This is a genomic window from Shewanella sp., assembly GCF_048265805.1.
In the GTDB taxonomy this organism is placed as follows: Bacteria; Pseudomonadota; Gammaproteobacteria; order Enterobacterales; family Shewanellaceae; genus Shewanella.
This window is the reverse complement of record NZ_JBLXAT010000019.1, coordinates 1-57,671: the sequence shown is the minus strand read 5'-3', so window position 1 is coordinate 57,671 and position 57,671 is coordinate 1. Positions and strand designations below refer to the sequence as shown.

49 protein-coding genes, 2 tRNA genes, 1 pseudogene and 1 riboswitch (1 of these 53 running past the window's edge) are annotated in these 57,671 nt (G+C 49.8%); of the genes and pseudogenes, 23 read left to right on the top strand and 29 right to left on the bottom strand.

The features are described 5' to 3' along the window. Nucleotides 1-435, bottom strand: partial view of an amino acid permease gene (locus ACN0TT_RS13735; RefSeq protein WP_417762717.1) — the beginning only. The gene continues 762 nt to the left of window position 1, outside the view; 435 of the gene's 1,197 nt are visible here — the first part of the coding sequence; it begins with the start codon at nucleotides 433-435; the stop codon falls past the left edge of the window. 295 nt (nucleotides 436-730) lie between these two features. Further along, a riboswitch (yybP-ykoY riboswitch) is annotated at nucleotides 731-832 on the top strand. Nucleotides 833-917: 85 nt separating this feature from the next. Here ACN0TT_RS13735 and ACN0TT_RS13730 point away from each other — a divergent pair. Both ACN0TT_RS13730 and ACN0TT_RS13725 read left to right on the top strand, forming a co-directional pair. Then, on the top strand, nucleotides 918-1,475 hold the full coding sequence (locus tag ACN0TT_RS13730) for a TMEM165/GDT1 family protein (protein ID WP_417762716.1): 558 nt from the start codon (nucleotides 918-920) through the stop codon (nucleotides 1,473-1,475). 424 nt (nucleotides 1,476-1,899) lie between these two features. After that, nucleotides 1,900-2,061, top strand: a pseudogene (locus ACN0TT_RS13725) (IS110 family transposase); the annotation flags it as partial. Nucleotides 2,062-2,141: 80 nt separating this feature from the next. On the opposite strand, the gene ACN0TT_RS13720 reads toward ACN0TT_RS13725, so the two are convergent. Then, nucleotides 2,142-2,525 (bottom strand): DUF3224 domain-containing protein, encoded by a 384-nt coding sequence (locus ACN0TT_RS13720; RefSeq protein ID WP_417762715.1) that lies wholly within the window; start codon nucleotides 2,523-2,525, stop codon nucleotides 2,142-2,144. An 809-nt stretch (nucleotides 2,526-3,334) separates the two neighbouring features. On the opposite strand from ACN0TT_RS13720, the gene ACN0TT_RS13715 reads away from it, so the two are divergent. Both ACN0TT_RS13715 and ACN0TT_RS13710 read left to right on the top strand, forming a co-directional pair. Next, nucleotides 3,335-4,198, top strand: a complete 864-nt coding sequence (locus tag ACN0TT_RS13715) for a tyrosine-type recombinase/integrase (protein ID WP_417762714.1) — start codon at nucleotides 3,335-3,337, stop codon at nucleotides 4,196-4,198. Next, nucleotides 4,177-5,295 carry an IS91 family transposase gene (locus tag ACN0TT_RS13710; protein ID WP_417762713.1) on the top strand — a complete coding sequence of 373 codons (1,119 nt, stop codon included), beginning with the start codon at nucleotides 4,177-4,179 and terminating at the stop codon, nucleotides 5,293-5,295. Before ACN0TT_RS13715 ends, ACN0TT_RS13710 begins: the two co-directional genes overlap by 22 nt. Before the next feature lie 631 nt (nucleotides 5,296-5,926). On the opposite strand, the gene ltrA is transcribed toward ACN0TT_RS13710, so the two are convergent. Continuing rightward, nucleotides 5,927-7,276, bottom strand: a complete 1,350-nt coding sequence (ltrA, locus tag ACN0TT_RS13705; RefSeq protein WP_417762712.1) for a group II intron reverse transcriptase/maturase — start codon at nucleotides 7,274-7,276, stop codon at nucleotides 5,927-5,929. Between the two features lie 596 nt (nucleotides 7,277-7,872). Between ltrA and ACN0TT_RS13700 the strand changes: the two genes are divergently transcribed. Continuing rightward, the gene (locus tag ACN0TT_RS13700) at nucleotides 7,873-8,211 is read left to right on the top strand and encodes a barstar family protein (protein WP_417762711.1); all 339 of its coding nucleotides are present in this window, start codon (nucleotides 7,873-7,875) and stop codon (nucleotides 8,209-8,211) included. 224 nt (nucleotides 8,212-8,435) lie between these two features. Here ACN0TT_RS13700 and katG read toward each other — a convergent pair whose 3' ends face one another. Continuing rightward, complete coding sequence (katG, locus tag ACN0TT_RS13695) at nucleotides 8,436-10,610, bottom strand: catalase/peroxidase HPI (protein WP_417762710.1); 2,175 nt, start codon at nucleotides 10,608-10,610, stop codon at nucleotides 8,436-8,438. Nucleotides 10,611-11,076: 466 nt separating this feature from the next. On the opposite strand from katG, the gene ACN0TT_RS13690 reads away from it, so the two are divergent. Then, on the top strand, nucleotides 11,077-11,478 hold the full coding sequence (locus tag ACN0TT_RS13690) for a hypothetical protein (protein ID WP_417762709.1): 402 nt from the start codon (nucleotides 11,077-11,079) through the stop codon (nucleotides 11,476-11,478). A gap of 148 nt (nucleotides 11,479-11,626) precedes the next feature. On the opposite strand, the gene ACN0TT_RS13685 is transcribed toward ACN0TT_RS13690, so the two are convergent. Continuing rightward, nucleotides 11,627-12,934 carry an MATE family efflux transporter gene (locus ACN0TT_RS13685; RefSeq protein WP_417762708.1) on the bottom strand — a complete coding sequence of 436 codons (1,308 nt, stop codon included), beginning with the start codon at nucleotides 12,932-12,934 and terminating at the stop codon, nucleotides 11,627-11,629. A 310-nt stretch (nucleotides 12,935-13,244) separates the two neighbouring features. Between ACN0TT_RS13685 and ACN0TT_RS13680 the strand changes: the two genes are divergently transcribed. Together ACN0TT_RS13680 and ACN0TT_RS13675 are read left to right on the top strand one after the other, a co-directional pair. Beyond that, the gene (locus tag ACN0TT_RS13680; protein ID WP_417762707.1) at nucleotides 13,245-13,775 is read left to right on the top strand and encodes a DUF2937 family protein; all 531 of its coding nucleotides are present in this window, start codon (nucleotides 13,245-13,247) and stop codon (nucleotides 13,773-13,775) included. Between the two features lie 18 nt (nucleotides 13,776-13,793). After that, on the top strand, nucleotides 13,794-14,270 hold the full coding sequence (locus tag ACN0TT_RS13675; protein WP_417762706.1) for a peroxiredoxin: 477 nt from the start codon (nucleotides 13,794-13,796) through the stop codon (nucleotides 14,268-14,270). A 77-nt stretch (nucleotides 14,271-14,347) separates the two neighbouring features. Here ACN0TT_RS13675 and envZ read toward each other — a convergent pair whose 3' ends face one another. From envZ to modA, 5 genes are all read right to left on the bottom strand, one after another. After that, nucleotides 14,348-15,670, bottom strand: a complete 1,323-nt coding sequence (envZ, locus tag ACN0TT_RS13670) for a two-component system sensor histidine kinase EnvZ (protein WP_417762705.1) — start codon at nucleotides 15,668-15,670, stop codon at nucleotides 14,348-14,350. Beyond that, nucleotides 15,667-16,392, bottom strand: a complete 726-nt coding sequence (gene ompR, locus ACN0TT_RS13665; RefSeq protein ID WP_417762704.1) for a two-component system response regulator OmpR — start codon at nucleotides 16,390-16,392, stop codon at nucleotides 15,667-15,669. The genes envZ and ompR overlap by 4 nt, the downstream gene beginning before the upstream one ends. Nucleotides 16,393-16,596: 204 nt before the next feature. After that, nucleotides 16,597-17,682, bottom strand: coding sequence for a molybdenum ABC transporter ATP-binding protein ModC (gene modC / locus ACN0TT_RS13660; RefSeq protein ID WP_417762703.1), 1,086 nt, complete (start codon nucleotides 17,680-17,682; stop codon nucleotides 16,597-16,599). Beyond that, nucleotides 17,676-18,374 carry a molybdate ABC transporter permease subunit gene (modB, locus tag ACN0TT_RS13655; RefSeq protein WP_417762702.1) on the bottom strand — a complete coding sequence of 233 codons (699 nt, stop codon included), beginning with the start codon at nucleotides 18,372-18,374 and terminating at the stop codon, nucleotides 17,676-17,678. Before modB ends, modC begins: the two co-directional genes overlap by 7 nt. Nucleotides 18,375-18,377: 3 nt before the next feature. Then, nucleotides 18,378-19,145 (bottom strand): molybdate ABC transporter substrate-binding protein, encoded by a 768-nt coding sequence (modA, locus tag ACN0TT_RS13650; RefSeq protein WP_417762701.1) that lies wholly within the window; start codon nucleotides 19,143-19,145, stop codon nucleotides 18,378-18,380. A gap of 415 nt (nucleotides 19,146-19,560) precedes the next feature. Between modA and ACN0TT_RS13645 the strand changes: the two genes are divergently transcribed. Beyond that, nucleotides 19,561-20,343: a TOBE domain-containing protein gene (locus ACN0TT_RS13645; RefSeq protein WP_417762700.1), complete on the top strand. Its 783-nt coding sequence runs from the start codon at nucleotides 19,561-19,563 to the stop codon at nucleotides 20,341-20,343. A gap of 241 nt (nucleotides 20,344-20,584) precedes the next feature. Here the strand turns inward: ACN0TT_RS13645 and greB are convergent, their stop codons facing one another. Both greB and ACN0TT_RS13635 read right to left on the bottom strand, forming a co-directional pair. Beyond that, nucleotides 20,585-21,067 carry a transcription elongation factor GreB gene (gene greB / locus ACN0TT_RS13640; protein ID WP_417762699.1) on the bottom strand — a complete coding sequence of 161 codons (483 nt, stop codon included), beginning with the start codon at nucleotides 21,065-21,067 and terminating at the stop codon, nucleotides 20,585-20,587. 128 nt (nucleotides 21,068-21,195) lie between these two features. Continuing rightward, complete coding sequence (locus ACN0TT_RS13635; protein ID WP_417762698.1) at nucleotides 21,196-23,850, bottom strand: hypothetical protein; 2,655 nt, start codon at nucleotides 23,848-23,850, stop codon at nucleotides 21,196-21,198. A gap of 446 nt (nucleotides 23,851-24,296) precedes the next feature. Between ACN0TT_RS13635 and ACN0TT_RS13630 the strand changes: the two genes are divergently transcribed. After that, nucleotides 24,297-24,995, top strand: coding sequence for a TorF family putative porin (locus tag ACN0TT_RS13630; protein ID WP_417762697.1), 699 nt, complete (start codon nucleotides 24,297-24,299; stop codon nucleotides 24,993-24,995). Nucleotides 24,996-25,197: 202 nt separating this feature from the next. On the opposite strand, the gene ACN0TT_RS13625 is transcribed toward ACN0TT_RS13630, so the two are convergent. The 3 genes from ACN0TT_RS13625 to plsB form a co-directional block, all read right to left on the bottom strand. Beyond that, a tRNA-Gly gene (locus ACN0TT_RS13625) sits at nucleotides 25,198-25,271 on the bottom strand. A 114-nt stretch (nucleotides 25,272-25,385) separates the two neighbouring features. Further along, nucleotides 25,386-26,633, bottom strand: a complete 1,248-nt coding sequence (gene mtr, locus ACN0TT_RS13620; protein WP_417762696.1) for a tryptophan permease — start codon at nucleotides 26,631-26,633, stop codon at nucleotides 25,386-25,388. After that, nucleotides 26,633-29,059 carry a glycerol-3-phosphate 1-O-acyltransferase PlsB gene (gene plsB / locus ACN0TT_RS13615; RefSeq protein WP_417762695.1) on the bottom strand — a complete coding sequence of 809 codons (2,427 nt, stop codon included), beginning with the start codon at nucleotides 29,057-29,059 and terminating at the stop codon, nucleotides 26,633-26,635. Before plsB ends, mtr begins: the two co-directional genes overlap by 1 nt. Before the next feature lie 147 nt (nucleotides 29,060-29,206). On the opposite strand from plsB, the gene lexA reads away from it, so the two are divergent. Further along, a complete protein-coding gene (gene lexA / locus ACN0TT_RS13610; protein ID WP_417762694.1) occupies nucleotides 29,207-29,827 on the top strand; it encodes a transcriptional repressor LexA in 621 nt (206 codons plus the stop codon). After that, a complete protein-coding gene (locus ACN0TT_RS13605) occupies nucleotides 29,824-30,291 on the top strand; it encodes a cell division inhibitor SulA (RefSeq protein WP_417762693.1) in 468 nt (155 codons plus the stop codon). Before lexA ends, ACN0TT_RS13605 begins: the two co-directional genes overlap by 4 nt. A 107-nt stretch (nucleotides 30,292-30,398) precedes the next feature. On the opposite strand, the gene ACN0TT_RS13600 is transcribed toward ACN0TT_RS13605, so the two are convergent. From ACN0TT_RS13600 to ACN0TT_RS13585, 4 genes are all read right to left on the bottom strand, one after another. Continuing rightward, the gene (locus ACN0TT_RS13600; protein WP_417762692.1) at nucleotides 30,399-32,120 is read right to left on the bottom strand and encodes an ArnT family glycosyltransferase; all 1,722 of its coding nucleotides are present in this window, start codon (nucleotides 32,118-32,120) and stop codon (nucleotides 30,399-30,401) included. After that, the gene (locus tag ACN0TT_RS13595) at nucleotides 32,117-32,821 is read right to left on the bottom strand and encodes a TVP38/TMEM64 family protein (RefSeq protein WP_417762691.1); all 705 of its coding nucleotides are present in this window, start codon (nucleotides 32,819-32,821) and stop codon (nucleotides 32,117-32,119) included. The genes ACN0TT_RS13600 and ACN0TT_RS13595 overlap by 4 nt, the downstream gene beginning before the upstream one ends. Further along, a complete protein-coding gene (locus tag ACN0TT_RS13590; RefSeq protein ID WP_417762690.1) occupies nucleotides 32,796-33,530 on the bottom strand; it encodes a glycosyltransferase family 2 protein in 735 nt (244 codons plus the stop codon). Before ACN0TT_RS13590 ends, ACN0TT_RS13595 begins: the two co-directional genes overlap by 26 nt. A gap of 204 nt (nucleotides 33,531-33,734) precedes the next feature. After that, nucleotides 33,735-34,790: a polysaccharide deacetylase family protein gene (locus ACN0TT_RS13585; protein WP_417762689.1), complete on the bottom strand. Its 1,056-nt coding sequence runs from the start codon at nucleotides 34,788-34,790 to the stop codon at nucleotides 33,735-33,737. Nucleotides 34,791-34,810: 20 nt separating this feature from the next. On the opposite strand from ACN0TT_RS13585, the gene ACN0TT_RS13580 reads away from it, so the two are divergent. After that, on the top strand, nucleotides 34,811-36,151 hold the full coding sequence (locus ACN0TT_RS13580) for an MATE family efflux transporter (protein ID WP_417762688.1): 1,341 nt from the start codon (nucleotides 34,811-34,813) through the stop codon (nucleotides 36,149-36,151). A 59-nt stretch (nucleotides 36,152-36,210) separates the two neighbouring features. Here the strand turns inward: ACN0TT_RS13580 and nfuA are convergent, their stop codons facing one another. Together nfuA and ACN0TT_RS13570 are read right to left on the bottom strand one after the other, a co-directional pair. After that, nucleotides 36,211-36,789: a Fe-S biogenesis protein NfuA gene (nfuA, locus tag ACN0TT_RS13575; protein ID WP_417762687.1), complete on the bottom strand. Its 579-nt coding sequence runs from the start codon at nucleotides 36,787-36,789 to the stop codon at nucleotides 36,211-36,213. 129 nt (nucleotides 36,790-36,918) lie between these two features. After that, nucleotides 36,919-37,653: a ComF family protein gene (locus tag ACN0TT_RS13570; protein ID WP_417762686.1), complete on the bottom strand. Its 735-nt coding sequence runs from the start codon at nucleotides 37,651-37,653 to the stop codon at nucleotides 36,919-36,921. Nucleotides 37,654-37,674: 21 nt separating this feature from the next. Here ACN0TT_RS13570 and bioH point away from each other — a divergent pair, with 21 nt between their 5' ends. Beyond that, nucleotides 37,675-38,448 carry a pimeloyl-ACP methyl ester esterase BioH gene (gene bioH, locus ACN0TT_RS13565; protein WP_417762685.1) on the top strand — a complete coding sequence of 258 codons (774 nt, stop codon included), beginning with the start codon at nucleotides 37,675-37,677 and terminating at the stop codon, nucleotides 38,446-38,448. Between the two features lie 44 nt (nucleotides 38,449-38,492). Continuing rightward, nucleotides 38,493-39,005 carry a hypothetical protein gene (locus tag ACN0TT_RS13560; RefSeq protein WP_417762684.1) on the top strand — a complete coding sequence of 171 codons (513 nt, stop codon included), beginning with the start codon at nucleotides 38,493-38,495 and terminating at the stop codon, nucleotides 39,003-39,005. 61 nt (nucleotides 39,006-39,066) lie between these two features. Here ACN0TT_RS13560 and ACN0TT_RS13555 read toward each other — a convergent pair whose 3' ends face one another. Beyond that, on the bottom strand, nucleotides 39,067-41,412 hold the full coding sequence (locus tag ACN0TT_RS13555) for a Tex family protein (protein ID WP_417762683.1): 2,346 nt from the start codon (nucleotides 41,410-41,412) through the stop codon (nucleotides 39,067-39,069). Between the two features lie 291 nt (nucleotides 41,413-41,703). On the opposite strand from ACN0TT_RS13555, the gene ACN0TT_RS13550 reads away from it, so the two are divergent. Further along, nucleotides 41,704-43,854 (top strand): TonB-dependent receptor, encoded by a 2,151-nt coding sequence (locus tag ACN0TT_RS13550; RefSeq protein ID WP_417762682.1) that lies wholly within the window; start codon nucleotides 41,704-41,706, stop codon nucleotides 43,852-43,854. A 143-nt stretch (nucleotides 43,855-43,997) separates the two neighbouring features. On the opposite strand, the gene ACN0TT_RS13545 is transcribed toward ACN0TT_RS13550, so the two are convergent. Continuing rightward, on the bottom strand, nucleotides 43,998-44,561 hold the full coding sequence (locus tag ACN0TT_RS13545; protein ID WP_417762681.1) for a NapC/NirT family cytochrome c: 564 nt from the start codon (nucleotides 44,559-44,561) through the stop codon (nucleotides 43,998-44,000). Nucleotides 44,562-45,050: 489 nt separating this feature from the next. Here ACN0TT_RS13545 and ACN0TT_RS13540 point away from each other — a divergent pair, with 489 nt between their 5' ends. The 4 genes from ACN0TT_RS13540 (at nucleotide 45,051) to ACN0TT_RS13525 (ending at nucleotide 50,798) form a co-directional block, all read left to right on the top strand. Then, the gene (locus tag ACN0TT_RS13540; protein ID WP_417762680.1) at nucleotides 45,051-45,473 is read left to right on the top strand and encodes a hypothetical protein; all 423 of its coding nucleotides are present in this window, start codon (nucleotides 45,051-45,053) and stop codon (nucleotides 45,471-45,473) included. A 116-nt stretch (nucleotides 45,474-45,589) separates the two neighbouring features. Continuing rightward, a complete protein-coding gene (locus ACN0TT_RS13535; RefSeq protein WP_417762679.1) occupies nucleotides 45,590-45,976 on the top strand; it encodes a heavy metal-binding domain-containing protein in 387 nt (128 codons plus the stop codon). A 39-nt stretch (nucleotides 45,977-46,015) separates the two neighbouring features. Then, nucleotides 46,016-47,683, top strand: a complete 1,668-nt coding sequence (locus ACN0TT_RS13530; RefSeq protein WP_417762678.1) for an efflux RND transporter periplasmic adaptor subunit — start codon at nucleotides 46,016-46,018, stop codon at nucleotides 47,681-47,683. After that, nucleotides 47,664-50,798, top strand: coding sequence for an efflux RND transporter permease subunit (locus ACN0TT_RS13525; RefSeq protein WP_417762677.1), 3,135 nt, complete (start codon nucleotides 47,664-47,666; stop codon nucleotides 50,796-50,798). The genes ACN0TT_RS13530 and ACN0TT_RS13525 overlap by 20 nt, the downstream gene beginning before the upstream one ends. Nucleotides 50,799-50,865: 67 nt before the next feature. On the opposite strand, the gene gpsA is transcribed toward ACN0TT_RS13525, so the two are convergent. The 3 genes from gpsA to ACN0TT_RS13510 all read right to left on the bottom strand — a co-directional run bounded on the left by gpsA (nucleotide 50,866) and on the right by ACN0TT_RS13510 (nucleotide 52,917). After that, complete coding sequence (gpsA, locus tag ACN0TT_RS13520; RefSeq protein WP_417762676.1) at nucleotides 50,866-51,885, bottom strand: NAD(P)H-dependent glycerol-3-phosphate dehydrogenase; 1,020 nt, start codon at nucleotides 51,883-51,885, stop codon at nucleotides 50,866-50,868. Between the two features lie 6 nt (nucleotides 51,886-51,891). Next, nucleotides 51,892-52,374, bottom strand: coding sequence for a protein-export chaperone SecB (gene secB, locus ACN0TT_RS13515; protein WP_417762675.1), 483 nt, complete (start codon nucleotides 52,372-52,374; stop codon nucleotides 51,892-51,894). 114 nt (nucleotides 52,375-52,488) lie between these two features. Further along, a complete protein-coding gene (locus ACN0TT_RS13510; protein ID WP_417762674.1) occupies nucleotides 52,489-52,917 on the bottom strand; it encodes a rhodanese-like domain-containing protein in 429 nt (142 codons plus the stop codon). 222 nt (nucleotides 52,918-53,139) lie between these two features. Here ACN0TT_RS13510 and gpmM point away from each other — a divergent pair, with 222 nt between their 5' ends. The 3 genes from gpmM (at nucleotide 53,140) to ACN0TT_RS13495 (ending at nucleotide 56,708) form a co-directional block, all read left to right on the top strand. Next, nucleotides 53,140-54,672 (top strand): 2,3-bisphosphoglycerate-independent phosphoglycerate mutase, encoded by a 1,533-nt coding sequence (gpmM, locus tag ACN0TT_RS13505; protein ID WP_417762673.1) that lies wholly within the window; start codon nucleotides 53,140-53,142, stop codon nucleotides 54,670-54,672. A gap of 10 nt (nucleotides 54,673-54,682) precedes the next feature. Beyond that, on the top strand, nucleotides 54,683-55,819 hold the full coding sequence (locus ACN0TT_RS13500) for a murein hydrolase activator EnvC family protein (RefSeq protein WP_417762672.1): 1,137 nt from the start codon (nucleotides 54,683-54,685) through the stop codon (nucleotides 55,817-55,819). Between the two features lie 127 nt (nucleotides 55,820-55,946). Further along, nucleotides 55,947-56,708 (top strand): divergent polysaccharide deacetylase family protein, encoded by a 762-nt coding sequence (locus ACN0TT_RS13495; protein ID WP_417762671.1) that lies wholly within the window; start codon nucleotides 55,947-55,949, stop codon nucleotides 56,706-56,708. On the opposite strand, the gene ACN0TT_RS13490 is transcribed toward ACN0TT_RS13495, so the two are convergent. The 3 genes from ACN0TT_RS13490 to ACN0TT_RS13480 form a co-directional block, all read right to left on the bottom strand. Beyond that, nucleotides 56,705-57,160: an Rrf2 family transcriptional regulator gene (locus ACN0TT_RS13490; RefSeq protein ID WP_417762670.1), complete on the bottom strand. Its 456-nt coding sequence runs from the start codon at nucleotides 57,158-57,160 to the stop codon at nucleotides 56,705-56,707. The two genes, ACN0TT_RS13495 and ACN0TT_RS13490, sit on opposite strands and share 4 nt — an antisense overlap. 9 nt (nucleotides 57,161-57,169) lie before the next feature. Next, nucleotides 57,170-57,424 (bottom strand): YkgJ family cysteine cluster protein, encoded by a 255-nt coding sequence (locus tag ACN0TT_RS13485; protein ID WP_417762669.1) that lies wholly within the window; start codon nucleotides 57,422-57,424, stop codon nucleotides 57,170-57,172. 170 nt (nucleotides 57,425-57,594) lie between these two features. Next, nucleotides 57,595-57,671: transfer RNA gene (locus ACN0TT_RS13480), tRNA-Asp, on the bottom strand.

Genomic DNA, 57,671 nt, shown 5'->3' with positions numbered 1-57,671 from the left:
GAGTTTATCAACCCAACCTACGCCTAATGCCGCAAAAATACCGAGGAACAGGGTAAACAGCAGCACCGCGGGCGTATTCGTTAACTCCAGTGCAAACCACGACTTAAACTTCAGCGTCAGCAGCTCGGCACCACCGGTTAAATAGGCCGCCGTTAACGCAAACAGCAAACTAAGAAACGCGGTGCTTTGTATCAATTGACCGGTTTTACCCAGCGCTTTGCCGGTGACCACATGTAAATTGTCACCCACGCCGGAACGTAAATTCACTTCTAACATCAGTAGGGAGGTATAAGCAGAGATAGCCCAACAGCCGAGCATTAACACGATGGCGGGATAAAAGCCGAGTGCCGCTGTCGCTAACGGCAAAGCAAGCATCCCCGCACCAATGGCCGTCCCAGCCACGATTGCGATAGATCCAAGTATTTTTAGGTTCACAGAAGCTGTCCTGTCTTATTTTGTTATTGTTAATTGTTATTGCGCAGTTTGGGGGGCGCATTTTTGTTATTTCGGCGCAGAGCAACGCTGTCATCGCCAAGCTTCACGGCCGATGGCCAACCACAACAGGTAAACAACCTGTAAATATAGGTCAGAACAGTTAGGACATTATCAGTTCAAGTTACCCTGAGCAATACATCTATCGCCCAGCTCTTGGTTCAATTGCAGTTTCTGCAATTGAACTGCATTGAATCTTTACCTTTGGTTGAGTTTGTTAAATCAGTCGTTATAATGACGCCACTTCTTAGGGGAGTAGCTGACTCAAGTTTCGGCTTGAGGGTATATGTCAACACACTTGGCGATCGCCATGGCATATACAGCAAACGTTAGATTTGCCCGGCAAGACCTGAGCATAGGGCATCACTCGTTAGGGGTGATGATGCGCTATGCCTGGTTGTTAAATCACCCCTGAGGAATGTCGTTTGGAAGCTCTTTTCGCCTCAACCTTCGCTGTTGCAATTGCTGAAATCGGTGATAAAACTCAGCTGTTAGCACTGTTGTTAGCGGTCAGATTTAGAGACAAAACCGCGATCATCTTAGGCATGGTTCTGTCTACCATTATCAACCATCTATTAGCTGCTTATGTGGGCGAATGGGCCTCGAGTTGGTTATCACCAGAATTGGCTCGCTACATTATCGCTGCGAGTTTCTTTGCTATCGCCCTGTGGGTACTTATCCCCGATAAAGCCGATGATGAAGACCACCGTTTCTATCGTTATGGCCCGTTCTTGGCCACTTTTATATTGTTTTTCCTCGCTGAAATGGGCGATAAAACCCAAGTAGCAACTGTGGTGCTTGCCGCCAAGTACCAAGCATTAGCTTGGGTAGTTGCTGGGACCACGCTCGGTATGATGTTAGCCAACGTACCCGTGGTTATCGCCGGCAGTATGGGAGCGGGTAAGTTACCGATGAAGTTGATTCATCGCACCTGTGCGGTGATCTTTTTTGTGTTGGGTGTTGCCACCCTTTTGTGGTCGTAAGCTGAGCCTACGTGCCAAGCTGCGCTTGGCTTTTCTATACCGCTGCGCGGTAACAAGCTAACGCCTGTCAAAGTCGTGGAACGAGCAGTTCCACACCAGAGGATAAGGGGGCTAGACGGCTTCGCCCCCTTATCAATCCCCCTGCCGCCCCACGGCGCAAAACGCTACGGCGCTTCTGGTTTGCCATTTTCGCAAATCGCTCTGATTCGGAATCCATTCCTCACCATCGCTTCTCGTCGTCCTTGACTCGATTGCTCAATGGCTGCCCAACGCACCTACACTGCGCCGAAGGGGAATTGGTGCGGCATGATAGTTCAGAGGATTAACTGAGTTAAAATTGGTGGGTGCTGAGATGGTCACCTCGGTCTCGGCATCGCAATGTGCCATGATTTGGGTGTACTAAATCTGACTCGAGGTGACCAATATGGAATATAAACTCATCAGCATTGATTTGGCAAAAACTGTCTTTCAAGTTGCTGCATTTAACCCTGATAACACTATCGCTTTTAATCGCAAAGTTTCGCGCTCAGCATTGCTTGATACGCTGCGGCAATGTGCGCCCACACTCGTTGTAATGGAATGTTGTAATGGAATTGATGCCTGCCCAAATTTTCCTGCTATTTTCAGCTTTTAATATGGTAGACAATCTTCAGCACTTCTTTTTAGTTAATCCAAAACATAGCGCAACTGATACTGATGTTCGCTGTTTTGCTGGATGATATCCATCGTACCACTGATGTTGCTCAACTCCCCAGTACCGGAGCCTGGCAGAATATAGATCTTCAGTGTTTGCTCATCACCAGTCATCAAACCGCTATGCACTAAGGTAAATGAACCCTGTTTATCATCAACGCTACCGACAAACTCCTCAATTGCAGAATACGCTGCCGCACCGTTATCAATGCGTTTACTCAGCATCTGCCCTACACCACTGCCACTCATTGCGCCGTGATACAGCTTACGCAGGACCATCCGTCCTGCGGGGGCATCACTGTCTTGTTGCGGTTCAATATTCACGTCAAAACTGCCAGAAACCACTAATGTTGTCATCGTTGACTCCTTGTGGATAGGTTGCACCTCGGGACTTTCGGCGGCGGTAGCCGTAAACATCACACCGCCCAAACTTAGCACAGCGATACATCGCAACATAGCTCCATGCCGATGCGATAGTGTCGCGAAAAGCGGATATGCTGGTGACTTTAAGGCTGACATCATGCTCACACTCCTTGAATAAACCTTCTACCAAATCGCAGGCTGAATCGCCATTGATGACCTCAGCGCCAACATCACCGATGTTTATCTTGTGTGGATTGCCCCACCTCCGTTCTCCCTGCAAGTTAATGGTGAAGTTGTACTCTCAGCGGGCTGAGCGCTTAAGCATAGCGTTAAAAATGTGCAATAAATAGTCACACGCTGCGTACGTAGCGGTGACAAAGTGAAGGGAAGAACTGGCCAAAATTGGTGGGTGTCTCAATTTTATTTTGTCCTTCTCTGAAATGTCTAAAAGCTGGACAGACATACAGTCATATTGAAATCATGACGATTTTCACCCCAACTTCGTGCGCGTTTTCACATTTCAACATGAGAAAATTCCATTAAAATCATTCAATTATAAAACCTATGGGTTAGATAATAGGTTTGGGAAACGCGCATGCGCGTTTTTCCAGATGGTGAATTTAGTAAAATGCTGATAAGTTCATTACATACATATAGTTAACTGTGCGCGTTTTCACTAGTCCAATGAGATAAACGCGCATGCGCACGAATAAGCTGTTGAACTAAGCCGCTGCGCGGAGCTTAAAGCGAACCACTGTTCCACACTTACTCCTAGGGATAATCCCTCACCTAGGAGGTCTACCATGTCATCACTTCTGCAACAGTTCCATGACGAGATTAGTTTACGTGGTTACTCGGCCCGCACGCGTAACGCTTATTTGTACGCCATCACCCAACTGCAGCACTATGCAAACCAACCGCTCGATAACATTACGGATGAGCAGCTTACGGCTTATTTCCGTTATTTGAATCTTGAGCGACATCATTCCAGGGCCACCTTAAAGTTACAGCTTAATGGCATTCATTTTTTCTATGAACATGTCCTAAAGCGTGACTTTACGATTCAGCTGAGTTTACCTAAACGTCCGCACAAGCTGCCGCAATTGCTTAGCTGCCAAGATATCGCGGCATTGCTGTGTCACTGTAAAAACCTGAAACAACGCGCTATGTTGGCGCTGTGTTATGGTTGTGGTTTGCGTGTCAGTGAGCTAACCCATATTAAGGTTGCTGATATCGATGGGCAGCGGCAGTTACTCAAAGTGTGTCAAGGCAAGGGAGCCTGCGACCGCTGGGTGATACTCTCACCGACTTTACTCACCCTGTTGCGTCAGTATTGGCAAGCGTATCATCCCGTCGAATGGTTGTTTGCCTCGACCTATCATGATGTGGTTTATCCGCTGCATGAGTCGACCTTTCGTAAAGCGTTAGCGAAGGCGGCCCGCTTAGCGGGTATCACTAAGCCATGCAGTCCACACAGCCTAAGGCATGCTTATGCGACCCATCAATTGCAAGCGGGTATGCCCCTTCATCAATTACAGGCCCAACTTGGGCATCACAGTATCAAGTCTACCGAGCGCTACTTGCATTGGTCGCCGGAATTAGGTCATCAAGGCTGTGATTTGCTAGCAAGTCTTGGGGGGATGCCATGGCAACCACCTACCATTTAAGCGATATCCTTCATCAGCACTTAGCCCACTACCAACAGCAGCATAAACTGACCGAGCAGCAAGCCTTAGTCTGCCAGCATATTCAGCAGTGTCGCACGCAAACCTTAGGCATACAGCACTGGCGTTGTGATACTTGCCAGTATGAGCAGCAGGTGTTTTGCTCCTGTGGTGACCGGCATTGCCCTCGTTGTCAGGGAAGGCAGACGCAAGCGTGGATTACTACGCAGCAGGCGCAAGTCTTGCCTTGCCGCTATTTCCACTTGGTCTTTACCTTACCCCACGAGTTGAACATCTTGGCGCACTATACTGCCAAGCCGTTATACAGCGCCCTATTTGAGTCTGTGTGGCAGACGCTTGCGCAGTTTGGCATGAAACGGAAACACCTTCAGGGGCAATTGGGTTGCACTATGGTACTGCACACGTGGGGGCAAACCTTGAGTCAACATATCCACTTGCATTGCTTAATCCCAGGTGGGGTGGTGACGTCAGCGGGGGATTGGCATGGCGTGAAAACGGATTATCTGTTTCCGGTTAAAGCCTTGTCCACCGTGTATCGGGCCAAGCTATTACGGGCACTGCGACAACGCCAGCTGGCTATTCCAGCGGCTGACACCTTAATGGCAAAACCGTGGTGTGTTTACAGCAAAGCGTGTCTAAGCCGCGCCGAAACCGTGGTGGAATACCTTGGGCGTTATACCCGTAAAGGCATGCTGCATGAGTCAAGAATTGCCGAAGTGACCGCAGAGCATGTCAGTTTTCGCTACAAAGACTATCGTGACGGTCAGCAGCATAAGCAAATGCGGCTAAGCTGTGATGAGTTTATCCGCCGTTACTTATTGCATGTGTTGCCCAAAGGGTTAATGCGAGTCAGGCACTTTGGCTTTTTAGCCAATGCTTGCCGCCGCAAAAAGCTCGCGCTTATCCAGCGGCAACTACGTAAGCCGCAGGTGGTATTGGCGAGTCCTTTGATTAAGGAGGACTGTTGGTGGTCATGTCCGCAATGCCAGTTAGGTCATTTGCGGTTTATTGGGCTGTTAAGGCCGCAGGGATTAGTGATGATTAACACCCAAAGTCAGCCAGTACGCATGTCAGGATAACCACGCCCTCAAGACGTCGCGTAATGACCGACAGCGAAAAGCAGCCAGCCTTATGGGATTAAGCCGATGAGGGGATGTGGTGCGAGAGTTAGCCTGAGTCTGGGCTGGAATGCAGTGGACCACGCGCCTTAGTCAGTCAAAAGTGAGCTTGAAAGAATGAGAAAGCTAAAACGATATCAAGTGATTACCCATCAAACTGTATAAAAAACCGCTACCGCAAAAAAGCAAATCCCTATAGCATCATCTATACCAATTGATATGGATGTGGCAGCGGCCAAGTCCAACAAGCGATTTATGCCCTGCAAACAGCACAGCGCATAAATACTAAGACGTTATAAGCACAAGGAAGTTTAGTTATGAAAAATAAATTTGTTTACTGTTTAAAAATGGCAATAGGTATTTCTATTGGTACAGCTATATATCAACTATTAATTCATTCAGAGTCTGCGTTTGACTTCTACAGACCTGCTTTTGTGGGGGGATTTTCATTCGTGCTTTTATATATTTACTATTCAATAAAGTCTCGTAAAAATGGTTAATGTGCGTATAATCGGGTAGCCGGAGGTATTTAGCCTCCAGCCCCCACACCACCCTGCATGCGGCTCCGCACAGGGCGGTTCATTTAGAACTCCTAACCTGTTATTTGGCTAGGATAATGAACTGCAATCCATCCATCTCTTAGTGAATACAATCCAGCTTTCTCTAGGTACTCGTTACTCAGCGCTTGCTGTATGCCTGGCGTTTTCGAACTACGCCAAGGGCCTTTACTTGTGATCCCACAAGTAACGGCAGCTTGGATCCTCACACCTCGTTTAAGTAGGTTCTGCACCTTAGTTCGTGGTTTCCGCCACTGACGCCAATAGCACATACGCACTCGACGACGGATCCAGTGGTCTAAATTGACACAGCCTTGGTAAGCGTTGGCTATGCCAAAGTAATTGATCCAACCTTGCATATATTGCCGCAGTTTAAACAGTTGATAGCTCATGCTGACTCCCCAATTGCGGTTCGTCAGTCGTCGTATCTTTTGTTTGAAAACGTGCAACGTGTTGGCATGCCATTGGATCTTTCCTCGGTTAAAGGTGAAGCCAAGGAACTTGCTTTGACCTACCTTAACTACTTGGCTTTTATGCTCGTTAACGATCAGTTTTAGCTTCGTACCAAGATAATGAGTAATACTCTTGAGAACACGTTCTCCCGCCCGTTGAGACTTCACCAAGATGATAAAGTCATCAGCGTAGCGGGCGAAGTGATGTCCTCGGCTTTCCAATTCTTTATCCAAACTATCCAGCATGATGTTTGATAATAAGGGGGAGAGTGGGCCGCCCTGAGGTACACCTTCGAAGCTTGCTTCAAATTGGTCGTTGACCATGACGCCCGCTCGCAGGTATTTGCCAATAAGCGCCAGCAGACGCTTATCCTGCACCTTACTCCTTAACTGAGTCATCAACAGATCGTGGTTGACGCGGTCAAAGAACTTGGACAGATCAACATCAACGGCAAATTTGCGCTTCTGTTTGATGATATCCCTGACTTGTAGTACCGCCTGTTGGGCGTTTCTGTTCGGCCTAAAGCCGAAGCTATTCACAGAAAAGTAGGGGTCAAACAATGGCGTGAGCATTTGAGCGATTGCTTGTTGTATCACACGATCAATCACGGTGGGGATCCCCAATTTGCGTTTACCGTCACCGGGTTTATCGATCTCGACACGCCTGACCGCTGCGGGTTGATATTCTCCTCGCTCAAGCTGAGATTTACACTGTTGCCAGCCGCCTTGTTGCATCCAGCGCGGGAAGGATTCGATGGTCATTCCATCAATGCCCGCCGCGCCTTTATTGGCTTTCACTTGTCGCCAAGCTCGGTGTAGATTCTCAGGTTCGAGTAGTTGCGAAAATAGATTGCTGCTGAAGGCTGGTTGCTGGCTAATACGCTGTTGATAGTAATCGTCTGGCGACGTAGTGAGTACCGACAAGTTTGGCAAGACTCCTCCTTCTTCTATATGTTCAGGCCTTCACCATATCCCATCCATTATGATAGGCGTTGGGCTACTACGCCGTCTGCTGACTTCTGCTTAATCACATGCCGAGTTGCCCCGTCATGCGCTATCGGTTTTCATCTGATTCGCTCTTTCCAGTCGATGAAATTGAAAAGCCAAGGCACTTGTAGACCAGAGCCTTACTGGTTAATAACCGATCGCATGCTAAGCAGATCTCCCCAGATAAGAACATGAACTTTCTTTGCACTGCTGCATCATTTACGGTGGCCGTTAGATCACGTGGTTTCGTCGTCTTGTGCCAACTCACCTTCAGCCTACGCCTCATATGATGTTCTTGTTCATCAGCTCGCAAATTTGCTCGCGGCTTCCTTCAGACCGCCCCTCACGGGTAAGCCCTTGCCATTCGCTAGTAGTTAACGTTTAATAACAGCATGTTATCGAACGGTGACCTTCCTACAGAGGACTTTCACCTCATTAGTTCATGCCCATGCTGGGCGTACACAAGCAAAGGCAGCATCGCCCCTGCGGGGCTGGACCTCGCTACGCTCGGCCGCTGCTTTGGGCGTTATGTGTAAGGAGTCATGATCCATAATTTGGTGATCGTAGATGGCAGGAAGCTGAAAGATTGGAACTCTTTTCATCGGGAGTTTTCCAGGGTGTTCGGCTTTCCCGAGTTCTATGGCAAAAACATGAATGCCTGGATTGATTGCATGTCGTCGCTTTCTGATCCAGAGGATGGGATGAGTACGGTTACCTGCGCTAAAGGGCAAATGGTCATACTTCAGGTCGAACATGCAGCGGAGCTAAAAGCCAATCACCGAGACCTTTATGAGGCGCTCGTCGATTGCTCAGCCTTCGTGAATTGGCGACTAATTGAGGTTGGCGAGCCACCAGTTTTGGCTCTGTCGTTCAATGCCTAGCAACCCACATAACCATGCCAGGCACGGTGACGTCTACTACATTGCGGCTTTGCCTCCATTCCGTAGCCGCGCATGCTGGCGGCGTTAACCCATAGTAATATTTATCCGAAACTTTCTAGTCAGAGATGAAAATCTAACAAGCTTTTGTCCATGAGCAATTCAACGCTACGTTTCAAATAAAAAGCCACTTCGACTCGTACAACCGAAGTGGCTTTGCTGGGCGATTATTTTAGATCAAAACGGTCGGCGTTCATCACTTTGCCCCACGCGGCGATGAAGTCTTTGACAAACTTCTCTTGGTTGTCGTCCTGCGCGTAAACTTCGGCATAGGCGCGCAAGATAGCGTTTGAACCAAACACTAAGTCGACCCGCGTAGCGGTCCACTTCACCGCGCCAGAGGCACGCTCACAGATGTCATAACTGTTGCGGCCCGTTGGTTTCCAGCTATAGGCCATATCGGTCAGGTTAACGAAGAAGTCATTGGTTAACGCACCAACACGATCGGTAAACACACCATGGTGACTGCCACCATAGTTAGCGCCCAATACCCGCATGCCACCGATTAGCACCGTCATTTCTGGGGCGGTTAAGCCCATCAGTTGCGCTCTATCGAGCAGCAGTTCTTCTGGTTGCACCACATAATGTTGTTGCTGGTAGTTACGGAAACCATCTGCCAACGGTTCTAACACCGCAAAAGATTCGATATCGGTTTGCTCTGCGGTGGCATCGCCACGCCCTGGGGCAAACGGCACTTCGACAGTAAAACCTGCGGCTTTGGCGGCGGTTTCAACACCAAGGTTACCAGCTAACACTATGGTATCAGCCACACTGATACCTGCGTCGGCGGCGATTTTCTCCAACACGTTGAGCACTTTGCTCAACCGTTGTGGTTCATTACCTTGCCAATCTTTCTGCGGTGCCAAGCGAATGCGGGCACCATTAGCGCCACCTCGCGCATCGGAGCCACGGAAGGTGCGCGCACTATCCCAAGCGGTAGCGACCATTTCAGCCACGCTGAGGCCGCTGGCGGCGATCTTGGCTTTTACTGCAGCCACATCGTAATCACTACGGCCTTGTGGCACGGGGTCTTGCCAAATTAAATCTTCGGCTGGCACATCTGGGCCGACATAGCGCGATTTCGGCCCCAAATCACGGTGGGTCAGTTTGAACCAAGCGCGAGCAAATACCTGTTCAAAGTAGGCTTGATCATGATAGAAACGCTCGGCAATCTTGCGATATTCAGGGTCGACTTTCAGCGCCATATCGGCGTCAGTCATCATAGGGTTATGGCGAATGGCGGCATCTTCGACATCGACCGGTTTATCTTGTTCGGCAATATCTATAGGTTCCCATTGGAAGGCCCCTGCGGGGCTTTTTCTTGATTCCCATTCATGTTCTAGCAGCATTTTAAAGAAGCCGTTATCCCACTGTGTTGGGTGAGATGTCCATGCGCCTTCTAGACCACTGGTGACGGTGTCACGGCCGATACCGCGTGACTTATGGTTGTTCCACCCTAGGCCTTGCTCTTCAAGGTCGGCGCCTTCCGGCTCTGGACCGAGTTCGGCGGCATCGCCATTACCGTGCGTTTTACCTACGGTATGCCCACCGGCAGTTAATGCCACGGTTTCTTCGTCGTTCATCGCCATGCGGGCGAAGGTGACACGCATATCTTGCGCCGTTTTAAGTGGATCAGGCTTGCCATCCACCCCTTCTGGGTTAACGTAGATCAGCCCCATCATCACCGCTGCGAGCGGATTTTCGAGGTCGCGCTCGCCGGAGTAGCGGCTGCCGTCACTGCCCGATGGTGCCAGCCACTCTTTTTCAGCGCCCCAATAGGTGTCTTTTTCAGGATGCCAGATGTCTTCGCGGCCAAACGCAAAGCCGAAGGTTTTTAACCCCATAGATTCATAGGCCATGTTACCCGCCAGAATAATGAGGTCGGCCCAGCTGAGCTTGTTACCGTATTTCTTTTTGATGGGCCACAGCAAGCGGCGTGCTTTATCTAAGTTGGCGTTATCTGGCCAAGAGTTCAGTGGTGCAAACCGTTGATTACCCGTAGCACCACCGCCACGGCCATCGGCGATGCGGTAGCTCCCGGCAGAGTGCCACGCCATGCGAATCATTAAACCGCCGTAGTGCCCCCAATCAGCAGGCCACCACGCTTGGCTTTGCGTCATCAGTGCTTTGAGATCTTGTTTAAGTGCGGCGACGTCGAGAGACTTTAGAGCTTCGCGGTAGCTGTAGTCAGCGCCATAGGGATTGGATTTCGTGTCGTGCTGATGCAGGATGTCCAAATTGAGTGCGTTTGGCCACCAATCCATCACCGACTTGTCAGAAGAGGTCATGCCTCCGTGCATCACCGGACACTGTCCTGATGATTTATCACCTTGATTTGCCATATTGTCTCCTCTTAGGCTGATTGCCCTATATATGAATCAACATCCACAGATATCTAAGGGTAGAACAACTACAGCTGTACCTCGCCCTATTTGTTGCTCAGGGCTCAGCCAGTAGCTGCGAGGTGAAACGCTTAAAGTGTACCCGAGTGTTACTTTCTTAGACCTTACCGATGCGGGATCAGCGGAAATTCGAAGATTAAATAAAGGATAAGAAGCGCGCTAACTGATCTTGATGATGCTAAAAGGAGCTAAGGGAGTCCCGCGTGATCAACACAACGACGCAAAGGCCGTCCGTTCGACACTATTTAGCCCGCTCACATTTCTCAAAGCTAAAGTGCTCGCCGTTAATCCAACGCAATCAATAATGACAAAGTAATTATCAATGGTTAGCAAAGATAAACAATATTGACGAGGCGAGTGAAATTAGCCAAAGTATCCGCCCAATCTTTTTCGCCAAGGAATGACGATGAAATTAGTTAAAATGATGTTTGCTGCGGTACTGTTGATGGCCTCTGGGTTTGCCCTGGCAGGTAATCCCATTGAAGATCTGAATAATGTCGCGGTACCCAGCAAAATTGACGGCACAGTGCTGACATTTGAAGAAGTACGCGCCGCCATTGTCCGCGGTTGTAAAGATCGTGGTTGGAAACCAGAACTGGCATCTGACGGCGTGATTAAAGCGTCGATTCTGGTGCGCAACCGCCACTACGCTGAAGTGAACATCCCGTTTGACAGCAAAAGCTATTCCATCCAATACGCTAATTCTGACAATCTGGACTACGATGCGGAAGACCACACCATTCACCGCAACTACAATAAATGGGTGGTTTACTTAAGCCAATCGATTCAGAAAGCGTTTGATATTTGATTAAAGCTAGCACCGATGAGTACGGCTATTCGAGCAGTACTCATCGTTAACCACCGTCCAGCACCCACTTTCCCACGCCATCATCCGCATTATAAATGCTGACTTAGCCAAGCTAGGTAGCAGCGGTATGGATTAGCCTAATACCGTGTTACGCCGCCGATGCTTGATCTGACCGTTGTTGTGCTAATTGCTGTTCAATACGATCCATAGTGCGACGATACGACAGATAAGCCACCACGCCTGCCAACGCGTTGCCGCACAGCGCCCCGATAAACAGCCCCGTCAGGCCATTCAGCTGGGCGCCCAACCACAAACATGGCAGGAAGAACACAAATAGCCGCAATGCCGAAATCAGCAACGCGCGGTAAGATTTACCCAAAGCATTAGATACCGACACCACCAGCATGCAGATACCGAGCAAACCTAAACTCACGGGCACAATGGTCAGGTGCTGGTAGAGAATGTGGCTCACCTGCTGGTCGCTGGTCATCAGTTGCGCCAACGGTCCCGCCGACACATAGGCGATGGCGGCAATCACTAACTGCAGTACAAAAATAAACTTCACCGCAATACCCACCAGTTGGCGGATGCCTTGGGTATCGGCCGCCCCTAGCATACGACCGACCATCGGCGGCACCGACATGGTTAACGCTAACACCACCACAATCGAGAAAAACTCAAACCGAGAACCCAGCGCCCATGCCGCCACCGCAGCAGTACCAAAGGTCGCCAGCAGTTTAGTAGCCAGCATGGAAGATAGCGGCGGGATCAACTGACTCAACATGGCTGGCCCCATGATATGACCGATATCCGCCAAGCTACGGCTGACGTTGATATCTGACCAATCAAAATGCATCCAATGCTGGCGATAGACTTTGGGGCTTACCAACAGCACCCCGAGGCCAAACGCGATACAGGTGGCAATGGCTGCACCGTTGATGCCCATATCTAGCGTAAAAATAAATAGCGGGTCGAGCACCAAGTTAAACAGGCTAGTGAGCATCATCATCACGCCCGGCAACATGGTGTTGCCGTTAGCGCGACAGATGCTATAGAGGAAGTACAGCACCGCACCGATCCACGCGCTGATAAGCCAGTATATCCAGTAGCTATCAATCATCGCATGGGTGGACTCTGGTGCACTCAGCAGCGCCAAAATGGGGTAACGCAGCAGGTAGATCACTACGCAAATTGCGATAACCCCAAGGCTACCTATAGTGATCACTAAGCCGCCAAGCTGTTTAGCGTAACGCGCTTTACCTGCGCCTATCGCCTTGGCGATCACCGAGGTGGTCGCAATCCCTAAACCTACTTGCAGGCCAATAATGACCATCTGCATCGGCATAGTGAACCCTTGCACCGCTAACGGCAATACGCCCAGTTGACCAATGAAGGCACTGTCGACCAATTGGAAGCTCATGAGCGAAAGCACGCCAAAGACCATCGGCCAAGTCATATTGTACAAACGCCTTGCCAAAGAGAGTTCAGCGTTGAGGTGATGAGACATAAAAATCCAGAATACAGCTGCAGAAAAACACGCGAGGCGGTTTTTGCGTCATTGTTCAGCCCACAACAATGGTAAACCGCTATTTAGCCGTACATGATAACCTGCTTAAGCAGCAAAAAAACCCCTAATCGTACTTCAAGGTGGCGAATATTAGGCCACAATGGCGGCTTAAGCTGCGAATCGACCAATGACTAAGCACTCGAATTCTACGGTATAGCTATGTCACACTACGATGTGTCGGTCACCAAGGAGATGGGCCATGTTGTCACTTATGCGGGATTATCTACGCTTATTGTTGTTTTGTACTGGGGTGTTAGCGGGGATTCAAGTGCCCGGCTTTATCGATCAATACCAGAAAAGCTTACAAGCGCATTTAGCCGAAGCGCAGCAGCAACTCGCGGGCTTTCAGCGCGATGCTGACCGCTATTTTGGCGGCGACCTGCAGCAGTTGATTAATCACTACGCCACCAGCACCGATCCGGTGTTTAGCGCTGGCGGTGGTAACCTAAAAGACTTAGTGACACGGCAGCAGCAGTTGCAACAAGCGTTGCACAACTTCAATGGCCATTTCTGGCAACCTTACCAACAAGTATTACTGCATCCAGTGAGCGATATTCGCCAAGAGGTGTGGCAACACTTCAGTTATCAATTACTGTTAAAGCCAGAAGCAATCGTCTTTGGCTTGCTCTCCGGCTTGTTGCTGGCAATGTTGATTGAAAGCTTGTTGGGTGCCCTTTTCTGGTGCACTATCAAAGGTCTACGCCGCCCACGGCCGCGTCCTCAACCCTAAAAATTTCGGAGTATATTTATGATTGCAGTAGGTCAACGTATTCCCGACGCCGTGCTCAGTGAACTCACTGCAGATGGCTTAGTCGAGCACCAAGTCCGCGAACTATTCGCTCAGAAAAAAGTGGTGCTGTTTGCCGTGCCGGGCGCCTTTACCCCCACCTGTTCCAATGCTCACCTGCCGGGATTTGTTGCCTTGGCCGATGAAATTAAAGCCAAAGGCGTCGATTTAATTGTGTGCGTGGCGGTCAATGATGCGTTTGTGATGAAAGCATTGGGCGAGCAACAAAACGCCAGTGAATTATTGATGCTGGGTGATGGCAACGCCGCCTTTACCAAAGCACTGGGATTGGATTTAGATACCGGCAGCTTTGGTGGCACGCGTTCGCGCCGCTATTCAATGCTGATTGAAGATGGCGTGGTGCGCGAGTTTAATCTGGATGCACCGAAAGCATTTGAAGTGAGCGATGCTCACACCATGTTGAGCATGCTCGGTTAAGCAACAACCTCGGGGCAGTTCGCGAGATAACGGCACAGCAGCTGCCGCCCGCGATGCACCGCCCCACTACCGCAGTGCTAGCTTGCTGGCGCCCACTGCGGCAACCACACCTTGGCACACAGGCCGCCCTGCGGTCTGTTGCTAAGTTCTACTCGGCCTTGATGCCGCGCCACAATACGACGAATAATCGCTAATCCTAGTCCTGATCCCATACTGCCACGCGCCGTATCGCCTTGGGTAAATGGCTGAAATAACTGTTCGACTTGCTCGGGCGGAATACCGGGGCCGTTATCTTCGACGATGAAATAGCCTCCGTCTTCGTCGCTGCCACTGCTGATCTGAATCCAACCATTGCCGTAACGCCGTGCATTTTCAACTAAGTTACTCAGCACCCGCTTAATCGCCACCGCACTGGCGTTCACTTGGCAGCAATCACCCAGTTGCAAAGCGATATCGGTACGATTTTCAGCATGAGCCACCTCTTGAATAATGGCGTTAATATCCACGGCACTGCGGTCTTGCTGGCGGTCGTTGCGAATGTAAGCGATGAACTGGTTGATGATGGCGTCCATGTCTTCAATATCATTTACAATACCATCGCGCAGGTAGGCATCTTGCTCGCTCATCATCTCCGACGCTAGTCGAATACGTGTGAGCGGCGTACGTAAATCATGGGAGATCCCCGCCATCAACAAGGCGCGGTCTTGCTCCAACTGTTTCATGCTGGCGGCCATCTGGTTGAAGGTATTGGTTACTTCCATGATTTCTGATGACCCCGCCAACGGCAATGGCGCTGGATATTCGCCGCGCGATACGCCTAAGGCCGCATGTCGCAAGCGCCGCAGCGGTCGGTTTTGCTGCCGTGCAAACCACCAGCCACCGGCAACACTGAGCGCACCAATCACAATTAAGTACAAGTTGAGCGGTGATAGCGCTTCTTCATTCCAACCGTCTAACGGTACTTGGATCCACACCGACGGCGCTTGCGGCGGCTTAATCCAAATCTGCAATCCGTGATGCTGTGAAATGCGCACTTCCGCTGCACCGCCAAGGTATTCCGACATCTGCGATGACAGAAAACCGTAATAAGTGGTGTCATCAATGCCCGCTTCGCGCGCTTGTTTTTGGTTGAAGATCTGCATTTCGCCGCCATGCACTTTGGCGTTCAATGCATCCACTAAGGTGAGATGTTCGCGGCCGATGTCGACACCATCGGCAAACAGTAGATTGATTTGCCGCGCTATCAGCTGGTTAATTTGCTGGTAGCTCGGCTTAATAAAATAGATGGTGACCGTGAGGTACGACACCAATTGATTGATCAGCAACAAACAGGCAATCAAGGTTACCGTTTGGCTAAAGGCACTACGGGGCAGCAGATATTGCCACCAACGACGCTTCATTTACGGGCAGCACCGTCGGGAACAAACACATAACCCAAGCCCCACACGGTTTGAATATAACGCGGATTGGCCGGGTCTTTTTCGATGAGGCGACGCAAGCGCGATACTTGGACGTCAATCGAGCGTTCTAGTGCTGAGTAATCACGGCCGCGGGCTAAGTTCATCAGTTTATCGCGCGATAGTGGCTCACGCGGATGGGTGACTAACACTTTCAGTACGGCAAATTCGCCACTGGTGAGTGCAATAGATTCATCGTGATGATACATCTCGCGCGTCGCCAGATTGAGACTAAACTCGCCAAACTCCACCAGCTCTTCTTGTTGTGATGGCGCACCGGGGATCTCTTGCGCTTGGCGGCGCATTACGGCTTTGATTCGCGCCAACAGCTCACGCGGGTTAAACGGTTTTGGCAGGTAATCATCGGCGCCGAGTTCGAGGCCGATAATGCGGTCAACTTCATCGCCTTTGGCGGTCAACATCACAATCGGCAGCGCGTTGCCTTGCTGGCGCAAGCGGCGACAAATGGAGAGACCATCCTCGCCTGGTAACATCAGATCCAGCACAAGCAGATGGAAGTTTTCCCGCTCCAATAAGCGATCCATCTGTTCAGCATTGGCAGCAGCGCGGACTTGAAAGCCCTGTTCCATCAGATAACGCTCCAGCAACGCCCGCAGTCGCATGTCATCATCAACTACCAGAATTTTCGAGGTTTCTTGTCCCATGGAAATGTCCTTCAAGGCGATATCGGCGATATGTAGCCGACTATTGTTACATCATTTGAGGCAACTTTTTGTTGTTAATCGCAAATTTAGCGGTTAACCAGACAAAAAACTACCCCGTACTTTGTAACAGCAATTTAAAAGCGCCTCAATGCCGCCATCTTGCGCTGCCAGTCACAGCCGATGTACCGACGCAGCGCACCTTGTTTACACGGACGCGAGATCAGCCGCAGTTAGGCTTACCCCTTTGATTTGCGCGAAGATTTGCTCACCCAATTGCAGTTGCAGCTCATCCAATGCCCAACGGGTAATGTTGGCCCACAGCACTTTATCGCCCAGTTGCAACTTAAGGCTGACATGCTGCGAGTTATCTTTGCCATCTATCGCCGCCAGCTTCACCGGCAGCACGTTACGGATACTGGTGGCATGTGGTCGCTCACGGCACACCGACACTTGATTGCTGTGCACCCGCACGCGGTATTGGCTGTCCAATGGCAACAACTGGTTGACCCAAATTGCCGCGCCATCGGCCACCGCCAGTTGGCTCATCTCATACGCTGACATGGTGTTGATCACCTTAGCGGACAGCAACGAACTTTGTTCCTGCACTGACTGCCATGGCCGCAGTAATGGGCTATCCCACACGGTTTCCAGCGGGCCGTTGAGCACCATGCTACCGTTGTCGATCACTAACATGTGATCGGCTAGCTGTAGAATTTCATCCAAGCTGTGGCTCACATACACAATCGGCAGCTTTAACTCATCGGCGAGGCGTTGCAGGTAAGGCAGCAACTCTTTCTTACGCGGTAGATCGAGCGAGGCTAACGGTTCATCCATCAACAACATCTCTGGCTCGGTAAGCAACGCACGCCCAATGGCGACACGCTGTTTTTCACCGCCAGATAAGCCAGCGGGATATCGGCTGAGCAATTTTTCCAGTCCGAGCAGTTCAACCACGGTATCAAATTGCGCCTTGCTGGCACGGCGTGGCCGACCATAGTTGAGGTTGCCACTAACGCTGTAATGCGGGAACAGACGCGCATCCTGAAATACAAACCCGGCGCGCCGTTGTTCAGGGCGCAAGTTGATGCGCCGACGAGCATCGAACAACACCCGCTCGTTTAACTGTACACGGCCGCTATCCGGTGTGGCTAAGCCACCAAGAATATTCACCAGCGAGGTTTTACCGGCACCAGAACGGCCAAAGATGGCACTAACACCATAAGTGGGTAATTCGGCATTCACTTGTAGGTGAGTGTCACCTAACTGCTTGGTTACATCGATAGTTAACATTGACCATTCGCCCTCAACTGCACGCGTTTACCCAACCATTGCGATGCCACTAATGACACTAGGGAGATCACAATCGCAATCACACACAAACGGGCGGCTTGAGCTTCTGCACCTGGGGTTTCAATAAAAGAGTACATTGCTAGCGGAATGGTGCGGGTCTCGCCTGGAATGTTCGACACAAAGGTAATGGTTGAACCAAACTCCCCCAAACAGCGAGCAAACGCCAGCACCATACCGGAGACAATTCCCGGAGCGGTAAGCGGCAAGCTGATGGTAAAAAATACCTTGAGCCGCCCCGCACCTAAGGTACGAGCGGCCAACTCTAACCGCGTATCGACCGCTTCGAACGCTTGGCGAATAGCACGCACCATCAGTGGGAACGCCACCACGGCCGCCGCTAACGCCGCACCACGCCAGCTAAAACTAAAACTAATACCAAGATATTTATACAGCCATGCTCCCAGCCAACCGCTGCGTCCCATGCTGACTAGCAACAAATAGCCCACCACCACTGGCGGTAACACCAGTGGCAAGTGGATTATCCCATCAAGCAACGATTTACCGGGGAAGTTACAGCGGGCCAATACCCAAGCTGCCAATATTCCCAACGGTAAACTGGCGCACACCGCCGTGAGTGCCACTTTGAGGCTCAATGTCAACGCCACGACTTCATATTCGGTAAGCAGGGACATAGATTACTGCACCTTGAAACCGTATTTAACGAAGATAGCTTTGGCGGTATCGCTGGTGAGGTAATCATAAAATGCTTTACTGCCAGCAGTAGGTTGAGCTGAGATCAACGCCGCTGGATAGGCAATTGGCTTGTGGCTGCTAGCAGGAAACTCCGCCACGGTTGCTACGGATGAAGACACCAGTGCATCAGTGGCATATACAATGCCCACAGTGGCTTCGCCACGTTCAACTAAAGCTAATGCTGCACGTACGTTATTCGCCCGCGCCAACAGCGGTTCACTCGCGGCCCACAAACCGAGGTTTTCCAACGCTTCTTTAGCGTAACGGCCTGCGGGGACGTGGTCAGGGTCACCCACTGCCATACGGCTATCACCAACCAGTTGCGGGATATTGAGTTTTGCGTCAATGGTCACATCTTTCAAACCACGGCTTTTAGGCGCAATCATCACTAAAGAGTTATGCAGCAGCGTGATGCGGCTAGCGCTATCTACCGCTTTTTGTTCTACCAGATAGTCCATCCACTTTTGGTTAGCCGACAAAAACACTTCAGCCGGTGCACCTTCAGCGATTTGACGCGCCAAAGTAGATGATGAAGCAAATGAGAAACGGGTATTGGTATCGTGCGTTTTATCAAACACTTGGCCGATGTCGGTCAAGGCATTGGTTAATGACGCGGCGGCAAACACCGTCACTTGTTCTTTGGCTATAGCGGCAAAAGAGATAGAGGTGGCTAACATGGCCCCTAACAGCAGTTTTATTCCAACTTTCATTCCTGTCGATCCTTGTGAGTGTAGTTAAGCAATCGATATATACTAAACTATATAACGTTGAACAAGCGACCATTTCCCGTTTTTTGATCTGCAGTAGCCATTAGTAACTGGATCTAGGACAATATGACCATAGGGGCTGTTTATCTTTGCTGATTGTTTTTACAGCTGGCAGCGCGTGATTTAGGCAAGGCAGGTGATGTGCCGTTATTCTCCACCAACAGCGCCTAACGCTGAATAAATTGCGCGCTGTCGCTGCCCGAAGGGTTCATTTAAACGCCTCCTGAACGTTGTTGCGCCCAGCTTGCTTAGTTGACTAAGCGTCGCTGGTCTCGCCTCGTTCATAACACGGTTAATTTGAACAAAAATTAAACACTAAAGATCAACAGCCCCTAGCAATGAATGGACTATCACCTTTATGGATCTAAAAGCGCTTCTCACACTCAATGATGGGCAAAAGCTGTTTGCCAATCCTCGTCGCATCAAGTTATTACAACATCTGCAGCAAACGGGCTCGATCAGCCAAGGCGCTCGTGACGCAGGCATTAGCTACAAGGCCGCGTGGGACGCGATTAACGACATGAACATTCTGGCTGGACAAGAGGTCGTGCACAGCGAAAAAGGTGGCAAAGGCGGTGGCGGTGCCAAAATCACTCCGTTTGGTGAGCGTTTGTTGCAGCTGTATAGCTTGATGGATCAGATGCAGGATATGGCACTTAAAGCCCTCGTGGATGCGGCAGTGCCGATGGGCAGCTTGCAAGAGCTAATGGCGCACTTCTCGTTGGAGACCAGTGCCCGTAATCAGCTGTTGGTTGAAGTCACCGCGCTGCAAGGTGATAGCCTGAGTGACAACCTCAAACTTCGCTTACAAGGTGGGCAAGAGGTGGAAGCCTCCATTACCCACACCAGCACCGCTAAGCTCGGCTTAGTCGTGGGTAAAAAAGTTATCTTGCTGTTTAAAGCGCCGTCGGTGGCTATTCGTCTACACAGTGAAGATGACGGCAACAACCATTTGCGTGGCGTGGTTACCAGCTTAACCACTGGCGAACAACGCTCAGAAATCGCGTTGGATATCGGCGGCACCGACTTGGTGTACGCGTCGGTGAAAAATGAAAGTATTGCCGGTTTTAACTTGGCAGAAGGCGACTACTGCTACGCCAGCTTTACCCCGTCTAATGCCATTATCGCCAGCATGAAATAAAACACTTAACCTGCAGCCAAACAAACACCGCCAACTTGGCGGTGTTTGTGTTTAGCGGTATTAATTCAGCTTAGCGGTTATTGCAGTTCACCGTGTTTTTGCTCTGAACTCACGACGACATCATCAGCAGCCACTTCCGCATGTTGCGCCGCCACACCATTGGTTTTCTTCGGCTTATGCTGGATCGCTTGCTGGGTAATGGCGACAGCCTCATCAACAAAAACGCAGACGAGTAATGATGTTAAGCCAGCGGTGTTTGATAGCTGATTTTATTGATAAACCAGACTTTTTCACCATCCGGCGTGCGCACCACGGCTTCGTCGTCGACCTCTTTTTTGATCAACGCCCGCGCCATCGGCGCATCAATCGACACATATTGTTTATGCCCATAGATTTCATCAGGGCCAACAATACGAAAGACCTTCACTTCGCCCTGCTCGCTCTCGACCTCAACCCAAGCCCCAAAAAACACTTTACCCTCTTGCACGGGGGAATATTCGACGACTTTAAGGGCATCCAGTCGCTTGCGTAGGAAGCGCACACGAGAGTCGATCTGACGCAGTAAGCGCTTGTTTTCTTTGTAATCAGCATTTTCTGATCTATCACCTAAGCTCGCCGCCCACGCCACTTTTTTGGTGATTTCGGGTCGGTACTCGCGCCATAGATGATCGAGTTCTTTGGCTAAGGTGTCATAACCTTCAGGAGTGATTAGATCGGTTCTCAACGCTATTCCTAACTCAAGTGTTGCTCGCGCCAGCCACGCGGCAAATACAGATAATGGCGTAATATACTGCCATTTGCTCAGCGTTCCAACGCATGCGGTCGTAGTGGCCGCTGTTTACTTAGCCTAGTTTAGATAAAACTGAGGAAGCGCGTGCGATGCTGATGGTTAAGCAGCGCAACAGCCTCGACCAGTGCCCCAGTGATTTTTTGTTCACGTCTGGCGAGCATCGCTGGCAACTCATCATCTACGTTGTCTTTCGCACGGTAGCGCTTGAGCAACGGCCCATATAAGGTTTGTAGGCCATGGTCGTCATCAAACTCCTGCCAATCATCTTCATATTTATTGGCTTGATGCACTACTTGAATACGGGCGAGATACTGGTACTTCTCATCAATTTTGATATCTGCCAGCCAATCACAAAACGCTTCAACTTCTGCCGCTGACGCTGCAGCGAAATGTTCACCATCAGCCGAAAACTCTTGAAAACACAGCAACAAGGTTTTGGATGGGAATAGCGTCAGCAGCAGTTCAAATAAGCTGAGTAACTGTTTTTTCTGTGGTCCTTTAGCGACTTTTGCGGCGTAAACCATTGAAGCGAGTGCCATACCCATGGCGTCAGACTCCAGTAGATGAGTACGCATTTCATCACGATTTTGCTCGTCATCATCGTCAACGCGGTCATAGGCCAATAACTGCTGCGCGGCAGCCAATGCATCAGCTTTGGAGACACCGCTGCTGGCTGGTGCAGATTTCGCTTTAAAACGGGCCAACAAGCCCCCCGATGCAGCGGCTTGGCCGGCCACATATTGCTTAATAGTATCAAGCAACGGCGATTCACCATCTTTGCCAGCCTCAAGCGCCATCTCGTGGTAGCACCGTTTATAAAGCTCTTGGTAATAAAAATGCCACAACGGTGCGAGTTGGCTATTGGCAAACAAACCATCATCTTCCTGTGCCAAAATATAGGCAACCGCCAGCAGCTGCGAACCGCGGGCAAACTCCTGTTGATTAAGGGCTGGTACGACGCCACGAATGTCTGCTGGAGTATCGTAATAGGCGCGTTCGATAATCGTCGGCAGCATCTCGGGCAACAGACTTTTATCCTTTTGATAAAAACGATAAATCTCGTCCAATTTGCGCAAACCGAAGGTACTTTGCAGCGGTTCATTAATCAGTTCATATAAAATGTCGCGAGTTTCATTTGCGCTGAACTGTGCCAGCGTAAAACGCCTTACTGCCTGTTGCATACTACACAGTTCAAAGTCGTCAACAATAATGGCTAATTCGTCAGCGTTAAGCTCTTTTTTGCCAAACAGCCGTACCAGCACATCAAGCAGACGCAGGCACTTCTGATCATTTTCATACTCACCTTCATCTTCTAAATCGTAAATATCGGGGTTTTGATAGACCACTAAGAAGCGCTCAGCAATGTCGTCGAGGCTGATGTCATGACGCAAATCAGACGACAACTGCATGTCTCCTGAGCCAAAATAGTCAAAACGTTTATAGATGAAGTGCTGATGCTCAAAGGCTAATTGTCTGAGATTCGTGGGCTGTAACTCATCGAGAACGTCGGCATCGCGATTGTCTTCAATGTAGTTAATAATTTTCTTGCCGTTATCGAAACACTCCAGCAAGAAACTGCGGTTAGTTTCATATTCATTGTCATCATCAGGATCATAAGGCTGATAGAACGGATTATTGACAATATCAGCGAGCGTAAGCGTGTCGTTAAGAATGGGCGCATCGTAGTAATATAGCTGCACCAACGGCACATCTTGGATGGCAGAAAAAATCGCCTCTTCCAGTGACTCGCTGATAGCCTCAATGCTGTGACCATGCAGCATAAAATCGCCAAATTCGCGCTCTTCGGCTTGCTCTTCAGTGAGCCATTGACAACATTCCGCATAACCCGCTTCTTCTGGCTCCATGCGCTGGTCGCATAGATACTCAAAATCACTATCTAGCCACCCAAGCGGATGATATTTATGTCCTGCCAACGCATCATTTGCTAGTGGCATTGGACGCCGCTTGAAGGAAGCAAGCACAGCCCGCTGATAATATTGCCAACGCTCGGGTTGGCGTAAAAAGCAATACAGCAAGCGGGGCACCCGCTCGTACCCCTCGTTATAATTCGATGTGATACAGCTAAGCAGATAGCGAAAACGGCAACTGGCCAACACATCGAGCATCAAATCACTATAGCCATACTTTTCAAACAGATAGAGGATAAGGTCACAGCCGTGGTAAGCAATCTGATCAAAGTAGGCATCATGTGGATAGTATTCCCCCAGCAGATAAGCATACTCAGGATATTTTTCCGCAAGTAACACCAAAAGGTAGTTGCCAAACAAAATATCGCTGGTAAAGAACAGCTCGTTAGAGCTGTTGACCTGGATGCAGAACGCCACCAGCTGTTCACATATCTCCACCAACAAAGGTTTCAAATCGTCATGGGTTAACGCCTGTTGAAACACCACCATGTGAGATAGTCGCAGAAACACGCCGTTTTCGAGTACGTAGGCTTTATCTTCCTCAGTGAGTTCTTCAGGTGGCTCCGGCACAAAGTTGCTGTTGTTAATAAACAGCATCGCCTCGTATTGGCGACGGTCGAGCAAATCGGTGCGGATAAATGGCTTATTGTCGTGGCGAATAAAACCACCGACATTACCGATAAGTTCACCTTGTTGATATGCCGCCTGTAGTTGGGCTTGGAATGCCGTCAGGGCATGTTGCAGAGAAACTTTATCGTCGAGATTAACTTGAATTAACAGCTGGTCCATTGCTTACTCGTAGGTATCGGTTAAAACACTCAAACACGGCACATAGCACGGCATTTGAGACGATAGAAACGCGTTGGGGCCGCAGTCATCACCGCGAGCAGGTCACTGACAGCGCCGTGGTCGGCTAACATCAGTCTCGATGCAGCCAACATCATTTTGGCAGTCATCGCAGCACCATAAAAAAATGGCCGTAGCAGACAGCTACGGCCATTTTTTTATTGAGCAGCTAATTGTGGTGAATCAATACGATAACGTCCAGCGTTTTCTTGCAAAAGTTTTCACCATGAGTAACAGGCAGTTAAGTACTGCTAAGGAGTTATGAAACTAACAAACACGGCTGAAATGGCCGTAAACGCTCGCAAATTCTCGCGAGTTCATTATCATGCACGCCCTCTGATGACTCTGAAATATTTCCTTACATCCTTAATCAATAGGAAGCAAAGTTCATGGCTGTACGCGCATGGCGCACTCTGTTCGCGCTTTTTTGTTGTCTCCTCGCAACACTCACCTCTGCCAATTTTGCCCAAGCAAAAACCTCATTAACCCTGAGTGCTTACAATGATTATTTGTGCAGTGGTATTAGCCAGACCAACAAAAACCCTGCGGTTCAAGCCAGCCTGAATTGGATCGGTGATAGCGGTTTTCACGCTAGCGCCTACGCTAGCCGCGTCGATTTTGATGGCGTTAATGTCGAGGCAGATGTCACTGCGGGTTACTTCAAGCAACTGAGCGATAACCTGAGTTACGATGTCGGTGTAACCCAGTATTCTTACTTCGGCACTCACGGCAGCGACCAATTCAACTACACCGAGTTCTACGCCACTATGACGTATGTTCACAGTACGATAATCGGTTTCTACACGACGGATTATGCTGGTGCAGGCGCGCGTTATTACAACATCAAATTGGTACAAACTCTGCCGCTGACTGAGCGTTGGTCACTGTTGGGCGGTATCGGTTATTCAAAATCGCTGGATATGGATAAATGGTCACAGGAAAACCGTGCAGGCTATAGCCACTGGCGCGCTGGTACACATTATGCGGTTGATGGTTATGAACTGTCGGCTGAGGTTCAAGGCACTAGCCTCGACCATGTGGGCGATACTCGTTTGGTATTTGGCGTGTCAAAAACGTTTGAGCTCTAATGGGCGTGAGCAGCTAGATAACGGGGGAAGGATTCTCCTGTCGCTTATGCCATAACATCACCATCCAGTTTTCACTCTCGATTCGCTTCGTTCCGGCATCATACTGGCGATACTCGGCTGCTATTGGGTCATTCAATAGGCTGGGATATTTAATGCGGACTTTATGCCGTAAGGTGAGTCACAGGAAAGCTAGATTGCAGCATGGAGCGGGTGAAGGGAATCGAACCCTCGTATGCAGCTTGGGAAGCTGCCGTTCTACCATTGAACTACACCCGCGCAGGAGTCAGCGTGACGCTGTGTGCATAAATTACTGCAATGCAAAAAATTGTCAAGCAGGTCATTAAGTTAACGTCACGCTAATGTTGACTACTGGTGATTTAACGCGCTGAACTACCCTTTATAAACGGGCAGAATGTTAGCCATCGAAAGCAGATGGCAGGTCGCCGTTAGCACACCGAACAAAATCACGATAACAATCAATGCCGTGCCACCCGGTACGCGAAAGCCTTTAGCCTCGGCAAACAGGAGGCGTGAGCGATAGGCCATCAGCGCCGGCACTATCACCGCCCAAATCGTGGCCGCCAAGCCAGCGAAGCCAATAGCCACTAAGAAACCATTGGGAAACAACACTCCCATAATGGTTGGCGGCACAAAGGTCACTAGCGAGGTTTTGGTGCGCCCGATGCGGCTATCATCAAAGCCAAACAGGTCGGCGACATAGTCGAATAGCCCTAAGGTCACCCCAAGGAATGAACTGGCAACGGCCAGATTCGCAAAGAGTGTCAGCATGCTGTTCATCAAATCACTGGCAACCACGTCCTGTAGTGCCCCCACTAGCACGCCCATATTGCCGCCGGCACTGATGATGCCACCAAAAGCGGAGCGATCGAGGTTACCCATCGTCGCCATCATCCAGCCTAAATAAATCACTAAGGCGAAGAAGGTGCCAAAGCTGATAGCTTTAACAATCTGCTTGGGTTGATGACCATAATATTTAACCAGTGAGGGCACGTTACCGTGAAAGCCGAAACTGGTGAGGCCGAACGGAATCGCCGCCCACAAGTATGGCGAGAACACTTGCTCACCATCAGGTCGCCACAATTTGACAGGGTCGATTTCCAACCATAGGTTACCAATCGCCAACACAAAGGAGATCACCATGCCGCCAATCATCACTGTGGTAAAACGATCCACCGCTTTGGTGGAGATCATCACAATGGCCGCTAACACGATGGCAAAGGTTAATGCTGCTGCGCTGGGGGGAAGATCCACGCTAGTGAACGATAGTGCGTGATTAACAATCGAACCACCACCACTAATATAGGCATAAGTGAGGATGTACAGCACAAAGGCGATAGATGCGCCGTTAACCACACGCCAGAACTGGCCAAGGGTTTTGCGCGTCAAGGTGTCAAAACTGGCACCCGGCTCAAAATGCAGGTTAGTTTCCAGCAGTAGCAGCCCCGACATCCACATGCAGAACCACACACCGATTAACATTAACGCCGCATAACTAAACCACATACCGGCACCAGTCACCGGCAAGGAAAACATACCAGCACCGACCGTGGTGCCAGCGATGATCATTGCCCCACCGAGAAGCGAACGTGGCTTCTCTGGGCTACTGCTGTGCTTCATCAACTCTCCTGTTGGATTTCCGCACTGGCAACGATGGTTTCACGCACTTGGGGGGTCAATAATTGGTTAACCAAATCGCGCACCGCAGAAATCTCGTCCATATTGTTGTTATTGTTGAGATATCCAAGCTCTTTCAGTTTGATACTGAGCATGGAATACAACTTCTTGTCGTAAAACTCTGGTGCGGTAATACCGTGCAAACGGCCTAAACGGCTGGCAAGCAGGTGGCTCTCTAGCTCTAAGTCACCACGTTCAATGGCGGGCTTAGCGGCCAGCAGATTGAAGATGATGGCATAACGTTGCAAGGTTTCGCTCATCACTTCTGCCAACAAAGTTAACGCTAGCTGGCCCTCTTCGGTGACCCGCCATACGTCAGCGTCAGCACTGATATAGCCAAAGGCCTCAAAGCGAGCCAGTAACTCATCGGCAAACGCTTGCGCATCTTTCAGCCCCATAAACAGCTCTGCTTTGAGCAATGGGTAAAGACGTTGCAGTACCAGAGTAACCTGTTCACGATTACAGCTTTCAGAACGAATGAGGCAACATGCCAACAAAGATGGAATCGCAAACAAGTGAATGATGTTGTTTCGGTAATAAGTCATGGTTACCGCAACATTTTCATCAATGGACACTATATCGCCAATGCCATCATTTTGAATACAGAATTTTTTCAGATCTAACCCTTGCTGCAATAACGCCGCCGCATCGCCTTCGGGTACCGAGACAAACTCGGTATATGGCACCTGTTTCAGCAGGTCGAGATAGAAATTAATCTGGTTTTCTAACTTGCGACGTTCCAACGCATTTTGCTCAGTGGCTAACAATACTGTGCTGGTTAAGGTCACGGCGGTAGCTGCAGCAGCATTGTTAATGCGCGTCATTACGCGGGTTGCCAAGTTATTCACCGCTGGAGTCAACCAAGCGGGCTTTTGGTCGAGTTCTGGATCTTGCAGCTCACGCCAATCGGCTTGTTTCTCCGTCAGGAACTGCTGCAGGTTGATTGGCTCACCAAAGTTCACATAACCTTGGCCGAAATTACCCAGTTTGCGCACGGCACCCAGCACCTGCCACACCGACTCTTTTTTCTTCTCTTTGCCGCGCAACTCTTTTAGGTAAGTGGCCACTTCCATCACATGGTCATAGCCCAAATACACCGGCACTAAAGTGACGGGACGTTCAATACCGCGCAAGACCGAATGCACGGTCATCGCCAGCATACCGGTCTTCGGTGATAACAAACGGCCAGTGCGTGAACGGCCACCTTCAGTGAAATATTCCACTGAGTAACCTTTGGCAAACAGGCGGTCGAGGTACTCTTTAAACACCACGGTATACAGTTTGTTACCGTTGAAACTGCGGCGAATAAAGAACGCGCCACCACGGCGGAACATCGGCCCGGCAGGCCAGAAGTTAAGGTTGATGCCCGCGGCGATATGTGGCGGCACCATACCTTGAAAATAGAGAATGTACGACAGCAGCAAGTAGTCCATGTGGCTGCGGTGACATGGCACATAGACGATCTCGTGGCCGTCATGGTGCAGTTGACGGATCTGCTCTGCACCTTTGATGTTGATACCGCTATACAGCTTGTTCCACAACCAAGTGAGTAACCGCTCCGACACACGGACTAAGCTATCGGAATAATCGGCGGCAATCTCATCTAGATACGTTTCAGCCGTTTTTTTCGCTTCTTCAATCGAGATATGTTTGGCTTCAGCTTCTTCTGCAATGGCGTGGCGAATGTTTTCGCTACGCAACAACTCGCTAAACAACCATTGACGATTCGGCAGTACTGGGCCAGTCATCACTTTGCGTTGACGGCGAAAATGCACCCGCGCTACGCGCGACAGCTTATGGGCAATGGCTTCATCAGTACCGTGGTTATCAGCCATAAGCCGCACTGATACCGCATTAGCAAACTGGACAAAGTTGTCTCGTCCCAGAAACAGGATCATCAAAAATTTACGTAACCAGCTAGGGTTTTCCCGCTCAAACACCGCGGCACGCATAGTGTCATCCTCTTTCCCAGGAGTGCGTCCCCAGTAAAGGCTAACAGGCACTAGCTGCACATCGAGATCAGGCTGCTGTTTATGCAAATTCAACAGCTTAGTAAAAGTGCTGAGGTAATTAGTATCTTGTTTACGACGGCCAAATAACGGTTTGGCACCTTCAAGGCACATAACGCGCGGTAACTGAGCGGCGCCTATCGTTAGCGGTTCATAAGGGCTTGGCAAACCGAGCTGGTCGGTCACATCTGCTAAAGCCGCCTTATCGCTCCATGATTCGATTTTCATCACGTAGACCACGGGGCGCTCACCATCGAGGTTAAGATCGGCAAAAGGATCCTGCGGCACCGTAATAGTATGTACCAATTTACGTTGCAGCCAGCGAAGCGAAGATGTCCAGATGGAGGTGTGTTTCGACATATCTCAAAAGTAAACGTCAGTAGATAGCCTTGTAGAATACCAGAATCCCCTGTTACTTCACTAATTCTGCACAAAAATGGTTAATAGTTGCGCTAGCAAAAATACTGTATATACTGACAGATACTGTATAAAAAAACAGGATTTATCATGAGACCTCTGACACCAAGACAAGCACAAATCCTTGAGCTGATTAAACGCAACATTTCTGAAACTGGAATGCCCCCTACTCGTGCGGAAATAGCCCGTCGCTTAGGATTTAAAAGTGCTAACGCAGCCGAAGAACATTTAAAAGCACTAGCCAAAAAAGGCTGCATTGAAATCATGCCCGGTACCTCGCGCGGCATTCGTCTGCCACAAGAGGAAATTGTCGATGAAGAACAAGGCCTGCCGTTGATTGGTCAGGTGGCTGCCGGTGAACCCATTCTGGCGCAAGAACATATCGAGCAGTATTACCAAGTTGACCCAATGATGTTCCGTCCTAACGCTGATTTTTTGCTGCGTGTCCGTGGTGACAGTATGAAAAACATCGGCATTTTGGAAGGTGACCTGCTCGCCGTGCACAAGATGCAGGAAGCACGTAATGGCCAAGTGGTAGTCGCGCGAGTCGAAGAAGACGTCACCGTTAAACGCTTTGAACGCAAGGGCAACGTGGTGTATTTACATGCCGAAAACGAAGCGTATCAACCGATTAAAGTTGACCTAAGCGAACAATCTTTCACCATTGAAGGTTTAGCCGTGGGCATTATCCGTAATGGAGACTGGCTATGAGCATGTTAATCGGTAATGCCCCTCGTCATCCCGGTTTGTGGCAAGACAATAGCGACACTATGGTGGAGCTAGGTGTGTCTAACCTGCCATCAAGCAGTAACGGCCGCCGCGAACTGCAGCAACTGAGCGCCCAATTGGCACAACTCAGTCAACAGGGCCGTTGGATCGTGTTAATTAATCCTGGGTTTAGCGGTTATAAAACTCTTTTGGCCAATGCCGGAGTGAGAATGGACCGCGTACTGCAAGTACGTGCCCGTGATGAGGTTGAAGCCTTATGGGCCACCGAACGAGCCTTGACCAGCGGTACCACCAGCGCAGTTGTGAGCTGGGTTGATCAGCTAGACCACAAAGACAAGCGGCGGTTGCAGTTGGTTGCTAAAAGTGCCCGCGCAGTAGGCATCATACTCGAGACCCACACCACCACTGAGCTGCAATCCAGCTGTTGGTTGCAAGCCGTACATTAAACGGCCCTCAAACAACAACGCCGTACAGAGTCAGAGGCTGTACGGCGTTTTTGTATGCGAAGAGTCAGAGGCTGTACGGCGTTTTTGTATGCGAAATACCTAGGCCGTTATTCCGTCATCCACGTTCCTGGTTTTGGAGTAAAGAACACCTCAGTAACGTCCGGCTTTGGACAGTCTGCTCGGCGCGCATCAGCGGCCAATAAGAACCAGTGTTCGCGATGTGCTTCGCCCATGTCTTGCCCTTTGCTTAGGTCAAAACAGCTGAGCTGTGCATCGGCCGGCACCAACAGATAACGCTGCTCGCCCTGCTGCTGCCAATACCACGCATTGCGTTCTTGTTCTGCAAGCGGCGCAAGATAACTGAAGTGAGTAATATCCACTGTCGAGAACAGAATAAACTGCTCTTTAAAATCGATAAGGCCTAACTGTCCTTGCTCACCTATGGTTGCGGCAACTCGCTCAGTCACATCTTTCGGGGTGCGCATATGTTCGAGCAAGCTGTACCCCCAACTGCTGCTAATTGCCCAAACAAACAGAGTAATAATGCCCATCTGTAACAACGCCAACTGCTTGCGCGCTAGCACCAATAACGCCAGCCAGCCAATTGCCACGGTCAGTATGAAGTAGCCCACATGTGCGAGGTCATCAGTATAGTCCGCCAGCTTTCTCACTAACACTGGATGGTCGCGCAACGCCGCAACCGCTAACGCCAAGGTAATGCCACCTAACAACCACAGTAGCCCTTTAACAAGCCGCTCAAACCAGCGACACACGGTAGCCTGTTGCAATGCAGCAGTAATGGCCAAACACGCCATCGGTAGCGCAGGCAGAATATACACATTGCGTTTGCCAGGGCTAATGCTGAAAAACAGCACTACTAACGCTACCCACAATAGCAATATGGCAATGCGCGGGTCAGCTTTTATGGCAGTTACCAGCCTACGCCAATACGCAATAACCAGCAGCGGTAACGGCAACCACATCCATGGAATGACCGAGACAATAAAGTAATACCACGGTTTAATATGATGCCAAGCGGCCACATAGCGTTGGCCAGTTTGCTTGAACAAAATATTGTTCATATAAGCTAAGTGTTGCGCATCACCTGAGCTCAACACCGTCACCACCATGGGCACCAACCAACAACCAATCACAGCTAACATGACCAAAGGTCCTAGCGCCGCCCGCCACTGCCAACGTTCACGATATAAGCCACTACGCCAAGTATAAAGTGCGATTGGCAGCAACATTAGCAACGGCAGAAAGCCAACACCTTTAGTGATGATCCCCAGCCCCATAAATGCCCAAGAGACGAAATACCAACGCCAGCTCGGCCCAACAAAAAAGTGCCGAATTAAACCGTAACAGCCGACAGTAATCCAGCACATCACCATGGCATCAATTTGTGCATTCTTGGCTTGAATAAGGAACTGAGGCACCAACAACAGCAGTAGCGCCGCATTACGCCCAGTACGTACATTCCATAACCGCGCGCCAAGGTCGAACACCAACATAGTGGTTAACAAACCACACAAGGCATTAGGAATTAAAAACGCTAGCTTTAGATTGCCAATCACTATGTAACACAGTGCGATCGACCACATAAATACCGGCGGCTTGTCTGGATAAAGCTCTCCGCCACGGGAAGGAAATAACCACTGACCACTGCTAACCATTTCACGCGCCACTTCTACAAAACGTGGCTCATCCGCTGGCCAAGGTGAGCGTAACCCCAGTCCTAGCAACATGATCAGCAAGGTGAAAATAAACAACGCCCAAAAGGTGCGACGATAGTCATTCGAGTCAAAATACGACGTCAACAAACTCATGACAGACTCTCTTTTTCTTCGGCAAGAATATTCGCCACAGAGGGCTGTACTCGACAACGATAGAGATAGGTGCCAATGATGCTAGAGGCCAGCAACAGCACACAACTCAGCAGCAACGTAAGGTGATCAGAAAAACCAATCCCCGCGCCAGCGCTGGCAAAAATAAAGGTTTGCGGCACATAGCCAATGGCACTGCCGAGGAAGAAACCACCAGCAGGTGTACGAGTTGAGCCAGCCAGTAGATTGGTCACTAGATTGCTGCCGAACGGTAGAAAGCGGATCACAATGACCTTTAACCAGGTTTTGTCACAGATAAAGGCTTCAAATCGCAGCAACCTGTTACCAAAGTGTTTTTTGATGAGCGCTTTCACGGTAAAACGTGCTACATAAAAGCTGACAGCACAGCCCGCTAACGCCGCTAACAACGCCATACCTGTGCCATAAAAACTGCCAAAGGTGTAACCGTAAACCAGCGCAACCAACTGGCGCGGTCCGCCCACTGAGGTAAACAGCACTGCACTGGCAAAAATGATCGCATCACCACCGAGGCCATCTTGGTTAATCAGCGCGGCGACCCATTGCTTGTCTGAGAAATGCGCAAAACTGCCACTTTCCACCATCAACGCCAATAGCATAAAGATCATGATGGTAAATAGCGTCTTACCCAGTTGCTTACTACTGAGCAGTGTTACTCGTTTCAATTTGTTTGATCTCCGCTATTTTCGCGCGCCGAATCAGCCACATCACCCCAAGAATATCGACAATCCCAACCCAAGCACGGTTCCAAGCGGTGTACTTGGAGACGCCCACTTGTCGGTCACGGTGGTTCACTACAGAGATATGCACTTCGCCGCCCATACGCCGAACTAATGCGGGAATATAACGATGCATATGGTTGAAATACGGCATCTTGATAAAGGTTTCACGCGGGAAAAGTTTGAGACCACAGCCTGTATCAGGCACGCCATCTCGTAGCATGGCATTGCGGATTTTGTTGGCGATACGTGATTGAAAACGCTTCCAAGCGGTATCTTTACGATACTTGCGGTAACCCGCAATACAGAAATCTGTGGCTGAAATCTGCTGCGCTAACGCTATGATAGCGGGAATGTCTGCGGGATCATTTTGACCATCGGCGTCTAAGGTAACAATCCAGTCGCCTGCGGCTTGGCGCACACCGGTCCATATGGCGGTACTTTGTCCCGTACTCTGCTTATGGATAACCGCTTGTGCTTGGCAACCCAGTCGATTGGCCGTATCAACCACCTCGGCGGCGGTGTCATCGCGACTACCGTCATCGACGACAATAACTTCAAAAGGTGTCAGCGTATTGAGTGCTTGAAAAATCTCAATAATTAGTGGTCCAATGTTTCCTGCCTCATCTTTGGCGGGAATAACTACAGATATCAATTCTTGCTCCTAAAGATTCAAATTTGCTACCAGCAACAGACAGCGACACGCTAGTGCCGAAGTCTTATCAAAAACTTAAGAAGGCAATAAATATTATCGGGAGTATATGACTCCCGATACACAGCATTTTTGCAGACTTGTTAATTATAAATTAACAAATTGTGTTACGCCGATAAAAATGTTTGGTTCTACTACGCTAACAACCTATTCAGCCAGCCACTGACCATCTGCTTGCGGTCGTACCCAAGCTTGGCTAAACCAGTAATAGCCCGACTTGATCTTACTTGGTGCAGTACAATTGTAGCGGGAGCGCCCCGCTGGTAATGGTTTTACCGCACGAATAACAAAGGTGTCACTATCAACCCAAGTTGGCAGTTGCTTACCCTGCCCTTGAATAAAACACGCCAATTCTTTGGTGCGAATATCTTTGGTATCAAGCTTCACCCGTAACTCGGGTTGGGTTTGTGACACACTCAGCTCAGGATTACTCGGCGTTTGACTCAACACTGGCATGTTGAGTGAGTGCAGTTTGACCTTGAGACTGTCCATGTCGGCATAGGCCCCAGCCACCGGAAAACGTGGAATAGCAGTGAGCGGAGAATAAAGCCCCGCCGCACCGCTTTGTTGGCCTAAAGCGCTGTAACCCATCTGCTGTAACAGCTGTTGCAGCGCGGTATTATATTCTCCATACGGGTAGGCTAAGGTTTTCACACTCTGACCGGTGTGCTGCAAAATGGTTGTCTCAGTGCGTTGGAGGTTATCTTTGATGCGCGCTAACCATTGTTGTTCGGACTCGTTGTCCAAGCGGCGGATAAGATGTTCATGCCCCCACGAATGGTTGGCAATAGTCGCGCCATTAGCCGCCAGTTGCTTAAGTTGTTGCCAATCCATCATCTCACCAAAGCCCTTTTCAATCGGCTCAATGGCAACAAACAGGGTGTACGGATAACCGTACTGCTGCAACACAGGAGCGGCATTATCGGCAATGCTGCGATAACCATCATCAAAGGTGATAGCCACTGAATTAGCTGGCAGATCTTCTCCCGCTTTGATGGCATCAATCACTTGCTGTAACGGCACCACATTAAAATGTTGATCGTGCAGATACTGCATCTGCTGCTTAAATTGGGCAGGCGTTACACTGGTCACCGCCGGTGAGGTTTCAGAAACATGGTGATACTGTAGAATAACCGCGGCTTGCGCAGTTGAGATGAACGCTACAAGCAAACCGATGAGCCACAACACTCTGTTCAACACCATATAAGAATCTCCAACAACGAATGAATATTTGTCCGACGCTGACTGATCGCTCTCGCCACAAAAAGTTGCTGGCATTGGCCCTACCGATGATCTTGTCCAATATCACCGTACCGTTACTGGGCTTGGTGGATACGGCGGTGATCGGTCATCTGAGCCAAGCGGCCTATCTCGGCGGCGTCGCCGTCGGCAGCACGATTATAACATTGATGTTATGGCTGATGGGATTCCTGCGTATGTCGACAACGGCGCTCGTCGCGCAAGGTGTCGGTCGCAAAGACCGCGAGCAACAACTCGCTATTTTGCTGCAGTCGAGCACGCTAGCATTGTTGATTGGCGCGTTGTTTCTATTGCTGCAGTGGCCCATTTGGCAACTGGCGATGCAGTTTAACGATGCCAGCGCGGAAGTGATGAACTATGGCCACGATTACTTTGCTATCCGTATTTGGGGCGCGCCGTTTGCCCTGCTCAACATGGTGTTGCTCGGCTGGCTAATGGGACGGCAACAACCCAAAGCCGCCATGTGGCAGTTGATTATTGCCAACAGCTTGAATATCGGGCTCGACCTGTTGTTTGTGGTCGGCTTTGAGTGGAATGTTAAAGGTGCCGCGGCAGCGTCAGTGATTGCCGATATTGCTAGTACCGCTATTGCCGTGTTCATGGTTAAGCGCTCCGCAGCCTCCATGGGCCATGTTGATTGGGCAGGGCTGTGGGCTAAGTTACGGCTAGCGCATTTCAGCCGTTTATTGCGGCTGAATCGCGATATTTTTATCCGTAGTTTATTCCTACAACTCACGTTTGCTTTTATCACATTTGCTGGTGCCAGCCTTGGCGATACCACGGTGGCCGCCAATGCGGTAATGCTGAACTTGCTACTGCTGATCTCGTATGCGCTAGATGGCATCGCCTACTATGCCGAAGCGGAAGTCGGTCGTGCCGCAGGCGAGCATAACTATCATGAGCTGCACGCCACGGTAACGCTGGCATTTTATTGGTCAGCCGCCGTGGCATTGCTGTTTTCATTACTATTTTGGCTGGCAGGTGAACAGCTGATTAGCTTACTCACCTCAATAGACCAAGTGGTTGCCAGCGCCAGCGACTTATTACCGTGGATGACCGCCCTGCCGCTGTTATCGTTTGGCTGCTATCTATTTGATGGCGTATTTATTGGCGCAGCAAAGGGGCGCACCATGCGCAATAGCATGATGGTCGCTAGCTTATTGGTGTTTGTACCGCTGTGGTGGTTCAGTCAGGCATGGCAAAATCATGGCTTGTGGCTGGCGCTGTCAGGTTTTATGTTGGCACGAAGCACCACGCTTGGCGGGTATTACTATCTACAGCGGCAGCAATTCTTACAAGAATAAACCGTCGCTCAAACAACAAAGGCGCCGCAGCGCCTTTGTTAAGTATCATCCAACAATGATTATTGGAATGAATGCTCACCGTGTTGGTGATCGGTCACGTCTTGTACACCCGTCAATTCACCAGCGAAACGTTCCAGCATCTGTTTTTCAATGCCATCTTTCAGGGTCACGTCCACCATTGAACAACCGTTACAACCACCACCGAATTGCAGTACCGCAACGCCAGCTTCGGTGAGTTCAACCAACATGATGTGACCACCGTGGCTAGCCAGCTGTGGGTTGATTTCCGATTGAATCATATATTCAATACGTTCACGCAGTGGCGCATCGTCAGAGACTTTACGCATTTTAGCGTTTGGAGCTTTAAGCGTCAGCTGTGAACCGAGTTGGTCGGTGGTCAAATCGATGCTAGCTTCTTCCAAAAATGGTGCACTCTTTTCGTCCACCATGGCGTTAAAGCCATTGAATTCGATTTCGATGTCATCAGGCTCTACTGCGTCCGGTGGGCAGTAAGAAACGCCGCATTCAGCTTGGGGCGTACCTGGGCTGATAACAAATACACGAATGTTAGTGCCTTCTGGCTGGTCAGCCAGCAGCTTTACAAAGTGAGCCTGAGCTGCTTCAGAAATACTGATCATGAAAACCTGCTCCATCAGGATAAACCTGAGTGAATTAGTAAGAATTGTTCCTATGATACTCCTGATAAACGCTGCTTTGTAGCCCCATCTACTAACGAATGCATATATGTTAGTAAGAAACAATCTCGCTCAAAGCGTTGCGATTTTGGGGGCTTCCGCTCGTGCCAAGCACCACACCTGAATACTTGGCGCTGAGGTTCTTAACAGTCGCGCAATCTCATTGACGGTGCTGCCGGTGGTCACAACATCATCCACCAACGCGATGCGTTGATATGGTGATGCCCGAGTTAGCGCAAATGCGCCCGACAAATTCTGCCGCCGCTGCTTACCAGTCAGTTGCGCTTGCGCCGGTGTGTTGCTAGTGCGTGCTAACAGTTTATCGTCCAGCGGCAACTGCAATTGCGCCGCTAAGGTGTTGGCAATCAGCCACGCTTGATTGTAACCGCGATGGGCGAGGCGCTGGCGATGCAGCGGCACAGGTAGCACGACTTGTGGCAACTCTAACAACTCGGCAGCGACTAAGTGTTGAATGCGAGCCACTAACGCAGCCGTTAATGCCGGGAGTGCCGCGAACTGCGCTTGATATTTGATGGCGGGGATCAGCGGCCCAAGCATGCTGTGATAACTGGCTGGTGCCACCACTTTAATCGGCCGATGGTGCAGACAGCTGCCGCAGTATTCCGCGGCAATGGTCAGTGGCTTACCACAGCCAAGGCACACCTCAGATTGATAGATACTGTTTGCGACACAGGTGGGGCAGACACCGCGATGCGGCGCGGCAATGGTCTGATGACACAATAAGCAGCGGTTAGGTAAACTAGCACCTAGAATTGCGCGGCACCGCTGCCAAGACAGGCTAACCATAACTCATCCTTGAGCGTTGTAATGAATTCACCAGCGTTATTTATGCAAGCATCCGGCGACGGACACCCCCTAGTGCTGCTGCACGGCTGGGGCATGAACAGTAGTATTTTTACTCCTTTGGTCGCCCAACTGCCACAATACCAATGTTTACAAGTCGATCTGCCCGGCTTTGGCGACAGCGCACCGCTAGATGGTGGCTTCGATGCATGGGTCGATCAGCTCGCACAGCATCTGCCTGAACAAGCGATGGTGCTTGGCTGGTCACTGGGTGGCTTACTAGCCACACGTTTAGCCCAGCGTTATCCCACAAAAGTGGCAGCGCTGATTACGGTTGCCTCCTCGCCCTACTTTCTGGCCACAGCCGAATGGCCAGGGATTCCGGCCAAAGTGCTACAGCAGTTTACGCAGCAGCTACAGCAAGACCTCCCTAAAACTATCGAGCGTTTTCTCGCATTGCAAGCGATGGGTAGCGACACCGCGCGCGATGATATTCGCCGTATCCGTGAATTGGTACTGGCGAAACCGCAGCCAGATGCCACTGCGCTGGCGGACGGGCTGGCGATGCTGCGCGATATCGATTTAAGGGAAGACGCAGCCACCCTGCAACTGCCATGGCTGAGACTGTGGGGCAAACTCGATGGGTTAGTGCCGCATCGCGTGATTACGCAGATGCCAACCGCTGACAACATCACCGATGCCATTTTTGCCAAAGCCTCGCACGCGCCGTTTATTTCTCATCCGCATGAGGTTGTCACCGAAATTCAGCGTTGGAGCACAGCAACAGGGTTGATTTAACTTAGCAATTGGCTAGAATTTGACCATCAGCTGAGGATTTCTGCATGCAAGTTGTCTCTAACTACCCACAAGTACCGATCGCGACCACCAATGCCGCGACCGATGTGGCGCGCGCAGAAAACTTACAACGGCCGACGGTGATACCGCCGCAACAGCCAACGCAGAATCACGAAGAGCGTAGTCTCAATTCGCAGAATGAGCGTGCCAATGCGCACGCACAGCAACAAGCACGACTGGCCGATACCGTGCATGCACGACAACAGTCCAATCAACAGCAGCAAGAGCAAGGCGCTCAAGAACAACGCCAACAGCAACAAAAGGCCCCGCTGGTACAGTCCTATTCGCTCAGTAAGCCAGCGCTAGAACGACGTGATATTCGTAGCCGCGTAAACCTCGAACGCCCTCAAAGCCAGCAGCCGCTCGAGACTGACGAGAAATCAGTAGCAACTACGCCACAGCCCAACCGCTTCTACCGCGAATTTGCACAGCGCATTGGTGAATTTTATCAGGCGCAAACCCGACCATTAGCCGACGCAGAGGTGGATGCTTCAGCTTAGGTGTAACGCTGTTGCTGCATAAAAAAGCCGACATGATGTCGGCTTTTGTCGTTTAACGCAGTTACTTTTTCAACTTGGCGAAGGCCTCAGCAAAGGCGTTGCCCATGGCGGCGTTCACTTGTTTGTTCTCTGGTCGTTTGGCTGGCCTACCATTCGCTTTCGGTGCTGGTTTGCCAGACGCTTTCGCCGCCGGACGCTCATTGCGGCTAGGGGCTTTTTCGGCCGGCTTTTCATCTAAGCGCATCGTCAAGCCAATACGACGGCGTGCAACATCCACATCCATCACTTTCACTTTCACCACATCACCCGCTTTGACCACGGTATGCGGATCACTAACGAACTTGTCGGTGAGTGAGGAAATATGCACTAAACCATCCTGGTGCACACCGATATCGACAAAGGCACCAAAGTTAGTCACGTTAGTGACCACGCCTTCCAAAATCATCTCGGGACGCAGATCTTTAATCTCTTCTACGCCCTCTTTGAAGGTCGCGGTTTTAAACTCACCACGCGGGTCACGGCCGGGTTTATCCAACTCTTTAAGGATGTCGGTAATGGTCGGCACGCCAAATTCGGCCGTGGTAAAGTCGCTTGGATTAATGGCATTCAGCACGCTAGAGTTGCCAATCAAGGCATCAACTGGGCTACCTTTAGCTGAGGCGATATGCTCCACCAGCGCATAGGCTTCCGGGTGAACCGCCGAAGCATCCAGTGCATTGCTACCATCACGGATGCGCAAGAAGCCCGCAGATTGTTCAAACGCTTTTGGCCCCAGACGTGGCACTTTAAGCAACTCTTTGCGGCTGTTGAAACGACCATTTTCATCACGAAAATCAACAATGTTCTGCGCCAATGTACGGTTGAGTCCAGCCACTTGGCTCAGCAATGGCGCTGACGCCATGTTCACATCAACCCCCACACTGTTCACGCAGTCTTCAACCACCGCTTCCAACGAGGCAGATAACTGACTTTGGCTAACATCATGCTGATATTGACCGACCCCAATAGATTTTGGCTCAATTTTTACTAATTCAGCCAATGGATCTTGCAGGCGGCGGGCAATAGAGACTGCACCACGCAGGGATACGTCCAAGTCAGGGAACTCGTTGGCCGCCAGCTCTGATGCGGAATAGACCGAAGCGCCCGCTTCGCTCACGACCACTTTGGTCAGACTAGGCATATCGGCTTTCACTTCGGCAATGACATCGGCAGCCAGACGATCGGTTTCACGCGAGGCGGTACCGTTACCAATGGCGATCAATTCGATGCTGTGCATTTTGACGAGGTTCGCCAGCGTACGCACTGACTTATCCCATTGATTTTGCGGTGCATGAGGGAAGATGGTGGTATGTGCCACCAGCTTACCGGTGTCGTTTACCAGCGCCACTTTCACGCCGGTACGCAATCCAGGGTCGAGCCCCATCGTTGCTTTAGCCCCTGCGGGGGCGGCCATCAGCAAATCACCCAAGTTGCGGGCGAATACTTTAATCGCTTCACCTTCAGCCAGTTCACGCATCTGACCAATGAATTCGGTTTCCGTCTGCAAGGCGATCTTGATGCGCCAAGTTGCAGTCACCACTGTGCTCAACCAACTATCAACGGCGTTAGTGCCAAAACTGAGGCCTTCATGGGCGGCAATGATCTGCTCGCAGTAGCTGCCGCTGCCTTCGCTATTAGGATCGGCGTTAATGGTCAGCGACAATATGCCTTCATTGCGACCACGCAGCATCGCCAACGCTCGGTGCGACGGTACAGTGGCTAACGGCTCGCTGTGCTCAAAGTAATCGCGAAACTTGGCGCCCTCCAGCTCTTTGCCTGTCACCATTTTGCTTTCTAGCACGGCGTTATCTGCAATGTAGCGGCGTACTTTAGCTAACAATTCGGCATCTTCGGCAAAGCGTTCCATAAGGATGTAGCGCGCACCATCGAGCACCGCTTTAGCATCCGAAAAGCCAGCTTCCGCATTGATAAACGCGGTCGCTTCTACTTCCGGATCAACAGCTGCATGACCTGCAGCCGCCAACAGTGTGTCCGCCAGCGGCTCAATACCGGCTTCAATCGCAATTTGGCCTTTGGTGCGGCGTTTAGGTTTATAAGGTAGATAAAGATCTTCGAGGCGCGTTTTAGTATCGGCATCGTTCAAGGCTTGTCGCAGCTCAGGGGTGAGTTTGCCTTGGGCATCAATGGAGGTGATGATCACCTGCCGACGTTCATTTAGTTCGCGCAGATAACCTAAACGGGAGAACAGGTTACGCAGTTGGGTATCGTCCAAGCCACCGGTGACTTCTTTACGATAACGAGCAATAAAAGGCACGGTCGCGCCTTCATCTAACAAAGTAATGGTGGCAGCCACCTGCTGCTCACGAACTTGCAGTTCTTGAGCAATAATCTCGGCAATATTATGCATAGTGCGAATCGTCTGATTTTGGATTTAACGAAAATTGCGCCAACAATAGCACAGGCAAGTTAAAAGTTTTACGGCTACGCCAGAATTACGCCACAAGGTAAGCGTTCATTACACACATTCCTATACTGTTTTACAAAAATGTACATAAACACTGGACAGTTTTTAGCGCGATTCTTATACTCGCCGCCAACCACGCAGATGAAAACGATTTTCATTTGCGTATGATTTATAACACCCTATACCGTAACAATTATTGTCTTAATACCGCCATGCTCAACCATAGGAATGATAATGAAATTCGCCCCTTCGCTCGTTGCTTTATCAGTGCTATCAGGTCTTTCTAGTCAAGTTTCCATCGCCAAAGATGCGGAGATGGAAACGTTAGTGATTACATCAAGCCGCATGGAAAAGCCGCTAAGTGCCATCCCCAATACTGTCACCGTGATTGATCAAGCACAACTGCAACAACAGTTAGCCGCGACTCGCGATCTGTCGACGATTATTGGTAATTTGGCACCAAGCTTCTCACCCAGCCGACAGAAGATGACCAATACCGGTGAAACGCTGCGTGGTCGTCAGCCCCTTATCATGATCGATGGTGTGCCGCAGTCAAATCCACTCCGTAACGGAGGGCGTGCAGGCCAAACCATCGACCCTATGATGATTGAGCGGATTGAGATTATTCATGGCGCCAACGCGATGCACGGCTTAGGAGCACAGGGCGGAATCATCAACTACATCACTAAAAAGCCTAGCGGCCACAACGAAAGTCGCGTGAGTTTTGATGTTTCGGCCCCCACCAGTTTTGCGGCTGACAGTCTGAGTTTTGGTGCTAACTACGCGTTTTCAGGCACCATTGGCGATGTGGATATGTTGGGCTCAGCCAGTTACCACAGTAACGGTGTCTACTATGATGCCAATGATGATGTTATCGGCGTTGATTCCACCCAAGGTGAATCGATGGACAGCCAGAGTAAAGACTTCTTTCTCAAGTTTGGCTATAACTTCGGTGAGTCACGCTTAGAATTCATGGTGAACCATTTCAATATTGACAATAATGGCGACTGGATGCCAGTAAAAGGCAGTTTTGCCAACAATATCGCCACGTCAGCAGTAAAACAGCGGCAGCCATGGCAAGCGGCGAACAATGAAGTAACTACCAGTAGTTTAAGTTACAAACACAACAATCTCGCAGGCCAACAACTGGAACTGCAACTATTTAATCAGAATTTCCAAGGTGTCTACGGTGGCGGGTGTTTTGCTAGTTTTTACGACCCAGCGTTTGACGGCACAACGGGCTTAACCAGCTGTGACACTGGCAGCAATGGTGAAAACTATTTCTATGATCAGTCGCGTAATAAGTCCAATAAGTGGGGCCTTAAAGCGTCATTGATCGCCAATAATATCGCTGACTCAGGTGTTGATCTCGCCTATGGTATTGACCTGTTCCGTGACACCACCGAACAGGATTTAGTGCAAACAGGCCGCTCTTGGGTACCGGAAACCCGCTACGACAATATTGCCCCGTACGCGCAGTTGAGCTTCTCACCATTAAAACAACTGACCATTTCGGGTGGCCTGCGCTACGAATATGCCAAGCTGATTGTGGATGACTATAAAACCTTGTGGGCTTCAGGTGACAAGCAGATCGCCGGAGGTAAACCCGATTTTAACCAATCATTGTTCAATATTGGCTTGAGCTATAACTTCACCCCATCTTTGCGGCTCTATACCAGTTACAACCAAGGCTTTGGTATGGCTGACATTGGACGAATCCTACGTGATGGCGCTAGCTTTCCGGATACTGGAGCCAGTATTGAAACGTCGCTCACACTGGAACCGATTGTCACAGACAATTACGAATTCGGCTTGGATTATCAACATGAGCTGTTAAGCACCAAAATTGCGCTGTATCGTTCCGAGGCGAAACTCGGAGCTCGTCTGGCAATGAATGCTGACGGTTTCTACGACGTCAAACGCGAAAAAAGCGTTATCGAAGGGATAGAGGCCAGTGTGACCGGTTATCTCACCGACAGTGATGATCTTGGGATGACCCTAGCATTGCAACAAGGTGAGTACGATTCAAACGAGGATGGTCATATCGATACCGACCTTGACGGTGCCAATATTGCGCCCAATCGTCTCAACCTGTTTTGGGAGCACAGATACAGCACCGACATCAGCAGTCGCATTCAAGCCAACTATTTTATGAATCGTGATTTTGAGACGGCAAGCGGTGACCAATATGCTGAATTTGATGGCTATGTGACTGTTGATGCGTCATTCAACATGCCGCTATATCAAGGTAACTTAACGTTGGGAATACAGAATCTGCTGAATCGAGATTACTTTGGTTACTACGCGCAAACAGTGCCCAACGACAACCGTTATTTTAAAGGCATGGGCCGTACGTTCAGCGTAGGTTTCAGTTTGCCCTTTTAAATAACCACAGACTGAATAAGGCCGCAATATCGCGGCCTTATTCATTGTGCCCCGCAGTGCCAAGATTCACCACTAGCAGGGGATTCATTGCCACAATAAAAAAACCGGCGCCTGAGCACCGGTTTTTACATTAATCGATGTGATTAGCCTTTTGGATAGAAGTGAGCAACACCTTTGTGGCAATCCACACAAGTTTTGCGTTTTTCTTCAGGCTTTTTGAAGTTCATTTCATGCATACGTTTAGCGATTTTCTTCATGCCTTCAGGCTGATTTTCGAAAATGCGAGTATGGCAATGCTGACAGTTTTCAGAATCGTTAGCACGGAATTCAGCAAGTGCTTTATCAGCTTGTTCTTTACGGTTTTCATTCAACCATTCTTGAGTGTTGAAACCATCGATGGTCAGGTAACCATACAGGTCTTTAGACACAATGATTTTTTTCACTAAGTATTTGATAGGATTGTGTGGCAAGTGACAATCTTGACAGCTAACGGTGATACCTTGCGGGTTGTTACCGTGGGCAGATGCCATCAACTCCTTCTGAAGTGAATGGTTGCTGTGACAAGTCATACAAAACGCGTCTTGGCTAGTCGCATGCAAGGTTTGTTGGGTTGCGAAATAACCAATCACGCCGATCACAATACCGATGACCAGCAGAGACAGGATAGAAAACTTCGCGCTAGGTTTGAATAGTGCACGCCAATTCATCACTCTTCTCCAAAATCTTTTTTAATTATCACTATCTGAAATAGGGACCCCTTTTTAAGGGTTTCGATTATAAACCAACTTTTGTTCATGAATCGGGCGTTAAAAATCGAAAATGAGACCTATCTCTAACTCTGCTATAAAATAGACTGATTATCGCTAACAGACGGCCGAGATTAGTTTTTTCCTGCAACCAATCGCCATTACTGCACTACAATTCTAGGTTAGATTCATTGATCGTGAACAAGGAATTACTGATTCACGTTGATTTTATTCTGCCCACTCATAGTACAGATTATCGACGGCAACTGAGGGAAATATGCGCATATTCCATTATTTGCATATTTAATGCGTTTTGTGAAAACGATCATTTTTAAGTGATTGCTAAGCGCTCATCATTTCATTTAATGTATAAAAGCTTGCTAAGGACCCGTTCTATAATGAACTCATCCAAGGTAAGTACGCAGACACCGATTAGGAATGTTCATTGATATGTTTAGCATGAGTCGTCGCCTTAAGATCGTATTGCTATTGCTCGCGTTTGTCGGGCAAGGGCTGCTATCGAATGGCCATATGATGATTGCCACAGCCAATGCACAACCTATGGAGCAAATGATGATGAACCATCATCAATCTATGAGCACCGCTACCCACTGTGACGAAGTTGACATGTCCACTTGCTGTGATGGCGAGCAGGCCAATAGTGTGCTTCCCGACGTGCCTTCTCATCATTGCTGCAATGGCAAAGGGATGTGTAAAGGGCAATGTCAGTGCTTAGTCGTTTCGGTTGCTGGATATCTCATGTCTGCCCCAAATCCCACTGGTCATCCATTGCCAGAGGGAATAGTCGCGACTCCTGCTCCTCATTTCTCCTCCATTGCTGCCAATCCAGCCTTTAAACCACCAATAGCCTGATTGCTACGGCACACGTGTGCCTAAAATTTACCGTAACTCAATCCTATATGTTTGGCTTTTTGGGTGTTGCTGCGCTTAATTCACGCGTTGGCAATAATGCCCGTTGGAGAATACTCATGAAATCTTATTTATCACTGGCGTTTGCTGCGCTGCTGGCTATGGCTTTTGCATTTAACACTGCCGCGGCAGAGCAACAAGCGACTGAACATCAACATCAGCATGCCAATGCCGCTGAAGTCTATCATTGCCCAATGCACCCTGAGGTGACCGGCAAGAAAGGTGATACTTGCCCGAAATGCGGCATGACCTTGGTAAAAGCCGACGCAGCGGTTTACCACTGCCCAATGCATCCAGAAGTGACTGGTCACAAAGGTGACAATTGCCCTAAATGCGGCATGATGTTAGTGCCAGCTAAAGCGATGGAACACAGCGATATGCCCCATCACGACCACGACATGAAGCAGATGCCGCATGACGATATGACACATATGCACCAACAGTAATCAGGCACTTTGGTGACATTGAAGTAGAGGAATGAGGTCATGAGTCGTAAACACCACACGCATAAAATGACATGCCTATTTGCCATGGCATTAACCGCAGCGCTGCCACCAGCAGCGCCTTTGCTGGCAGCCACTGCGGGCGATACCAGCCCAATAGCCAACGCGGTGCAGTCCCATGTGCACGGCGAATATTATTGTCCAATGCATCCGCAAGAGCGCAGCGACAAACCAGGTCGCTGCCCAATTTGCGGCATGTTTTTAGTAAAAGATGATGACAATGCCACACCGCAGCAAAACGCAGCAGTTACGGCAGGGTCAACCGCTGACAAAAGCTCAGCAAACAAAGCGCAAGATGAAGGCAAAACCTATACCTGCCCGATGCATCCGGAGGTGATTACTCACGAGCCGGGGCGTTGTCCCATTTGCGGTATGTTCCTAGTAGAGAAGGAAGATGGCGCCAAGCAAGTGCAGATGGAACATGTCGACCACCAACATGACGCAACAACAGCGAACGCGGTATCGACCCACAAATTGGTGCCACAGGCCGATAGTAACGGCGGCGGCACCATCAAATATGTTTGTCCAATGCATCCGCAGATTGTGATGGATGAACCCGGTACCTGCCCGATTTGTGGTATGACACTGGAAAAAGTCGAGATGGGCGGCCAGCAAGACCAAGTGCAAGTCAACGTTTCTGGCGGTATGCAGCAAGCGCTCGCACTTAAAGTTACTAAAGCACATCACCAAACCATGTGGCGCTTTGTCGATACCGTCGGTGAAATTGATTACGACCAGAGCCAGATCACCCATATTCACTCACGTGTCAGTGGCTGGGTAGAAAAACTCTCGGTGAATGCCGCTGGTGAGCAAATCAAGAAAGGCCAACTGCTGTACGAACTCTATTCCCCAGAGTTGGTCAATGCACAAGATGACTACCTGCTTGCCGCAGATAGTTTGCGACAACACGGTAATAACAGCCGCAATAGCGAATTGCTACGTAAGGCGCAAACCCGTCTGGAGCTACTTGGCATCAATCGCGCACAGATCGAAAATCTAGAGAAAACCGGCAAGACGCTGTTTAGAGTGCCGTTTTATGCCGAGACAGACGGCTATGTGACAGAACTGAACATTCGCGACGGCATGTATCTACAACCCGCCACCGAAGTGCTCTCTATGGTAGATCTGCACAAGGTGTGGGTCATTGCCGATGTGTTTGAAAATGAGCAAAGCTGGCTGCAAGTGGGCCAAGCCGCCGAAGTGAATATTCCAGCAATGGGGATTAAAGGCTTAGAGGGCAAGATTGATTATATCTACCCAGAACTTGATCCCGTCACCCGCAGCTTACGTGTGCGCGTGGTGCTCGATAACCCTAGCGTCAAGTTACGCCCCAATACGTTGGCGAAAGTGTCCATCTACGGTGGCGCCAATAAAGATGCGTTAGTGGTGCCACAAGAAGCGCTGATCCAAACCGGTAAAGCCAACCGCGTGGTGGTCAAAACCAGCAACCATGGTTTTGTTGCCAAACAAGTCACCACGGGCATGATGAGCCGTGGCCAAGTGGAAATTCTCTCCGGTATTTCCGACGGTGATGACGTAGTGATCTCTGGCCAGTTCCTGCTGGACTCAGAAGCCAGCCTCAAAGGCAGCTTGTTAAGACTGTCCGCTCAACAGCCACAGGAGGCCACCAATGCTGAAGACCATCATTGAGGCATCCATTCGCCAGCGCGTAATGGTATTAGTGCTGGCAGTGATTGTGATGGCGGTGGGCATTCATGCGCTTAAACAAACGCCGCTGGATGCGTTGCCGGATCTGTCAGATGTGCAGGTCATCATTAAAACTGAATATCCCGGCCAAGCGCCAAAATTAGTGGAAGAACAGATCACCTATCCACTATCCACCGCAATGCTAGCGGTGCCGGGCGCTAAAACTGTACGTGGATTTTCCATGTTCGGCGACTCTTATGTCTATGTGATTTTTGAAGATGGCACCGATATCTACTGGGCTCGCTCTCGCGTATTAGAATACTTAAGCCAAGTGGGCAGTCGTCTGCCCGATGGGGTGCAACCATCACTCGGGCCAGATGCATCAGGCGTGGGTTGGGTTTACGAATACTCGCTGGTTGATCACAGTGGCAAACTCGATTTGTCACAGCTGAAAAGCTTGCAAGACTGGTATTTAAAACTGGAACTGCAAAGCGTCGCAGGCGTGTCGGAAGTGGCCACTGTTGGCGGTATGGAGCAAACCTACCAAATTATCCTCGACCCCGACAAAATGGCGCTCTACAAACTGGATATTGCCAGCATTCGCAACGCTATCAACAAAGCTAACAGTGAAGCGGGCGGCTCAGTGGTTGAGATGGCGGAAGCTGAATATATGGTGCGCGCCAAAGGTTATCGTCAAACTTTAGAGGACTTTCAAGAGATCCCACTTGGGGTTACCAGCCCAGCGGGTACACCGCTGCTGCTGAGAGATATTGCTAATATCCGCAAAGGCCCCGCCGCTCGCCGTGGCATTGCTGAACTCAACGGTGAAGGCGAAACCGTCGGCGGTATCATCGTGATGCGTTATGGCGAAAATGCCTTAGCCACCATCGAAGCTGTTAAAGCCAAGTTGACTGAGCTGCAGGCCGGTTTGCCGCAAGGCGTGGAGGTGGTGCCAACCTATGACCGCTCAACCCTGATTGAAAACTCGGTCGAAAACTTAGTGCATAAAGTGATTGAAGAGATGGTAGTGGTCAGTATTGTCTGCTTACTGTTTCTGATGCACGCTCGCTCAACCTTGGTGGCGGTGATCACTTTGCCAATGTCGATTCTGATGGCATTTATTGTGATGAACCACATGGGTGTCAACGCCAATATCATGAGCTTAGGGGGCATCGCTATTGCCATTGGTGCAGTGGTGGACGGCGCCATTGTGATGATCGAGAACATGCACAAGCATCTCGAGCATTTTCAGCATGAGCACCAGCGACGCCCTAACCTTACCGAGCACTGGGCAATTGTGGCCGAATCGTCTAAAGAAGTCGGGCCAGCGCTGTTTTTCTCACTGCTAATCATCACCTTGAGCTTTGTGCCAGTATTTGCGCTAGAAGATCAAGAAGGCCGTCTGTTCACCCCACTGGCTTACACCAAAACCTTCGCCATGGGCGCCGCCGCCATTCTATCGGTTACCTTAGTACCGATTCTGATGGGCATGTTCATTCGCGGTAAAATCCCATCCGAAACCAGCAACCCACTCAGCCGCGTACTAATTGCTGGCTACAAGCCGTTGCTGTCACTGGTGCTACGCTTTCCGAAACTCACCTTAGTGTTAGCCATTGTGACGCTAATCAGCGCTTGGTATCCCGCCACTCGCATGGGCAGTGAGTTTATGCCGGACTTAGAGGAAGGCGATCTGCTTTACATGCCAACCACCCTACCGGGGATCAGCGCAGGTAAAGCCTCACAGCTGCTACAACAAACTGATCGGTTGATTAAAACAGTGCCCGAAGTAAAACGCGTCTTCGGTAAAGTAGGTCGCGCCGATACCGCCACTGACCCAGCCCCGCTGACCATGCTGGAAACCACCATCATGCTCAAGCCTAAAGATGAGTGGCGCGCAGGCATGACGCTGGACGATATCATTGACCAGCTGCAGCAAACGGTGAAAGTCCCCGGCTTAACCAACGCCTGGGTGCAGCCAATCAAGACCCGTATCGACATGCTCTCCACCGGTATCAAAACCCCTGTCGGCATTAAAATCACCGGGTCTGACATCAATGAGCTGCAAAGTATTGGCGCACAGATTGAAGCGCTGCTGATGCAACAACCACATACCCGCTCTGCCTATGCCGAACGTGTGGGGGGTGGTCGTTACATTGATATTACGCCGAAATTAGATGTGGCCTCGCGCTACGGCATGACCTTAAGTGATATTCAAGACGTGGTGCGTTACGCCATCGGCGGAATGGATGTGGGTGAATCGGTACAAGGTGCGGAACGTTACCCCATCAACTTACGCTATCCACGTGAGCTGCGTGACAACATTGAGAAACTGCGCGATCTGCCTGTGATAACCAAATCGGGTAACTACCTGCCGCTACGAAATCTGGCCGATATCGAAATCACTGACGGCGCACCAATGCTGAAAAGTGAAAACGGCCGGTTAATCTCTTGGGTTTTTGTCGATATCAAAGGCACCTCAATTGGTGAATACATCGATACCGTGAAACCGATATTAGCGGCTAATGTGAAACTGCCACCACGTTATAGCTACGCATTTGCGGGGCAATATGAATACATGCAACGCGTGACCGCCAAGCTAGAGCAAGTGGTGCCGATGGCATTAGCCGTCATCTTCATTTTGCTGATGATGACCTTTGGCTCCGCTCAACAAGCGGCCATTATTATGCTGTCGCTGCCGTTCGCCTTGGTTGGCAGTACTTGGGTATTGTACGGCTTAGGTTATAACTTCTCCGCCGCCGTCGCCGTGGGGATGATTGCCCTTGCGGGGGTTGCCTCCGAGTTTGGCGTAGTGATGCTGGTTTATCTCAACAATGCCATTAAGCATCGACAAGATAACAACCAATATCATGCCGTGAGCGACCTTAAAGCCGCGCTGATTGAGGGAGCCGTGATGCGTATTCGCCCCAAAGCGATGACCGTTGCCACCATCTTCTTTGGTTTGTTGCCGATTATGTGGGGCGCAGGTTCCGGTAATGAAGTCATGCAGAAGATTGCCGCGCCTATGGTCGGCGGTATGATTACCGCGCCCATTCTGTCGCTGTTCGTGCTGCCCGCAATCTATTTACTGCTGTATGGCCGCAAGCTACAACAAGACTAGCGTTAAGCTCAGCACATAAAACAAAAAGGATTCCCGCGGGAATCCTTTTCTATAACCAAATTTGCTGTTAATCGTTACTGCCAGTTTCTGACTTTTTCTCACGTGCCAACAGCTCTTTTGCTGCGTCTAACGGAGATTTGCCTTGGTACAGCACTTGATAGATCTGCTCAGTAATCGGCATCTCTACCCCTAGGCGACTCGCCAGAGTAAACACCTCCTTGGTGTTGCGGTAACCTTCAACCACTTGGCCAATCTGAGTTTGTGCGGTATCCACGTCAAGCCCTTGGCCCAATGCCATACCAAAACGGCGATTGCGTGATTGGTTATCGGTACAGGTGAGTACCAAGTCGCCTAGGCCAGCCATCCCCATAAAGGTCGAGTCTTTGGCGCCGAGCGCCACGCCTAGACGAGTCAACTCTACTAAGCCACGAGTGATCAATGCAGTTCGCGCGTTAGCCCCAAAACCAATACCGTCAGACATGCCCGCACCAATGGCGATAACGTTTTTCACCGCACCACCAAGTTGCAAACCAATAAAATCATCATTGCCATAAACACGTAAACGCTTTGGACTGTGCAGCAGTTCGGCGATATCCGCGGTAAACGCATCATCAGTACCGGCGACCGAAATCGCGGTGGGTAAACCAGCGGCCAACTCTTTAGCGAACGTCGGGCCAGATAACACCGCGAGTGGATATTGATCACCAATCACTTCACACGCGACATCTTTCAGCAGACGCCCAGTGTGTGGCTCCAGCCCTTTGGTGGCCCAAACGATGCGAGCATCAGGACGCAACAAAGGTTTGGCCTGTGCCAGCACATCAGCAAACACGTGACTAGGCACCACAATCAGCAAGTTGCGTGAAGCCGCCACCGCCTTAGTTAAGTCAGCTTCCATAATGAGTTCATCAGGGAATGGAATCCCTGGTAAAAACTCTTCATTGCAACGCGCTTGGGCCAACTTGGCAACATGGGCTACCTGATGTCCCCAAAGTACGGTGCGGTGGCCGTTGCTGGCCAAAGAGATGGCCAGTGCAGTGCCGTAGGAGCCAGCTCCTAGTACGGTAATTTCAGCTTCGGTGGTCATTGCGAATTACGCTTCTGCGTTTTCAGAGGCTGCCGTAGCTTCAGCTTGGCGAGACTGAACATATTGTGCAAACAGCGCATCAAAGTTCACTGGTGCTAGGTTCAGCTGTGGGAAAGTACCACGAGATACTAAGCTAGCAATGGTTTCACGTGCATATGGGAACAGCACGTTCGGGCAATATGCGCCGATTGAATGGGCCATTTGTGGCTCAGTCAGACCAGAGATAGTGAAGATACCTGCTTGTTGAACTTCACACAGGAAAGCAGTTTCTTCGCCCAAAGTAGCGGTTGCGGTCAAAGACAGGATCACTTCGTATACGTCATCACCCAGTTTTGAGCTGCGAGTATCAAGATCCAATTTAACTTCTGGAGTCCATTCTTTTTGGAAAATGGCAGGGCTATTTGGAGTTTCAAACGACACGTCTTTGATATATACGCGTTGAATGTTGAATTGTGGGCCTTGAGGTTCGTTGTTTGTAGCTTCAGCCATAATGCTTTACCTATTCTTTTTCGATGCCCTACTGGGCTATTTTTGTCGAGGGCATCTGTTACGCGGAGTCCCGGTCATCATCCCTAATTAAACTTAACAGTCATATGGTCGCGGTTACTTCTTGCGACTAACAGGCATATTGGCCGCCTGCCATTCCCCCATACCGCCTTTGAGGCTGTATACCTGTTCAAAGCCATCTTTTACTAAAATTTGCGCAGCTTGGGATGAAGTCATGCCAGCATTGCATACCAGTATGATGGGTTTAGATTTGTGCTTTTCAAGGTTTGCGCGGCTATTTTTGATATCAGCCATCGGCATATTGACGGCGTTCACAATGTGGCCTTTACGAAATTCATCTTTACCACGCACATCAATCACTACAGCTTCTTCCTTATTAATCAGCAAGGTAGCTTGTTGAGTGTTAATGGTTTTTACTTTTGAAAACGCCATTTTAAATGTCGTGACAATCAATGCCCCGAGTAACGCAATCCACGCGACACACAACATAGTATGAGCGTGAAAAAAATCGATATATTCCTGCATTATTACAGCCTGTATTGAGCTTGCCCCAGAATGATAAGCGCTGAGTATACCCATCCCCCAGCCAGATTGCAGCAGTTAAAGCGCGGCTTTTCTAGGACGATCAAACCGCAAATAACGATGAATTCCATCAGCACAATCGGTTTGATGGCGCTATTTCGGCCACTAAAGCTGTAGTAATATTTAATCAATAAAGAATTTTTCAATTACATCTAGGTATCAATTATGAAGGCAATTAAAGGTCCTCTGGCGTTATTGATTCTCGACGGATGGGGTTCACGCTGTGAAACCAGCAGTAATGCTGTGTTCCACGCTAAGACTCCCGTGCTCGATAGTCTTGCGCAAAAATATGCCCACAACCTTATTTCAGGCTCAGGCTTGGACGTGGGGCTGCCTGATGGGCAGATGGGTAACTCCGAAGTTGGCCATATCAATATTGGCTCCGGCCGTATTGTGTACCAAGAATTGACCCGCATTGGCAAAGCCATTGACGACGGCGAATTTTTTGATAATCCAGCCTTAGTCACCGCGGTAGATACCGCGATTGCTAACGATGGCGCGGTGCACATTATGGGCTTGCTGTCTGCTGGCGGTGTCCACAGCCATGAGAGCCACATCGCAGCGATGTGCCAAATGGCCGCCAAACGCGGTGCTAAAGCCATCTATCTGCATGCATTCCTCGATGGCCGCGATACGCCGCCACGTAGCGCTAAAGGCAGCCTAGAGCAGTTCGACAAACTATTTGCTGACCTAGGGGTGGGCAAAATCGCCTCCGTTGTTGGCCGATACTACGCCATGGATCGCGACAATCGCTGGGATCGAGTTGCTCAAGCTTACGAAGTGATCACTGAAGGTAAAGGCAAACACGCCGCGGATTCAGCCGTGGCGGCGTTGGAAGCAGCTTATGCCCGTGACGAGAACGATGAGTTTGTAGCCGCCACCACCATCGGCGAAAAAGTTGAGTTGAATGACGGTGATTCACTGATCTTTATGAACTTCCGAGCCGACCGCGCGCGTCAAATCACCCGTGCGTTTGTTAATCCAGACTTTGATGGTTTTGTTCGTAACAAAACACCAAAAGTAAATTTCACCATGTTGACCGAATACGCGGCAGACATTGATGCCCCTGTCGCCTTCCCTAAAGAAGATCTCGTAAATACCTTCGGTGAAACACTGCAAAAATTGGGCATGCGTCAGCTACGTATCTCAGAAACTGAGAAATACGCGCACGTCACCTTTTTCTTCAATGGTGGCCTTGAAACACCATTTACAGGTGAAGATCGTATTCTGATTAACTCCCCGAAAGTAGCGACTTATGACCTACAACCTGAGATGAGTTCAAAAGAACTGACCGATAAGTTAGTTGAAGCCATTGAATCATCTCAATATGATGTCATTATCTGTAACTATCCTAACGGGGATATGGTCGGCCACACTGGTAGTTTTGACGCTGCCGTAAAAGCCTGCGAAGCGGTAGACCATTGTTTAGGTCGAGTGGTTACGGCACTGGAAAAAGTCGGTGGTGAATGCATCATTACTGCTGACCATGGCAATGCTGAAAAAATGGTGGATGAAACCACTGGCCAGCCACATACCGCGCACACAAGCGAGCTCGTACCGTTCATCTATGTTGGTCGTAATGCTGACATCGACAACGGCGGCCGTCTGAGTGATATCGCCCCGTCAATGTTGACGCTGTTAGGACAGGAAGTACCGGCAGAAATGACCGGCAAGGCTATCATCCACGTTAAAGAGTAACCACGCATCCGTGATTATTAACGCTAAAGTGAAAGCCAGCATTGTTGCTGGCTTTCTTATTTTATCCAGTACGCTGGCACATGCCTCTGATCTGAATAAACGTCAGTCGGAGTTGCAGGCTATTCAGCAACAAATTGCCTCTGAACAGCAAGATCTGCGCAGTAACAGCCAGCAGCGCGATAAATTACTGCAGTTACTTAAACGTGACGAACGCGCCATTGGTGATGCCGCTAAAAAACTCAACGACACAGAAAATCAATTGAGCACATCGCAGGCCAATATCAAAAAACTGAACGGCCAAGAAGCGGATCTCACCAAGCAGCAAAATGAACAGCAGCGCGTATTAGCCAAGCAGCTCAAGAGCGCCTACCTAGCAGGTAATCACGATTACAGTAAAATGCTATTGAATCAGCAAGATCCAGCCACCGTTGAGCGGCTACTCACTTATTATCAATATCTGAATAAAGCGCGCATTGCCGCCATTGATACCCTAAAACAAACCCATAAAGAGCTGGTCAAAGTACAGCAGCAAGCTAAGCAAGAAAATGAGCGCCTTAGTGCTCTGGCCATCGACCAAAGGGCACAGTCAAAACAGCTTTCTGCCGAACAGCAACAACGGCAAAACACCTTGGCCCAATTGCAGCAACTCATTGATAAAAAAGCGTCTGGTCTGGAGCAACTGCAGATAGAAGAAGCCTCACTTAAACGTGTCATTGAGCAAGCAATAAAAGCCGCCGCCGAGAACCCAGCTATGGAAGGACTAGCCAAAAGCAACGGTAAGTTGAACTGGCCAACCAAGGGCAGCCTACGTAATAGCTTCGGCAGTGCCCGTTCCGGCAATATACGCTGGAAAGGAGTGGTCATTGATGCCGTTGAAGGGCAAACAGTATCAGCGCCAGCATCAGGTAAAGTCATCTATGCTGATTGGCTTAAAGGCTTTGGGTTATTGATGGTCATCGACCATGGTCAAGGCTTTATGAGTCTCTACGGTTATTCTCAAGCCTTGCTGAAAGACGTTGGCGATAGCGTGAAAGCCGGCGAAGAGATAGCGTTAGTTGGCCGCTCAGGTGGACAAAATCAAGCAGGGCTATATTTTGAAATTCGTCATAAAGGTGAAGCAGAAAACCCAGCTAAATACTGCCGCTAAACGTAGGCTTGGCTTGACAGCCCTAGGGCGGTTACTGGTATAACATACACAGATAAGGATCGCCGCCAACAAGCAGTAACGATAGCGGTAGCCAAATCATTTTAATAAGACTTAATCTATAACAATAGTGCGCCGACTTTTACTTGGGGTTGTATTAGCCCTCGCCAGCTTATATTGCAGTGCTGGACAACTGGCTATTATCATCGATGATATTGGCTATCGTCACACCGACGAGGATACCCTGTCTCTTCCTGCCGGCATTACCTTATCAGTGCTCCCTCATACACCTCTTGGACGTAAACTTGCCGAGCAAGCCCACGCAAAAGGCCATGAGATTATAGTTCACCTGCCTATGCAAGCCTTAAACGGCAAGGCGATGGGGCCTGGTGGGTTGAATAACCAAATGGATGAAGCACATTTCAAGCAAGCCGTAGCAGATGCCATTAAAAGCGTGCCTTACGCCAAGGGCAGTAATAACCACATGGGTAGCCTACTGACACAGCTAGACCAGCCTATGCAGTGGTTAATGGAAGTATTACGGGGAGAAAACTTTTACTTTGTAGATAGTGTCACTACACGCTTCTCAAAGGCCAGCTATGAGGCGCAAACCTTTAATGTGCCGTTACTCAAACGCCAAGTGTTTTTAGATAACCGAGTTGACCAGCGCGCGTTGAAACAACAACTTGCCACAGCGCTGACACTGGCGAAACAACAGGGACAAGCGGTACTGATTGCTCATCCCTATCCAGAAACCATTGAGTTTCTCAAACACAGCCTCAAGCCAGAGTTACAGCAACAAGGTGTTGAATTGGTCAAAGCCTCGGAGCTACTCACCTTACAATTCGCTAAAGAGCGCTCCAAAGCAAGTAACGATAAAGAGCAACTTTAGCTGAAACGAGCCGCACTCGCGTCGCTGTTAGGTAGCAAGCCATGCAGTTCGTTACCATTAGCGACAACATCCGCTAAGGTGTAGCGATCCAATACATGCAGATAAGCGTTTACCGCATCAGCTAGAATCCCTTTAAGATGACACGCTGGCAGTAGCCGACAATAAGGCTTGTTGCAATCAACAGGTTCAAGTGAATGCTCAAGGTCGCGCACCAGGCGCCCGATATTGATTGCTGCGGGCTCCATCGCTAAGCGAAAACCACCGGCTTTTCCGCGAACGGTCTTTAAATAACCCGTCTTACCTAAATGATGCACAATCTTAGACACATGGTTGGGTGATAACTCGAATACTTCAGTGATCTCCGCAATACGAAATAACCGCTCACGAGCAGGATCTAGCGCCAAATACATCAGTGTCCGAATCCCCAAATCTGTATACCGCGTCAGTTGCATGTGCCCGTCCTATTGAGATGTTTGTTGCTCTAATAGCGTGATGATTTGATAGGCTTCATCATTGCTATGTCCACAAACATCTTCGGTTGCTGAAAACTGCAGACATACGTCAGGGCGCTCAGGCTGCCCAAATAGTTGGCAGAGGTTATCGTCATCTAACTGCACACAACGCACGCCAGCGGGCTTACCATTAGGCATCCCGGGAATGGCACTGGTAATTGACGGCGCTACACAACATGCGCCACATCCGACACGGCAGTCCAACGATAGTTACCTCTAATAAGGGATTATAACGAATATAACAGCATGGATTGATATTCAAATCACAGAGCGATAATAACACCACGATGCGAATATCGTTGCGACCGACAGGAACACAAATTCAATAATGCAGAAACAAAAAAGCCTCGTCGCATGACGAGGCTTTAATGTGTTGGCGGAGCGGACGGGACTCGAACCCGCGACCCCCGGCGTGACAGGCCGGTATTCTAACCAACTGAACTACCGCTCC

What these genes read in the sequence shown, in the direction of transcription:
- ACN0TT_RS13710 (WP_417762713.1), top strand. Translation starts at nt 4,177, where the DNA reads ATGGCAACCACCTACCATTTAAGCGATATCCTTCATCAGCACTTAGCC.
- mtr (WP_417762696.1), bottom strand. Translation starts at nt 26,633, where the DNA reads ATGAAGCACAGCAGTAGCCCAGAGAAGCCACGTTCGCTTCTCGGTGGG.
- envZ (WP_417762705.1), bottom strand. Translation starts at nt 15,670, where the DNA reads ATGAAGCGTCGTTGGTGGCAATATCTGCTGCCCCGTAGTGCCTTTAGC.
- ACN0TT_RS13540 (WP_417762680.1), top strand. Translation starts at nt 45,051, where the DNA reads ATGTTTAGCATGAGTCGTCGCCTTAAGATCGTATTGCTATTGCTCGCG.
- ACN0TT_RS13585 (WP_417762689.1), bottom strand. Translation starts at nt 34,790, where the DNA reads ATGGTGTTGAACAGAGTGTTGTGGCTCATCGGTTTGCTTGTAGCGTTC.
- gpsA (WP_417762676.1), bottom strand. Translation starts at nt 51,885, where the DNA reads ATGACCACCGAAGCTGAAATTACCGTACTAGGAGCTGGCTCCTACGGC.
- ACN0TT_RS13580 (WP_417762688.1), top strand. Translation starts at nt 34,811, where the DNA reads ATGAATATTTGTCCGACGCTGACTGATCGCTCTCGCCACAAAAAGTTG.
- gpmM (WP_417762673.1), top strand. Translation starts at nt 53,140, where the DNA reads ATGAAGGCAATTAAAGGTCCTCTGGCGTTATTGATTCTCGACGGATGG.
- ompR (WP_417762704.1), bottom strand. Translation starts at nt 16,392, where the DNA reads ATGGGACAAGAAACCTCGAAAATTCTGGTAGTTGATGATGACATGCGA.
- secB (WP_417762675.1), bottom strand. Translation starts at nt 52,374, where the DNA reads ATGGCTGAAGCTACAAACAACGAACCTCAAGGCCCACAATTCAACATT.
- bioH (WP_417762685.1), top strand. Translation starts at nt 37,675, where the DNA reads ATGAATTCACCAGCGTTATTTATGCAAGCATCCGGCGACGGACACCCC.
- modA (WP_417762701.1), bottom strand. Translation starts at nt 19,145, where the DNA reads ATGAAAGTTGGAATAAAACTGCTGTTAGGGGCCATGTTAGCCACCTCT.
- ACN0TT_RS13645 (WP_417762700.1), top strand. Translation starts at nt 19,561, where the DNA reads ATGGATCTAAAAGCGCTTCTCACACTCAATGATGGGCAAAAGCTGTTT.
- modB (WP_417762702.1), bottom strand. Translation starts at nt 18,374, where the DNA reads ATGTCCCTGCTTACCGAATATGAAGTCGTGGCGTTGACATTGAGCCTC.
- ACN0TT_RS13630 (WP_417762697.1), top strand. Translation starts at nt 24,297, where the DNA reads ATGGCTGTACGCGCATGGCGCACTCTGTTCGCGCTTTTTTGTTGTCTC.
- ACN0TT_RS13570 (WP_417762686.1), bottom strand. Translation starts at nt 37,653, where the DNA reads ATGGTTAGCCTGTCTTGGCAGCGGTGCCGCGCAATTCTAGGTGCTAGT.
- ACN0TT_RS13550 (WP_417762682.1), top strand. Translation starts at nt 41,704, where the DNA reads ATGAAATTCGCCCCTTCGCTCGTTGCTTTATCAGTGCTATCAGGTCTT.
- ACN0TT_RS13635 (WP_417762698.1), bottom strand. Translation starts at nt 23,850, where the DNA reads ATGGACCAGCTGTTAATTCAAGTTAATCTCGACGATAAAGTTTCTCTG.
- lexA (WP_417762694.1), top strand. Translation starts at nt 29,207, where the DNA reads ATGAGACCTCTGACACCAAGACAAGCACAAATCCTTGAGCTGATTAAA.
- modC (WP_417762703.1), bottom strand. Translation starts at nt 17,682, where the DNA reads ATGTTAACTATCGATGTAACCAAGCAGTTAGGTGACACTCACCTACAA.
- ACN0TT_RS13490 (WP_417762670.1), bottom strand. Translation starts at nt 57,160, where the DNA reads ATGCAACTGACGCGGTATACAGATTTGGGGATTCGGACACTGATGTAT.
- ACN0TT_RS13720 (WP_417762715.1), bottom strand. Translation starts at nt 2,525, where the DNA reads ATGACAACATTAGTGGTTTCTGGCAGTTTTGACGTGAATATTGAACCG.
- ACN0TT_RS13545 (WP_417762681.1), bottom strand. Translation starts at nt 44,561, where the DNA reads ATGAATTGGCGTGCACTATTCAAACCTAGCGCGAAGTTTTCTATCCTG.
- ACN0TT_RS13600 (WP_417762692.1), bottom strand. Translation starts at nt 32,120, where the DNA reads ATGAGTTTGTTGACGTCGTATTTTGACTCGAATGACTATCGTCGCACC.
- ACN0TT_RS13530 (WP_417762678.1), top strand. Translation starts at nt 46,016, where the DNA reads ATGAGTCGTAAACACCACACGCATAAAATGACATGCCTATTTGCCATG.
- katG (WP_417762710.1), bottom strand. Translation starts at nt 10,610, where the DNA reads ATGGCAAATCAAGGTGATAAATCATCAGGACAGTGTCCGGTGATGCAC.
- ACN0TT_RS13560 (WP_417762684.1), top strand. Translation starts at nt 38,493, where the DNA reads ATGCAAGTTGTCTCTAACTACCCACAAGTACCGATCGCGACCACCAAT.
- ACN0TT_RS13510 (WP_417762674.1), bottom strand. Translation starts at nt 52,917, where the DNA reads ATGCAGGAATATATCGATTTTTTTCACGCTCATACTATGTTGTGTGTC.
- ACN0TT_RS13525 (WP_417762677.1), top strand. Translation starts at nt 47,664, where the DNA reads ATGCTGAAGACCATCATTGAGGCATCCATTCGCCAGCGCGTAATGGTA.
- ACN0TT_RS13555 (WP_417762683.1), bottom strand. Translation starts at nt 41,412, where the DNA reads ATGCATAATATTGCCGAGATTATTGCTCAAGAACTGCAAGTTCGTGAG.
- ACN0TT_RS13675 (WP_417762706.1), top strand. Translation starts at nt 13,794, where the DNA reads ATGATTGCAGTAGGTCAACGTATTCCCGACGCCGTGCTCAGTGAACTC.
- ACN0TT_RS13685 (WP_417762708.1), bottom strand. Translation starts at nt 12,934, where the DNA reads ATGACTTGGCCGATGGTCTTTGGCGTGCTTTCGCTCATGAGCTTCCAA.
- ACN0TT_RS13680 (WP_417762707.1), top strand. Translation starts at nt 13,245, where the DNA reads ATGTTGTCACTTATGCGGGATTATCTACGCTTATTGTTGTTTTGTACT.
- ACN0TT_RS13535 (WP_417762679.1), top strand. Translation starts at nt 45,590, where the DNA reads ATGAAATCTTATTTATCACTGGCGTTTGCTGCGCTGCTGGCTATGGCT.
- ACN0TT_RS13605 (WP_417762693.1), top strand. Translation starts at nt 29,824, where the DNA reads ATGAGCATGTTAATCGGTAATGCCCCTCGTCATCCCGGTTTGTGGCAA.
- plsB (WP_417762695.1), bottom strand. Translation starts at nt 29,059, where the DNA reads ATGTCGAAACACACCTCCATCTGGACATCTTCGCTTCGCTGGCTGCAA.
- ACN0TT_RS13700 (WP_417762711.1), top strand. Translation starts at nt 7,873, where the DNA reads ATGATCCATAATTTGGTGATCGTAGATGGCAGGAAGCTGAAAGATTGG.
- nfuA (WP_417762687.1), bottom strand. Translation starts at nt 36,789, where the DNA reads ATGATCAGTATTTCTGAAGCAGCTCAGGCTCACTTTGTAAAGCTGCTG.
- ACN0TT_RS13715 (WP_417762714.1), top strand. Translation starts at nt 3,335, where the DNA reads ATGTCATCACTTCTGCAACAGTTCCATGACGAGATTAGTTTACGTGGT.
- ACN0TT_RS13690 (WP_417762709.1), top strand. Translation starts at nt 11,077, where the DNA reads ATGAAATTAGTTAAAATGATGTTTGCTGCGGTACTGTTGATGGCCTCT.